This window comes from Pseudomonas guariconensis (assembly GCF_024127895.1).
Classification (GTDB): domain Bacteria; phylum Pseudomonadota; class Gammaproteobacteria; order Pseudomonadales; family Pseudomonadaceae; genus Aquipseudomonas; species Aquipseudomonas guariconensis_B.
On record NZ_JAMYBK010000011.1, the window covers coordinates 1 to 55,281 of the forward strand.

Below are 55,281 nucleotides of genomic sequence, written 5' to 3' on the forward strand. Positions count from 1 at the left end.
CATCGCCGATGGTAGTGTGGGGTTTCCCCATGTGAGAGTAGGTCATCGTCAAGATTCATTTCGCAAAACCCCTATCTGCGCGAGCAGGTAGGGGTTTTGTCTTTCTGGCGCTGGGCTGGGGATTGGCGGTGGCCCCATCGCTGGCAAGCCAGCTCCCACAGGTACAGCGCAGACCTGCAAGCCAGCGCCATCCCTGTGGGAGCCGGCTTGCCGGCGATGGGGCGCGAAGCGGCCCCAAAGGCCAGCTCAGCCGCCACCCCTCCAACTTTGCCTATGCAAGCCTTTCGTTCAACCCGCCAGGTGTCCCTTTCTTCGAGCCAGAACACTAGAATAGGGCCCACGTATCCATTCAGACCTTCGATATGCCCAATCCTGTCGATCCCGAAGCGCTGCCCCAATTACCGCTGGACGAACTCGTGGCCTGTCACGAATGCGACCTGCTGATGCGCAAGCCAGTGCTGCAGAATGACGAAAAGGCCCATTGCCCCCGCTGCGGCTACGAGCTCTACGCCCACCGCCATAACGTGGTCAATCGCAGCCTGGCGCTGGTGTTGACGGCCCTGCTGCTCTATGTGCCTGCCAACTTCCTGCCCATCATGCAGTTGCACCTGCTCGGCCAGACCTCCGACGACACCGTCTGGAGTGGCGTCGTCGGCCTGTACAACTCGCAGATGCGCGGCGTCGCCGTGGTGGTGTTCCTGTGCAGCATGGCCATCCCCTTGCTCAAGCTGCTGTGCCAACTGGTCGTGTTGCTGAGCATTCGCCTGAACATCGGACGCAGCCATGGCCTGCTGTTCTACCGCATCTATCACCACCTGCGTGACTGGGGCATGCTCGAGGTGTACTTCATGGGCGTCCTGGTGGCCATCGTCAAGTTGGTCGACCTGGCGGAGCTGACCATAGGCCTTGGCCTTTTCTGTTTCATCAGCCTGCTGCTGGTCCAGGTATGGCTGGAAGTGGTGATGTCGCCACACCAGATCTGGATCGCCCTGTCAGGGGAGGATATCCATGCGGGCGATTGATGCAGGCATCCTGGTCTGCAATGAATGCCATGAGCTGAACCGGCAGGTGCCTGGCGGCGACTCTCAGACCTGCACCCGCTGCGGCGCCGTGGTCCATGCGCGCCGCCCCAACAGCATCGTGCGCACCTGGGCCCTGCTCATCACGGCCTCGATCCTCTACATCCCCGCCAACGTGCTGCCGATCATGACGGTGAGCGCCTTGGGCCAGGGCAGCCCGGACACCATCATGTCCGGCGTCATCACCTTGCTCAAGCACGGCATGTTGCCGATCGCCGCGGTGGTGTTCATCGCCAGCATCCTGGTGCCGACCTTCAAGCTGGTCGGCATCGGCCTGCTGCTCTACTCGGTGCAGCGTCACCAGCCCTTGTCGGCGCGGCAGAGGATCCTGATGTACCGCTTCATCGAATTCATCGGACGCTGGTCCATGCTGGATATTTTCGTCATCGCCATCCTCGTGGCGGTGGTGAATTTTGGCCGCATCGCCAGTGTCGAAGCCAACCTGGGCGCCGTCGCCTTCGCCTCCGTGGTGATCTTGACGATGCTCGCAGCCTTAACTTTCGATCCCCGACTGATCTGGGACAATACGGAGTCGGATGACGACCATGAGTGACATGCCTACGGCTAAAACCCGCCCAGCTTCGAATTGGTCGGCCATCTGGATCCTGCCGCTGATCGCTTTGGTGATCGGTGGCTGGCTGGCCTGGCAGGCCTACCGTGACGCCGGTGTGGAGATCCAGGTCCGCTTCCTCACCGGCGAGGGCATCGTCGCCAACAAGACCGAAGTCATCTACAAGGGCATGTCGGTCGGCAAGGTGAAGAGCCTGGTGCTCGATGTCGAAGGCGACGGCACCGGGGTTATCGCCACCGTCGAGATGAACAAGGCTGCGGAGCCGCACCTGACCACCGGGACGCGCTTCTGGCTGGTCAAGCCGAGCGTCAGCCTGGCTGGCATCTCCGGCCTGGAAACCCTGGTATCGGGTAACTACATCGCCGTGAGCCCAGGCGAAGGCGAGAAGACCAAGCAGTTCACCGCCTTGTCGGAGGCGCCGCCGTTGTCCGACAGCGAGCCGGGCCTGCACCTGACCCTCAAGGCTGATCGCCTCGGTTCGCTCAACCGCGACAGCCCTGTGTTCTACAAGCAAATCCAAGTCGGTCGGGTGAAGAGCTACCGCCTCTCCGAGGACCAGGACACAGTAGAGGTCAAGGTCTTCATCGAGCCGGCCTACGCCAACCTGGTGCGCAAGCACACGCGGTTCTGGAACGCCAGCGGCATCAGTATCGACGCCGACCTGTCTGGTGTGAAGCTGCGCAGCGAATCCCTTGCCAGCATCGTCGCCGGCGGCATCGCCTTCGCCACGCCCGAGCACCGCAAGGACAGCCCGCCCACCGACCCGAGCCTACCGTTCCGCCTGTACGAGGATTTCGACGCCGCCCAGGCGGGGATCCGCGTCAAGGTCAAGCTGAGCGACTACGAGGGCCTGCAGGCCGGTCGTACGCCGGTCATGTACAAGGGGATCCAGGTCGGTTCGCTGAAGACCCTGAAGATCGAGGAAGACCTGTCCAGCGCCTCGGCCGAGCTGACCTTGGATCCGCTGGCCGAAGACTACCTGGTCGATGGCACCCAGTTCTGGGTGGTCAAGCCCTCCATCTCCCTGGCCGGCATCACCGGCCTGGAAGCCTTGGTGAAGGGCAACTACATCGCCATTCGTCCGGGCGAGAAGGGGGCCAGGCCGCAGCGTGAGTTCGAGGCGCGGGCAAAGGCGCCGCCGCTGGACCTCAAGGCCCCGGGTCTGCACATGGTGCTGTTCGCCGACACCCTCGGCTCCCTCGAAGTCGGCAGCCCGGTGACCTATCGCCAGGTCAAGGTCGGCAGTGTGCAGAGCTACCAGTTCGCCCGCGACAGCAAGCGTATCCTGATCGGGGTGCACATCGAGAAGGAGTATGCGAACCTGGTCAACGGCTCCACACGCTTCTGGAACGCCAGCGGCATCACCCTCTCCGGCGGGTTGTCGGGGATCAAGATCAAGAGCGAGTCGCTGCAGACCCTCATGGCCGGTGGCATCGCCTTCGACACGCCCAGGGCCGACGTGCCCCTGAAGCGGCGCATTCCACGCTTTCGCCTGCACGAGAGCCAGGAGGCCGCCGATCGCGCCGGTACCCTCATCACCATCCGTGTCGATCGCGCCGATGGCCTGAAGCCGGGCACCCCGATTCGCTTCCGCGGCCTGGACGTGGGCAGCATCGAGAGCGTCGACCTGACCGCGGACCTGCAGGCAGTCCTGCTCAGGGCACGCATCACCGCCGCGCAGGAGCGCATCGCCCGGGCCGGTACGCGCTTCTGGGTGGTCAAGCCGGCCTTCGGCCTGGTGCGTACCGAGAACCTCGATACCTTGGTGGGTGGCCAGTACCTGGAAGTCCAGCCGGCAGTGCAGGACAGGGGGCCGCAGCGTGATTTCATCGCTCTGCCCGAGGCCCCGGAAGCGGTCGCGCAGCAAGCCGGCCTGCCGCTGACGCTCAGCGCACCGCGCCGTGGCTCGATCAAGCCGGGCGTACCGGTGACCTATCGCGAGGTCACGGTGGGCAAGGTCACCGGCTTCGAGCTGGGGCAGACCGCCGACCGGGTGCTGATCCACATCCTCATCGAGCCTCGCTATGCGGCGTTGGTCCGGGGTGGCAGCCGGTTCTGGAACAGCAGCGGCTTCGGCTTCGACTGGGGGTTGTTCAAGGGCGCCACGGTGCGCACCGAGTCCCTGGAGACCTTGATCGACGGCGGCATTGCTTTCGCAACGCCCGATGGCGAGAAGATGGGTAACCCGGCACGCCCGCAGCAGACCTTTGCCTTGTTCGACAAGCCGGAGGATGAGTGGCTGCAGTGGGCACCGAAGATCCAGATCGCGAAGTGAGGCTGGCCGGTCAGGTAGGGGTTGTAAGCCTGGGGCTGCTTTGCAGCCCATCGCCGGCTCCCGCAGGGTGCGAGTCGACCGCAAATGACGCGGTTTACAGGGGCCCTGTGTGCGTAGGCTTGCCGGCGAACAGGCCAGCTTAGGCACCCGTTATCGATGGCAATGAACACAAATCACAGGCAACAAAAAACCGACCCTAGGGTCGGTTTTTCGACAAGCGTGTCGCTTAGGCAGCTGCAGCTTCTTTCAGCGCCTTGATGTGGCCATTCAGACGGCCTTTGTGGCGAGCAGCCTTGTTCTTGTGGATGATGCCCTTGTCGGCCATACGGTCGATTACAGGCACAGCCAGAATGTAGGCGGCTTGCGCTTTTTCGGCGTCTTTTGCGTCGATGGCCTTGACTACATTCTTGATGTAGGTACGGACCATGGAACGCAGGCTGGCGTTGTGGCTGCGACGCTTCTCAGCCTGTTTTGCACGTTTCTTGGCGGAAGGTGTGTTGGCCACCGTCGAGCTCCTCGAAAGACTTTAGGTAAATAGCAAACAAAATAGGCCGCGAATCATGCCGATCAGTCGAGCGGATGTCAAGGCCACTTGCAGGGTTCCGCCGAGTGGAGCGCAAGCGCGAAGGAATGATTCCTTTCTGCGCAGCGACCTGTAAACTCGGGAGTTTTGGCTTGCCCTGCATAGACGCGCAAGTATCGCATATTCGCGCGCCTTCTGGCAGCGCTCTCCGTCCCAGGCGTGAAACTTTTCGATGAACCTGCTCAAATCCCTGGCCGCGGTCAGCTCCATCACCATGATTTCCCGGGTGCTGGGGTTCGTCCGCGATACCATCCTGGCGCGGGTGTTCGGTGCCGGCATCGCCACCGACGCCTTCTTCATCGCCTTCAAACTGCCCAACCTGCTGCGCCGGATCTTCGCCGAAGGCGCCTTTTCCCAGGCCTTCGTGCCGATCCTGGCCGAATACAAGACCCAGCAGGGCGAGGAGGCGACCCGAACCTTCATCGCCTATGTCAGCGGCTTGCTGACCCTGTCCCTGGCCTTGGTCACCGCCCTGGGTATCCTCGCCGCGCCCTGGGTGGTCTGGGTCACCGCGCCCGGTTTCGTCGACAGCGCCGAGAAATACGAGCTGACCACCGCGCTGCTGCGGGTGACCTTTCCTTATATATTGCTGATCTCGCTGTCCTCGCTGGTCGGGGCAATCCTCAATACCTGGAACCGCTTCTCGGTTCCGGCGTTCACGCCGACCCTGCTGAACGTGGCGATGATCGCCTTCGCCGTGCTGCTGACCCCGTACTTCGACCCGCCGATCATGGCCCTGGCCTGGGGCGTGCTGGCCGGCGGCCTGGCGCAACTGCTGTACCAACTGCCCGCGCTGAAGAAGATCGGCATGCTCGTGCTGCCGCGCCTGAACCTGCGCGACACCGGCGTCTGGCGGGTACTCAAGCAGATGCTGCCGGCGATCCTCGGGGTATCCGTCAGCCAGATCTCGCTGATCATCAACACCGTCTTCGCCTCGTTCCTGGTAGCCGGGTCGGTCTCCTGGATGTACTACGCCGATCGCCTGATGGAGCTGCCTTCGGGCGTGCTGGGCGTGGCCCTGGGCACGATACTGCTGCCGACCCTGGCCAAGACCTACGCCAACCGTGACCGCCAGGAGTACTCGCGGATCCTCGACTGGGGCCTGCGCCTGTGCTTCCTGCTGGTGCTGCCCTGCACCCTGGCCCTGGCGATCCTCGCCGAGCCGCTGACCGTGGCGCTGTTCCAGTACGGCAAGTTCACCGCCTTCGACGCCGCCATGACCCAGCGGGCGCTGATCGCCTATTCCGTCGGCCTGCTGGCGATCATCCTGGTCAAGGTGCTGGCCCCCGGCTTCTATGCGCAGCAGAATATCCGCACGCCGGTGAAGATCGCGATCTTCACCTTGGTCTGCACCCAGCTGTTCAACCTGGCCTTGATCGGCCCGCTCAAGCATGCCGGCCTTGCCCTGGCGATCAGCCTCGGCGCCTGCCTCAACGCAGGCCTGTTGTACTGGAAACTGCGCAGCCAGCAGTTGTTCCAGCCACAGCCGGGCTGGCCCCTGTTCCTGGCCAAGCTGGTCCTGGCGGTGTTGCTGATGTCGGCGGTGCTGCTGGTGGGGATGCACTACATGCCCGCCTGGGCGCAGGGCAACATGCCCGAGCGCTTCCTGCGCCTGGGCGGGTTGATCCTGGCAGGCGTGCTGACCTATTTCGGCTGCCTGTTCCTGTGCGGTTTCCGCCCGCGGCACTTCGCCCGCAAGGCCTTGCACTGAGGCGAGGAGCGGGCCAGGCGTCGGTTTTTCGCATTCCACGCCCCACTGTGGCGCTGCTGCCTGTCACCGGCGCCCGGGTGTGGTTATAATCGGCCACTTTATGAGCAAGAAGCGCGTTATGCAGCTGGTTCGAGGACTTCACAACCTGCGCCCCGAGCACCGGGGCTGTGTCGCCACCATTGGCAACTTCGACGGGGTTCACCGGGGCCACCAGGCGATCCTGGGGCGCCTGCGCGAACGTGGGCAGGAACTTGGCCTGCCGACCTGCGTGGTGATCTTCGAGCCGCAGCCGCGCGAGTACTTCGCCCCCGATACCGCCCCCGCCCGCCTGGCCCGCCTGCGCGACAAGATCGAGCTGCTCGCCGCCGAGGGCATCGACCGGGTGCTGTGCCTGGCCTTCAACCAGCGCCTGAGCAAGCTCGGCGCCGATGAATTCGTCGAGACCATCCTGGTCGACGGCCTGGGCGTGCGTCACCTGGAGGTCGGCGACGATTTCCGCTTCGGCTGCGACCGCTCTGGCGACTTCGCCTTCCTGGTCGAGGCCGGGCGCCAGCATGGCTTCACCGTCGAGGCCGCCAATACCGTCGAGCGGGACGGCCTGCGGGTCAGCAGCACCGAAGTGCGCAATGCCCTGGCCAACGCCGACTTCGTGCTGGCCGAGCACCTGCTGGGCCGCCCCTATTGCATCAGCGGCCGGGTGCTGCACGGCCAGAAGCTGGCCCGCCAGCTCGGCACGCCGACCGCCAATATCCAGCTCAAGCGCCGCCGCGTGCCGCTGAGCGGGGTCTACCTGACCAGCGCCGAGATCGATGGCCAGGTCTGGCCAGGTGTCGCCAACATCGGGGTACGGCCCACCGTCGCCGGTGACGGGCGCCCCCATCTGGAGATTCACCTCCTGGATTTCGCCGGCGACCTGTATGGCCGGCGCCTGACGGTGGAGTTCCACCACAAGCTGCGCGAGGAGCAGCGATTCGCCTCCCTGGAGGCGCTGAAGTCGGCGATCGACGCGGACATCGCCGCCGCACGTGCCCACTGGCACGCTCAACCGCTAACGAAGAGCCTGAAATGACCGACTACAAAGCCACGCTAAACCTTCCGGACACCGCCTTCCCGATGAAGGCCGGCCTGCCTCAGCGCGAACCGCAGATCCTGCAGCGCTGGGACAGCATTGGCCTGTACCAGAAGCTGCGCGAGATTGGCAAGGACCGTCCGAAGTTCGTCCTGCACGACGGCCCGCCCTATGCCAACGGCAAGATCCACATCGGTCATGCGCTGAACAAGATCCTCAAGGACATGATCGTCCGCTCCAAGACCTTGTCGGGCTTCGACGCGCCCTACGTGCCGGGTTGGGACTGCCACGGCCTGCCGATCGAGCACAAGGTCGAGGTCACCCACGGCAAGCACCTGTCCCCGGACCAGACCCGCGAGCTGTGCCGCGCCTACGCCGCCGAGCAGATCGAAGGGCAGAAGACCGAGTTCATCCGCCTGGGCGTGCTGGGTGACTGGGACAACCCCTACAAGACCATGAACTTCGCCAACGAGGCCGGCGAGATCCGCGCCCTGGCCGAAATGGTCAAGCAAGGCTTCGTGTTCAAGGGCCTCAAGCCCGTGAACTGGTGCTTCGACTGCGGCTCGGCCCTGGCCGAGGCCGAGGTCGAGTACGCCGACAAGAAATCCCAGACCATCGACGTGGCCTTCGAGGTCGTCGATGCCGACAAGCTGGCCGCTGCCTTCGGCCTGGCGAGCCTGGCCAAGCCGGCCGCCATCGTGATCTGGACCACCACCCCTTGGACCATCCCGGCCAACCAGGCGCTGAACATCCATCCGGAGTTCAACTACGCCCTGGTCGATACCGGCGAGCGCCTGCTGGTGCTGGCCGAGGAACTGGTCGAGTCGTGCCTCGGGCGCTATGGCCTGGAAGGTTCGGTGATCGCCACCGCGCCGGGCTCGGCGCTGGAGCTGATCAACTTCCGCCACCCGTTCTACGACCGCCTGTCGCCGATCTACCTGGCCGACTACGTCGAGCTGGGCGCCGGTACCGGCGTGGTGCACTCGTCGCCAGCCTACGGCGAGGATGACTTCGTCACCTGCAAGCGCTACGGCATGCTCAACGACGACATCCTCACCCCGGTGCAGAGCAACGGCGTGTACGTGCCGTCGCTGGAATTCTTCGGCGGCCAGTTCATCTGGAAGGCCAACCCGGCCATCGTCGAGAAGCTGCGCGAAGTCGGCGCGCTGATGCACACCGAGACCATCAGCCACAGCTACATGCATTGCTGGCGCCACAAGACCCCACTGATCTACCGTGCCACCGCCCAGTGGTTCGTCGGCATGGACCGCCAGCCCAACAGCGGCGATACCCTGCGCGAGCGCGCCCTCAAGGCCATCGAAGAAACCAAGTTCGTGCCGTCCTGGGGCCAGGCGCGTCTGCACGCGATGATCGCCAACCGTCCCGACTGGTGCATCTCGCGTCAGCGCAACTGGGGCGTGCCGATCCCGTTCTTCCTCGACAAGCAGACCGGCGAGCTGCACCCACGCACCGTCGAGCTGATGGAGGAAGTGGCCAAGCGCGTCGAGCAGGAAGGCATCGAGGCCTGGTTCAAGCTGGACGCCGCCGAGCTGCTCGGTGATGAAGCCGCCCAGTACGACAAGATCACCGATACCCTGGACGTCTGGTTTGACTCCGGCACCACCCACTGGCATGTGCTGCGCGGCTCCCATGACATCGGCCACGCCACCGGACCGCGCGCCGATCTGTACCTGGAAGGTTCCGACCAGCACCGTGGCTGGTTCCATTCCTCGCTGTTGACCGGCTGCGCCATCGACAACCACGCGCCGTACCGCGAACTGCTGACCCACGGCTTCACCGTGGACGAGAGCGGCCGCAAGATGTCCAAGTCGCTGGGCAACACCATCGAGCCGCAGAAGGTCAACGACACCCTGGGTGCCGACATCCTGCGCCTGTGGGTCGCCGCCACCGACTATTCCGGCGAGATGGCCGTGTCCGAGCAGATCCTGCAGCGCAGTGCCGACGCCTACCGCCGTATCCGCAACACCGCGCGCTTCTTGCTCTCCAACCTGACCGGCTTCGACCCGGCCCGTGACCTGCTGCCGGCCGAAGAGATGCTGGCGCTGGACCGTTGGGCGGTCGACCGTACCCTGCTGCTGCAGCGCGAGCTGCAAGAGCACTACGGCGAGTACCGCTTCTGGAACGTCTATTCCAAGGTGCACAACTTCTGCGTCCAGGAGCTGGGCGGCTTCTACCTCGACATCATCAAGGACCGTCAGTACACCACTGGTGCCAACAGCGTCGCCCGCCGCTCCTGCCAGACCGCGCTGTACCACATCAGCGAGGCCCTGGTGCGCTGGATCGCGCCGATCCTGGCGTTCACCGCCGACGAGATCTGGCAGTACCTGCCAGGCGAGCGCAACGAGTCGGTCATGCTCAACACCTGGTACGAAGGCCTGGCCGAGCTGCCCGAAGGCTTCGAGCTGGATCGCACCTACTGGGATCGCGTCATGGCGGTCAAGGCGGCGGTCAACAAGGAGCTGGAGAACCAGCGCGCGGCCAAGGCCATCGGCGGCAACCTGCAGGCCGAGGTGACCCTGTTCGCCGAGCAAGGGCTCAGCGCTGACCTGGCCAAGCTGGGCGACGAGCTGCGCTTCGTGCTGATCACCTCCGCCGCCAGCGTGGTGCCGTTCGTCCAGGCGCCGGCCGATGCCGTGACAACCGAGGTCGAAGGCCTCAAGCTGAAAGTCGTCAAGTCCGGCCATGCCAAGTGCGGCCGCTGCTGGCACTTCCGCGCCGACGTCGGCAGCCATCCGGAGTACCCGGAGATCTGTGGCCGTTGCGTAGACAACATCAGCGGTTCCGGCGAGGTGCGTCACTATGCCTAACCCTGCTGCGGGGCGCTTCGGGCGCCTTGCCTGGCTCTGGCTGAGCCTGGTGGTCCTGGTCCTCGACCAGGCCACCAAGGTCTATTTCGAGGGGGCCCTGAGCCTGTATCAGCAGATCGTGGTCATCCCCGACTACTTCAGCTGGACCCTGGCCTACAACACCGGCGCCGCCTTCAGCTTCCTCGCCGACAGCTCCGGCTGGCAGCGCTGGCTGTTCGCCCTGATCGCCCTGGTGGTCAGCGCGGTGCTGGTGGTCTGGCTCAAGCGCCTGGGGCGCAACGAGACCTGGCTGGCCATCGCCCTGGCCCTGGTGCTGGGGGGCGCGCTGGGCAACCTGTACGACCGCATCGTGCTGGGGCACGTGGTCGACTTCATCCTGGTGCACTGGCAGAACCGCTGGTATTTCCCGGCCTTCAACCTGGCCGACAGTGCCATTACCGTTGGCGCGGTGATGCTGGCGCTGGATATGTTCAAGAGCAAGAAGTCCGGAGAACCTGTCCATGACTGAGACCCGTATCGGCCAGAACACCGAAGTCACCCTGCACTTCGCGTTGCACCTGGAAAACGGCGACACCGTCGACAGCACCTTCGACAAGGCACCGGCCTGCTTCAAGGTCGGTGATGGTAACCTGCTGCCCGGCTTCGAAGCCGCCCTGTTCGGCTTCAAGGCCGGTGACAAGCGCACCCTGACCATCGCTCCGGAGAACGCCTTCGGCCAGCCGAACCCGCAGAACGTGCAGGTGATGCCGCGCTCGCAGTTCACCGACATGGCGCTTTCCGAAGGCCTGCTGGTGATCTTCAACGATGCCGCCAACGCCGAGTTGCCGGGCGTGGTCAAGGCTTTCGACGACAACCAGGTGACCATCGACTTCAATCACCCACTGGCTGGCAAGACCCTGAACTTCGAGGTGGAGATCCTCGAGGTGAAGGCGCTGTAAGCCTGGAGCCGAGCATGCAAATCAAACTCGCCAACCCTCGCGGCTTCTGCGCGGGGGTCGACCGGGCGATCGAGATCGTCAACCGGGCCCTGGAAGTCTTCGGCCCGCCGATCTACGTGCGCCACGAAGTGGTGCACAACAAGTTCGTGGTCGAAGACCTGCGCAATCGCGGTGCTATTTTCGTCGAAGAACTCGACCAGGTGCCGGACGATGTCATCGTCATCTTCAGCGCCCACGGTGTTTCCCAGGCCGTGCGCCAGGAAGCGGCCGGCCGCGGCCTCAAGGTGTTCGATGCCACCTGCCCGCTGGTCACCAAGGTGCACATCGAGGTGGCCAAGTACAGCCGCGACGGCCGGGAATGTATCCTCATCGGCCATGCCGGGCATCCGGAGGTCGAGGGCACCATGGGCCAGTACGACGCCAGCAATGGCGGCTCGATCTACCTGGTCGAGGACGAGCAGGATGTCGCCAACCTGCAGGTGCGCGACCCGGATCACCTGGCCTTCGTCACCCAGACCACCCTGTCGATGGACGACACCAGCCGGGTCATCGATGCCCTGCGCGCGCGCTTTCCGAACATCGGCGGGCCACGCAAGGACGATATCTGCTATGCCACCCAGAACCGCCAGGATGCGGTCAAGCAACTGGCCGGCGAGTGCGATGTGGTCCTGGTGGTCGGCAGCCCCAACAGCTCCAACTCCAACCGCCTGCGCGAACTGGCCGAGCGCATGGGTACCCCGGCCTACCTGATCGACGGTGCCGAGGACTTGCAGCAAGGCTGGTTCGAGGGCGTCGCGCGTATCGGCATCACCGCTGGCGCCTCGGCCCCCGAGGTGCTGGTGCGTGGCGTGATCGACCAGCTCAGGGCCTGGGGCGCCAGCGGCGCCGAAGAGCTCGATGGCCGCGAGGAGAACATCACCTTCTCCATGCCCAAGGAGCTGCGGGTTCGCTCGCTGATCTGATCAGCGGCCTGCGCACAGTGGCGGATCAGCCGTCCCGGTGCGCAGGCTGATCCTGCCGCTGGGGGCGAGCACCACCTGCAAATGACTCGCTTGCGTGGTGCCCTGGCAGATCTCGAAGGTGCCCCCCAGAAACGCGCCGTTGCCACGCAGCGGAACCCCCAAGCCACTGAATTTCACTTCATTGCCCAGGTTACCGACGACCTTGAGCCTGCGGCCCAGGCGTCGCTCGTGCAGCAATTGCCCATCGTGCGCCAGCAGCGTACGCCAGCCGATCCCCCAGTCGTTTTGCAGTGCCCGAACCAGCACCGTTTGCTGTCGCAGCAAGGCATGGCCGCGTGCATTGCGCAGTGCATGTGCCAGCTCGCGGGCCGCAGCGGCCTGGTGCAGGCCTTCGCTGAGATGGTTGTAGGCCGGTATGCCCACCTGTGTCAGCAGGCTGACCAGCGCCAGCGCGCACAGGGTTTGTATCAGTGTTACTCCCTGTTGCTTCACCGTGCATTCCTCCCTGGAAGTGCTTCGCTGTAGCTTCGAGGCCGATGGGCAGAAGGTCCAGTCGGCCAGGTAGGAGAGGGCGGCAGGGAAAATTCGCAGGAGGCGCAGGATGCGGACAAAGGAATGCGGCATGACGTTGCTGGAGGTGTTGCTGGCGATGGGAGTACTGGCGCTCGGGCTGTTCGCCACCGCCGCCTTGCAAGTGCGTGCCTTGCAGGTGCTCGACAACACGCGGCGCGATAGCCAGGCGATCCACCTGGCGCAGGGGCTGCTCGAGCGGGCGAGGGCGGCGGGCCGGTTGGAGGCGGGCGAGCAGGCCGGCTGGCAGGCACGAATCCGGCAGGTGCTCGGTGGGGCAGCCGAGGGGCGGGTGCGGCGTAGCGGGGCGAACGTCGTGCTGGAAATCCATTGGCTGGAGGCCCGGGAGGGGACGCAACAGTCCGTCAGCCTGCAGGGCAGGGTACTGCCATGAGCAGGGCCCAGGCCGGTTTTGGCCTGCTGGAAGCATTGTTGGCGTTGGCGCTGGGCCTGATGCTGCTGGCGGCAGCGAGCCAGGTGTTCGTCGCCGCCTACCAGGCCTGGCGCCTGCAAGGCGCGGCGGCACGCCTGCAGGACGATGCCCGGCTGGCGCTGCACAGAATGGCCCAGGACATCCGCATGACAGGCATGTCCGGGTGCCTGCGCCAACAGGCGATCACGTTCGATACGGCCGCTGCCGCCCAGGCGTTTGCCCAACCGCTACGGATCACCCTGGCCGGCGATGGGCGCCTGGACAGCCTGAGCCTGGTGCTGGAGCAACTGCCGGGCAGCGCCAGGCAGCCAGCCTGGACCTTGCTGACCGATTGCCGCAGTTGGGCGCAGGTCAAGGAAGGGCGCCACCCCGGCAACGAGCGGACATTGGCATTCCCCATCGCCCGGATCAGCTATCAACTGCGTGCGGGCAACTTGAGGCGGATGAGCGGCAGTCAGGCCGAGGCGTTGATCGACCACGTTCGCGACCTGCGTGCGACCTTGGTGCCGACGGCGGAGGGCGGGCGCGTGGACCTGCAACTGACGCTGTTCGAGCCGCAACAGCGGATCGAGTTGCAGCACGAGCTGAGCGTGGCCCTGCGCAACCGGTTGCCCGAACCATGAGGCGCCAGCGCGGCATGGTCCTGCTGGTGGGGCTTCTGCTCAGCCTGTTGCTGGGGCTGCTCAGTGCTTCGGCCCTGCACGATGCCCTGATCCAGGCGCGCCTGGGCGGCCTGCTGCTGGCGAACGCACGAGCCCTGGAGCAGGCCGAAGCAGCCTTGCTCGAGGGGGCGGCCCGGTTGCTGCTGGCGCCTCCAGCACCTTGCCAGGCCTGCCTGCCGCCTCCTGACGCCCATGATGTGCAGGGCGGGGACCTGTCATGGCAGCGTACGGAAAACGGATTCTTCCTGTTACAGAACCTGGGCGAAAGCGCCCTGGCGGCACAGGTCCCTGAAGGTGTGCAGGTGACCCTCTACAGGGTCACCGCCGTCAGCCGCGAGCGCCAGGCGCGGCATGTGCTGGAGGCTGTGTACGCCCTGCAGGCCGACCAGGCTGTAGCGCCACGGCGGCTTCTGTGGCGCCAGCGATTGAGAGGACAATGACATGCAGCAAGGCCTGAGCCTGATCGAATTGTTGATTGTCGTGGCCGTGACCGGCATTCTGGCAGCCATTGCCTACCCCAGTTACCACGACCCGTTGAGACGTGCCGCGCGAAGCGAAGTGGTCGGCCTGCTGCACGATGCCGCCCTGCGCCTGGAGCGCCACCATGCACGTACCGGCCAGTATGCCGACAGTGACCAGCAGCAGACGCCATTGCCCGCCGGCAGCCGCTACTACAGCCTGCAGGCAGAGCGTGGCGACGACAGTTTCCGCCTGCTCGCCAGGCGCCTGCCCGGCGCTCTGATGGCGGACGATGGTTGTGGTGACTACCAGCTCGACCAGGCCGGTGTGCGGAGCAATCCGGGGGCTGTCGAGCCCGCCGAGGGCTGTTGGGGTAGCTGAAGGTCGCGTTTATTTCAGGTAGTGGATCGACGGATGAGCAAGCAAGTAGTGATTGTCGGTGGCGGGGTCATTGGCCTGCTGACAGCGTTCAACCTGGCGCCCAAGGTCGGCCAGGTGGTGGTGTGCGACCAGGGTGAAGTGGGGCGCGAGTCGTCCTGGGCCGGTGGCGGTATCGTCTCGCCCCTGTACCCCTGGCGCTACAGCCCGGCGGTGACGGCACTGGCGCACTGGTCGCAGGATTTCTATCCACAGCTGGGCGAGCGCCTGTACGCGAGCACGGGGATCGACCCCGAGGTGCACACCACCGGCCTGTACTGGTTGGACCTGGACGACGAGGCCGAGGCCCTGGCCTGGGCCAGGCGCGAGCAGCGGCCACTGAGCGCCGTGGATATCTCGGCGGCCTACGATGCGGTGCCGGTGCTCGGCCCAGGCTTCACGCGCGCCATCTACATGGCGGGTGTAGCCAACGTGCGTAATCCACGCCTGGTGAAATCGTTGAAGGCAGCCCTGCAGGCCCTGCCTAACGTGACCTTGCGCGAGCACTGCCAGGTCACCGGGTTCCGCCAGGAAGGCGGGCGGGTCACCGGTGTGCACACCGCCGAAGGCATGCTGGCGGCCGATGACGTGGTGCTCAGCGCGGGTGCCTGGAGTGGCGAGCTGTTGCTCACCCTCGGCCTGGCGCTGCCGGTGGAGCCGGTGAAGGGCCAGATGATCCTGTTCAAGTGTGCCGAGGACTTCCTGCCGAGCATGGTCCTGGCCAAGGGACGCTATGCCATCCCACGGCGCGACGGGCACATCCTGGTCGGCAGTACCTTGGAACATGCTGGCTACGACAAGACCCCGACCGTGGACGCGCTGGAAAGCCTCAAGGCCTCGGCGGTCGAACTCCTGCCGGCGTTGGCCGATGCCACCCCGGTGGCGCACTGGGCCGGGCTGCGTCCGGGGTCGCCCGAAGGTATTCCCTACATCGGCCCGGTGCCGGGGCATGAGGGGTTATGGCTGAACTGCGGGCATTACCGCAACGGGCTGGTGCTGGCGCCGGCGTCGTGCCAGTTGTTCACCGACCTGTTGACCGGCAGCCAGCCGATCATCGATCCGGTGCCCTATGCCCCGGCAGGGCGCCTGGGCTGAAGACTGGGGCTGCAAAGCAGCCCCCAACGCCACTCGAGAGATCAAGCCCTCCCGCAAATCACACACTCTGTGGCTGACTCGATCCCGGGGCGCCGAACCGCCGCGAACAGGGTTCAACGCACAGCCCCTCAACCAACGACCGGTTCCTGCAAATGCCGGCTCGGATAGTGCTGTTCATAGACCTTGCACACCCTCAGCACCTGCTCATCGGCAAACCGCCCGGCCACTACCTGCAATCCCACCGGCAGCCCTTCCCGAGTAAAACCGCAAGGCACCGAAGCCGCTGGCTGCTGGGTCAGGTTGAAGGGGTAACTGAACGGCGTCCATTCCATCCACTGCGCCATCGCCGACCCAGGCGGTACGTTGTGCCCCGCTTCGAAAGCCACCAGTGGCAGCATCGGTGACACCAGCACGTCGTAACGCTGGTGGAAGGCGTTCATCCGCGCCACCAGTTCCGCCCGTGCCTCAAGGGCCAGGGTGTACTCGTCTAGGCCGATCCGCGCCCCTTGTTCGGCGATCCACCGCAACCCTGGGTCGAGCAGCGCCCGCTGTTCATCCGAGAGCTGGCCAGCCAGCCGGGCAGCACCGGCGAACCACAAGGTATTGAACGCCTGCAGCGGGTCGGCGAACCCTGGGTCAACTTCCTCCACCTGCGCGCCCAGCCGCGCCAGGCGTTGCACCGCCTGGGCCACCAGCGCCTGTATCTGTGGATCGACCTGCACGTAGCCGAAATCGGCACTGTAGGCGATGCGCAGACCGCTCAGGTTTTGTTCGTCGCCCAGCCAGGGCGTTCGCCGTGGCGCGCCGGCCAAGCCGTCGCGTGGATCCGGCTGGGCTACGCAATCGAGCATCAGCACGGCATCGTCGACCGTGCGGGTCATTGGCCCCAAGTGCGACAGCAGGGTCATGGCACTGGCCGGCCACTGCGGCACATAGCCAAAGGTCGGTTTGATGCCGAAGGTGCCGGTGAAGGCACAGGGAATGCGGATCGAGCCGCCTGCGTCGCTGCCCTGGTGCAGCACGCCGAGGTTGAGCGCCGCCGCGGCGGCCGCGCCACCCGAGGAGCCGCCGGCGGTCAGGCGAGTGTCCCAGGGGTTGCGGGTGATGCCGTACAACGGGTTGTCGGTGACGCCCTTCCAGCCGAACTCCGGGGTGGTGGTCTTGCCCACCAGCACTGCGCCGGCCTCGCGCATGAACGCGCTGAATGGCGCATCCACCTCCCACGGCCCGGCCGCCGACGTGGTCCGTGAGCCCTTGCGGGTCGGCATGCCGCGGGTCAGGGTAAGGTCCTTGATCGAGGTCGGCAGGCCATCCAGCCTGCCACAGGGCTCGCCACGCCGCCAGCGCTGCTCGCTGGCGCGGGCAGAGGCGCGGGCGCCTTCGCCATCCACATGGCAGTAGGCATTCACCACCGGGTTGTAGCGGTCGATGCGCGCCAGTACATCGTCGATCACTTCCACGGGAGACAGCTGGCGGCGCTGGTACAGGTCGAGCAACTCGAGGGCGGTCAGTTCGCCGATGCAGGTTTTGCCGGTCATCTCATTGGGCTCCCTTGTTGGCGGCCTGGAACATGGCGCGCAGCAGCACGTCGCAGCCGTCGGCCAGGTCCTGCGGCGCAGCGTTCTCGATCTCGTTGTGGCTGATGCCACCTTCGCAGGGCACGAAGATCATCCCTGCAGGGCCCAACTCGGCGAGGAAGATCGCGTCGTGGCCGGCGCCACTGACGATGTCCATGTGGCTCAGGCCCAGCTCGCGGGCACCCTGGCGCACGGCATCGACGCACGCTTCGGCGAAGTACAACGGTGGGAAGTCCGCGGTGGGCGTGAGCTCGAAGCGCAGGCCGTGCTTGGCCGCGCAGGCCTCGATCGTTTGGCGTACCTCGCCGACCATGGCATCCAGGTGGCCGGGGTCGAGATGGCGCAGGTCGATCGTCATCTGCACCTGGCCCGGGATCACGTTGCGCGAGGCTGGGTGCACGTTCAGGCAGCCGACGGTACCGCAGGCATGGGGCTGATGAGCGTGGGCGATGCGGTTGACCGCGGTGACCACCTCGGCGGCACCGACCAGGGCATCCTTGCGCAGGCGCATCGGGGTAGGGCCGGCATGGGCCTCGACGCCGGTCAGTACCAGGTCGAACCACTTCTGTCCCAGGCAGCCCTGGACCACGCCGATGGTGGTGCGCAGGTCTTCCAGCACCGGGCCCTGCTCTATGTGCGCCTCGAAGTAGGCGCCGACCGCATGGCCGGTGGGCACACGGGGGCCGGCATAGCCGATGCGGGTAAGCTCCGCGCCCACCGACAGGCCCTGGTCGTCGATCTTCTCCAGGGTCTCCTGCAGGTCGAACTTCCCGGCGAACACCCCCGAGCCCATCATGCACGGCGGAAAGCGCGAGCCTTCCTCGTTGGTCCATACCACCACCTCCAGCGGCGCCTCGGTGGCAAGGCCCAGGTCGTTGAGGGTACGCACCACTTCCAACCCGGCCATGACCCCATAGCAACCGTCGAACTTGCCGCCGGTGGGCTGGGTGTCGATGTGGCTGCCGGTCATCACTGGCGCCAGGTCGGGATTGCGTCCGGGGCGGCGGGCGAAGATATTGCCGATGGCATCGATGCTGACAGTGCAGCCCGCCTCGGTGCACCAGTGCACGAACAGGTCGCGGGCCTGGCGGTCGAGGTCGGTCAGGGCCAGGCGGCAGACGCCTCCCTTGGGCGTGGCGCCGAGCCGGGCCAGGTCCATCAGCGATTGCCACAGGCGTTCACGGTTGACCAGCGTGCCCTGGCCGAGCAGGTGCCGCGAGGGATCGATACGGGTATTCATGGGCCGTCTCCTTTCAGGCACTCAGGGCCAGATAGCGATTCTTGATGCTCGGGTCGGCGCGAAACTGTGCAGCGCTGCCCTGGTAGGCCACCCGGCCTTGTTCGAGCACGTAGTGACGGTCGGCGAGGGCGTCGCAGACCATCAGGTTCTGTTCCACCAGCAGGATCGACAGCCCTTCGTCCTTGATCCGCCGCAGGATCCTCACCAGTTCGTCGACGATCACCGGTGCCAGGCCTTCGGTGGGTTCGTCGAGGACCAGCAGCCTGGGGTCGTTGAGCAGGGCGCGGGCGATGGCGAGCATCTGCTGTTCGCCGCCCGACAGGGCAAAACCGCCATTGCGCCGCCGTTCCTTTAGCCGCGGGAACATGGCGTATACGTCCTGCAATTGCCAACGACTGTCCTTGCGCACGGCGATCTTCAGGTTTTCCTCGACACTGAGCTGGCGGAAGATCCCGCGATGCTCCGGCACCAGCGCGATACCTTGCCGGGCGATGTCGAAGATCTCGCGGCCGACCAGGGGCTGGCCATTGAAGGTGATCTGCCCCTGGCGCGGCCGCACGATGCCGAGGATGCTGCGCAGGGTGGTGGTCTTGCCGGCGCCGTTGCGCCCGAGCAGGGTCACCAGTTCGCCGGCCTCGACCTTCAGCGAGACCCCTTCGAGCACATGGCTCTTGTCGTAGTAGGAATGGATCGAATCGACGTTGAGCATCAGGCGGCCTCTCCTAGGTAGGCGGTGCGCACGCGCTCGTCGTTGCGCACCAAGTCCGGGGTGCCTTCGACCAGGATCTGGCCATGGCTCATGACGGTGATGCGCTGGCTGATCGACATGACGATGCTCATGTTGTGCTCGATCAGCAGCACGGTGTGGTCGCGGCCCAGGTCGCTGATCAACTCGGTCATCACCGGGATGTCGTCGATGCCCATCCCGGAGGTGGGCTCATCGAGCATCAGCAGGGTTGGGCGGGCGCAGATCGACATGCCCACCTCCAGCACCCGCTGCTGGCCGTGGGACAACTCGCCGGCCAGGGTGTCGGCGCGGGCGGTGAGCTTGAGGCGTTCGAGCACCTGGTCGGCGGTGTCCCAGTGGCTGCGCTTGTGCTCGACGCTGCGCCAGAAGTTCAGCGCACCGAGGCCATCGCGGCCCTGGGCCGCCAGGCGCAGGTTCTCGCGCACCGACAGGTTCTGGAACAGGCTGGTGAGCTGGAACGAGCGCGCCATGCCCAGCGCTACCCGGCCATGGGACGGCTTGCGCAGGATGTCCTGGCCATTGAACAGGATCTTGCCACCAGTGGCCTGGCGCTCGCCGGTCAGGCAATGGAACAGGCTGGTCTTGCCGGCGCCATTGGGGCCGATGACGGTATGGATGGTGCCGGCACGCACGTTCAGGTCGACGCCGTCGACCGCGCGAAACGGCCCGTAGGCCAGTTCCAGGCCACGGGTTTCCAGGAGGTAGTCGCTCATCACAGGGTCTCCTTGGTCTTGGCGCTGAACGGGCGGCTCGGGCACAGGCGCTTGCCCAGTTCGGCGAGGCCGCCCCACAACCCGCCGCGCATGAACACCACCACCAGGATCAGGATCGCCCCCAGCAGCATCAGCCAGCGCGGCCACAGTTCCGACAACACGTCGCCCAGCACGACGATGGCGCCGGCGCCCAGCAAGGAGCCGAACAGCGAGCCGGTGCCGCCGACGATGGTCATGATCAGGATGTTCTCGCTCATCATCAGGTCGATGTTCGACAGCGGCGCGAAGTGCAGCAGCATCGCGTACAACGCCCCGGCGATACCGGTGATGGCGCCGGACAGCATGAACACCAGGATCTTGAAATGGCGGGTGTCGTAGCCGATGGCCGCGGCGCGGGTCTCGTTCTCGCGGATCGCCAGCAGGGTGCTGCCGAACGGCGAGCGGATCACCCGCAGGGCGCCGGCGAAGATCAGCAGGAACAGCACCGCGACGAAGGCATAGAAGTGCCGTGGGTCGGCCAGGTCCACCAGCACCTGGCCGGCGACCTGGATGTTCGGCCGCGGTACGTCGAGCAGGCCGTTGTCGCCACCGGTCCAGTCACTCAGGGTATAGGCCAGGAAGTAGGCCATCTGGCTGAAGGCCAGGGTCAGCATGACGAAGTAGATGCCCTTGCGGCGGATCGCCAGGGCGCCTACCAGCAGCGCCAGGAAGGCGCCGAACACCGCCGCGCCGAGCAGGGCGCTGAACAGCCCCCACTTGAGGTGGATCATCAGCAGCGAGGCACCATAGGCCCCGACGCCGAAGAAGATGCCCTGGCCGAACGACAGCAGGCCCGTGTAGCCCAGCAGCAGGTTGCAGGCCAGCGCCGCCAGGGCAAAGATCAGGATCTCGGTGGCCAGGGTCGCCGACGGCAGCAGCAGTGGCAGGCCGACCAGGGTGACGATCACCAGGCCCAGCAGGGCCGGCGCGCGGCCCTTGGCCACGGGCAAAGGATTTTTCTCGCTCATCTTCATGCTCTCCCGAACAGGCCGTAGGGACGTACCAGGATCACCGCCGCCATGGCGCCATAGATCATCAGGCTGGCGCCTTGCGGCCAGAGGCTGGTCATCATGCTCTGCACCACGCCCACCAGCAGGCCTCCCACCAGGGCGCCGCCGAACGAGCCCATGCCGCCGATCACCACCACCACGAAGGCGATGCCGAGGATCTCCGGGCCGACGAACGGCTGGGCGCCGCGCAAGGGAGCGAACAGCACCCCGGCGACCCCGGCCAGGCCCACGCCGAGGGCGAAGGTCAGGGAGAACAGGCGGAAGATGTTGGTGCCCAGCAGCGAGACCGTTTCGGTGCTTTCACTGCCGGCGCGCACCAGCGCCCCGAAGCGCGTGCGCTCCAACAGCAGCCACAGGCCCAGGCCGATCAGCGCGGCGAAGCCGATGAGGAACAGGCGGTAGTAGGGGTAGATGAAATCGCCGACGATCAGCACCCCGCGCAGCTCCGGCGGCACCGCGATATGTTTGCCGACCGGGCCCCAGATCAGCACCGAGGCTTCCTGGATGATCAGGGCTATCCCCAGGGTGACGAGGATCTGGAAGGTATGCGGCAGGTGGTAGATGCGCTTGATCAGCATGCGCTCCACGGCCCACGCCAGCGCAGCGACGGCCAGTGGCGCCAGCAGCAGGGCCAGCCAGAAATTGCCGGTCAGGGCCACGGCGGTGTAGCACAGGTAGGCGCCGAGCAGGAAGAACGCGCCATGGGCGAAATTGACGAAGTTGAGCAGGCCGAAAATGATCGTCAGGCCCACGGCGATGAGGAAGTAGATCATCCCCAGGCCCAGGCCGTTGAGCAGCTGGAACAGGTACAAGTCGAGCATGGACGTGCCCTCTGCAGCGCGCCGGGCGGCTGCATGTCTGGATGGTTGGGACGAACGCCGCGGCTCAGGCCAGGGCGCAACCGGTGTGGTCGACCTCGATGAACGAGCGGCCGGCACTGAGTACCTCGGCCAGGTCGTCCTCGTCGCGCATCTGGCCCTGGGGTTTGCCGCGCAGCAGGTAATAGTCCTTGAGCACCTGGTGGTCGCCCGGGCGGATCAGCTCGTCGCCGGTCGGGCCCTGGAAACGCATGCCTTGGAGGGTGCGGGCCACGCTCGGGCCATCGAAGGTGCCGGCCTTGGCGATGGCCTCGAGCATGACCTTGGTGCCGATGTAGTCGGCCGCCAGCGGGTAGTTGGGGTTGACGCCATAGGCCTTGCGCGTGGCTTCGACCAGGTGCCTGTTCAGCGGCGTGTCGACCTGGTGCCAGTACTGTGCGCCCAGGTACACGCCCTCCAGCACGTCGCTGCCCAGTTCCTGGAACTGGTCGAGGCCGGCCGACCACACCAGCAGTACTTTCATGCGCTCCTTGATGCCGAAGTTGACCGCCTGGCGCAGGGCGTTGGACGACTGGCTGCCGAAGTTGAGCAGTACCAGCACATCGGGCTTGGCAGCGATGGCGTTGGTCAGGTAGCCGGAGAATTCCTGTTCCTGCAGGGAGTGGTAACTGTTGCCGATGTGCTCGACGCCGAACTCGGCGAACACCTTGCGTGCGTTGTCCAGCAGGGCATCGCCGAACACGTACTGCGGGGTGATGGTGTACCAGCGCCTGGCCTGCGGCAGTTGGCGGATCATCGGCACCAGGGTCTCGCGGATGGCCCCGTAGGTCGGCACCGACCAGCGGAAGGTCGAGGCGTTGCAGTCCTTGCCGGTGATCTCGTCGGCGCCGACTGGGGTCATGAACACGCCACCGGCCTTATGGATCTCCTTCGACACCGCCAGGGCCGAGGACGACAGGGTGCAGCCCTGGAAGAAGCGGGCGCCATCCTGGCCGATGGCTTCCTGTACCTTGCGCACTGCCTTGCCGGCGTTGCCCTCGGTGTCGATCACCTTGTACTTCAGGGGCCGCCCGAGCAGTTGGGGATGCTCGGCGATGGCCAGGCGCGAGCCCATGTCGGCGTACTTGCCATAGCTGGCGAAGGCACCGGACATGGACTTGAGCCCGTAGAAGGTCAGCGGTTCGTCGGCGAATGCCCGGTGCGCCCCGAGGGGGAGGCTACCGAGGGCACCCAGGGCAAGGCCTGCCTTGAGCAGGGTACGTCTTTGCATGGGTAACTCCTTGGTTGTGGTTATTAGGCAGGAGTGGCAATGGCAAAGCGGGTACGGCGGGCCTGTGTGCAGGCCTCTTTCCAGGCTGATCAGTGGTGGTGTTCGAACTCCAGCAGGAAGTTGCGTGCGACCTCGCCCTCCAGCGCGGTCATGTGGTGCTCGGCGTCGCACATGTGTGCATGCATCAGCCGGCGCACGGCCTGTTCGTCGCTGGCGCGCAGGGCCAGCAGGAGCTGCTTGTGGTAGTCGATGTTGGCGGCGGCGAACTGCTGGCGCTTGGGCAGGTAGGCCTTCTTCAGCACCACCAGGTCGCGCAGCAGGTCGTTGAGGAACACCGCCATGAAGCGCAGCAGCGGGTTGGGGCAGCGGTGCGCCAGCAGGGTGTGGAACTCCAGCTCCGCCAGGCGCTGCTCGCGCTGGCCCTGTTCGCTGTCTTCCGGGGCGCTGCAGAAGTCGATGTTGGCCTGTAGCGCGGCGTAGTCGGCTTCGCTCAACTGGCCCATCACCGATACCGCCAGTTCCACTTCGATGACCTTGCGCAGTTGGTACACCTGCTCGCCGTCCAGGTGCTGGAAGTGCAGGTAGTTGCGCAGGGCGCGGCTGGCCGGCTCGGTGCCCACCTCGTTGAGGTAGGCGCCGCCGGCCGGGCCGGTGCGGGTGCTGACCAGGCCCTCGACCTCCAGGGCCTTGAGTGCCTCGCGGGCGGTGCCCTTGGAACATTCGAAGTGCTCCATCAGCTCGCGCTCGGTGGGCAGGCGATCGCCGGGGTGCAGGGCCTCGGTGACGATCGAGCGCTTGACCGATTCGACGATCACGTCGGAGAGCTTCTGGCGCTTACGCTTGGGTTTGAGCATTTGTACTGTTTTTCATATTTATGCGGATAAATAGGATTTAGCGAACTTTGCCGGGTTCGGTCAATGGTGGCGTCAGGGAAGGGGTCGTAAATGGTGCGAAAGGGTCGGGGAGGGATAAGTGGGAGGGCTTGGCCTAATGCCGGTTTTGGGGCTGCACGGCAGCCCCAGGATCACAAGGCGCTATTCGACGGGTCGGTAGGGCAATCGATCAGTCTTTCTGGCCAGGCCCCTGCTCCAGGTGCGCCTGGCTGCAATACCAGTCGTTACCCAGTTTCAGGGCCCGGTCGTTGGGCAGGTGCACGCCGCAGTGGGCGCAGCGCACCATCTTCAGCGGGTCGTCGAGCGTAGGCTCGTGACGGCCTTGCTGACTGGTCTTGAACTTGCGCCACAGCCAGAACGCGGCGGCGATCAGGGCGATCCAGAAGAGTAGGCGAACCATGGTGTCCAGCTTGTCGGTAAATAGAGCAGACAGTCTAGGGCGCAGGCATGAAAAAAGGGAGGTCTGGACCTCCCTTTCTCATGCGTTGCAGATCAGTCGAACAGACCGAAGGTCATGTAGCTGAACCAGGAACGCTCCTTCTCGGCTTCCTTCGGACCTTCCGGCAGGATCGGGTCGCCGTTCTCGTCCTTGGGCAGCAGCTCTTCCGGCATCTCGGCGCGGGCATCCTGGAACTGCTTGACCACGTCCTGGTTGGCGCGGGTCTCGCCCGGCGGCAGCGGGGTTTCGGTCTCGATCAGGCCCAGGGTGGCCTTGGACAGCCAGGAGCGGTTGTCGGCCTCGTCCCGCTTGGGGCGGAACTCGCCATCGACCAGGCTCGGGTGGTCGGGGTAGTTGAGCTTGAGGGTTTCCAGGCTGGTGGCGGCCAGATCGTCCAGGTGCAGGCGCTGGTAGGCCTCGACCATCACGGCCAGGCCGTCGCCGACCGACGGCGTCTCCTGGAAGTTCTCCACCACGTAGCGGCCACGGTTGGCGGCGGCCACATAGGCCTGGCGGCCCAGGTAGTAGTCGGCCACGTGGATCTCGTAGGAGGCCAGCAGGTTGCGCAGGTAGATCATGCGCTGCTTGGCGTCCGGGGCGTAGCGGCTGTTGGGGAAGCGGCTGGTGAGCTGGGCGAACTCGTTGTAGGAGTCGCGGGCGGCACCCGGGTCACGCTTGGTCATGTCCAGCGGCAGGAAGCGCGCCAGCAGGCCGCGGTCCTGGTCGAACGAGGTCAGGCCCTTGAGGTAGTAGGCGTAGTCGACGTTGGGGTGCTGCGGGTGCAGGCGGATGAAACGCTCGGCGGCGGATTTGGCAGCCTCCGGCTCGGCATTCTTGTAGTTGGCGTAGATCAGCTCCAACTGGGCCTGGTCGGCGTAGCGGCCGAACGGATAGCGCGACTCCAGGGCCTTGAGCTTGCTCACGGCGCTGGTGTAGCTGTGGTTGTCCAGGTCGGCCTGCGCCTGCTGGTACAGCTCGGCTTCGCTGAGATTCTCGTCGATGACTTCCTTGTTCGAGGAACAGGCAGCGGTAAGCCCGAGGATGGCGATCAGCAGCAGGTGTTTCACTTGCATGGCGGCTTGCGTCCCTTTGACGGCCGCTGTCTTGGGCGGTGCCGTCCTGTTATGATGAGCGCCCCCGGCCAATCCCGGGGCAAAAGAAGCCGTATTTAACCACAAGCGCGCAGCCGAAACCAAAGGCTGTACGCCCGCCGAATCGAGCATGTCCGAGATCATTCAACTTAGCGCAGAGGTACCGTCCGAACTGGGCGGTCAACGCCTCGACCAGGTCGCTGCCCAACTGTTCGCCGAGTATTCACGCTCGCGTCTTGCCGCGTGGATCAAGGAAGGCCGCCTGACGGTCGACGGCGCGGTGCTGCGCCCGCGCGACATCGTCCATGGCGGCTCCCTGCTGGCCCTGGAGGCCGAGCACGAAGCCCAGGGCGAATGGGAGGCCCAGGCCATCGAACTGGACATCGTCTACGAAGACGACCAGATCCTGGTGATCAACAAGCCCGCCGGGCTGGTGGTCCACCCCGCTGCCGGGCATGCCGATGGCACCCTGCTCAATGCCCTGCTGCACCATGTGCCGGACATCGTCAACGTACCGCGCGCTGGCATCGTCCACCGCCTGGACAAGGACACCACCGGCCTGATGGTGGTGGCCAAGACCCTGCAGGCGCAGACCAACCTGGTCGAGCAACTGCAGCGCCGCAGCGTCAGCCGCATCTATGAATGCATCGTCGTCGGCGTGGTCACCGCTGGCGGCAAGGTCGATGCACCGATCGGCCGGCATGGCACCCAGCGCCAGCGCATGGCGGTCACCGAAGGCGGCAAGCCGGCGGTCAGCCACTACCGCGTGCTGGAGCGCTTCCGCTCGCACACCCATGTGCGGGTCAAGCTGGAAACCGGGCGGACCCACCAGATCCGCGTACACATGGCCCACGTCAACTTCCCGTTGGTCGGCGACCCGGTGTACGGCGGGCGCTTCCGCATCCCGCCGGCGGCCAACCCGACCATGGTCGAGGCGCTCAAGACCTTCCCGCGCCAGGCCCTGCACGCGCGTTTCCTGGAGCTGGACCACCCGACCACCGGCAAGCGCATCGGCTGGGAGTCGCCGCTGCCGGACGATTTCGTCTGGCTGCTGTCGCTGCTCAAGCAGGACCGCGAGAGCTTCATCGGATGAACGACCTGACGCAGGCGCTGCTGTTCCCCGACTGGCCGGCCCCGGCGTCGGTACACGCCTGTGTCACCACGCGCGGGGGCGGCAGCAGCCTGCCGCCCTACGACACCTTCAACCTCGGCGACCACGTTGGCGACGACCCGGCAGCGGTCGCCGAGAACCGCCGGCGCCTGAGCGATGCGCTGCACATCCAGCCGGCCTGGCTCAAGCAGGTACATGGCCTGGCCGTGGTCGAGGCCGACCCGACCGTGGTGGCCGAAGCCGACGCCAGTTGGACCGCCCGTCCCGGCATCGCCTGCGCGGTGATGACCGCCGACTGCCTGCCGGTGCTGTTCTGCGACCGCGCCGGTACGCGCGTGGCGGCCGCCCATGCCGGCTGGCGCGGGTTGGCCGGCGGGGTGCTGGAAGCCACCCTCGACACGCTGGCCGTGCCTGCCGAGGACGTGTTGGTCTGGCTCAGCCCGGCCATCGGCCCGCAGGCCTTCGAGGTCGGGCTGGAAGTGCGCGATGCCTTCACCGCCGTGCACCCCGAGGCTGCCGAGGCCTTTGTCCCAGGCGAGCGGCCCGGCAAGCTGATGGCCGACATCTACACGCTCGCGCGTATCCGCCTGGCTGCCCGTGGCGTGACGGCCATTCATGGCGGTGGCTTCTGCACGGTCAGCGACCCGCGCTTCTTTTCCTATCGGCAAACCCCGCAAGGCGGGCGCTTTGCATCGCTGGTCTGGCTCCAGCCGAGCTGACCCAGGTCAAGCCCGCTAAGCTTGAAACTTCCAGAATCAACCTTATCTACAGGTTATCTCTGGCAGGTTTCTTCATCAGGTGTGTCCATCGCTCCGACCTGCCCTTATAGGAAGGTATCCCCATGCGAATAGACCGTTTGACCAGCAAGTTGCAACTGGCGTTATCCGATTCCCAATCCCTGGCGGTGGGCATGGACCACCCGGCCATCGAGCCCCTGCACCTGATGCAGGCGCTGATCGACCAGCAGGGCGGCTCCATCAAGCCGCTGCTGATGCAGGTCGGCTTCGACATCAACAGCCTGCGCCAGGCCCTGGTGAAAGAGCTGGACCAATTGCCGAAGATCCAGAACCCCACCGGCGACGTGAACATGTCCCAGGACCTGGCGCGCATGCTCAACCAGGCCGACCGCCTGGCCCAGCAGAAGGGCGACCAGTTCATCTCCAGCGAACTGGTGCTGCTCGCCGCCATGGACGAGAACAGCAAGCTCGGCAAGCTGCTGCTCAGCCAGGGCGTGAGCAAGAAGGCCCTGGAGAACGCCATCAACAACCTGCGTGGCGGCGCGGCGGTCAATGACGCCAATGCCGAGGAATCGCGCCAGGCCCTGGACAAGTACACCGTCGACCTGACCAAGCGTGCCGAGGAAGGCAAGCTCGACCCGGTGATCGGCCGTGACGACGAGATCCGCCGCACCGTGCAGGTGCTGCAGCGGCGCACCAAGAACAACCCGGTGCTGATTGGCGAGCCGGGCGTGGGCAAGACCGCCATCGCCGAGGGCCTGGCCCAGCGCATCATCAACGGCGAAGTGCCCGATGGCCTCAAAGGCAAGCGCCTGCTCGCCCTGGACATGGGCGCGCTGATCGCCGGCGCCAAGTACCGCGGCGAGTTCGAGGAGCGCCTCAAGGCCCTGCTCAACGAGCTGTCCAAGCAGGAAGGCCAGATCATCCTGTTCATCGACGAGTTGCATACCATGGTCGGTGCCGGCAAGGGCGAGGGCGCCATGGATGCCGGCAACATGCTCAAGCCGGCCCTGGCCCGTGGCGAGCTGCACTGCGTCGGTGCCACCACGCTCAACGAGTACCGCCAGTTCATCGAGAAGGACGCGGCGCTGGAGCGGCGCTTCCAGAAGGTGCTGGTGGAAGAGCCGAGCGAGGAAGACACCATCGCCATCCTGCGTGGCCTGAAGGAGCGCTACGAGGTGCACCACAAGGTGGCCATCACCGACGGCGCGATCATCGCCGCGGCCAAGCTCAGCCACCGCTACATCACCGACCGCCAGTTGCCAGACAAGGCCATCGACCTGATCGACGAAGCGGCCAGCCGCATCCGCATGGAGATCGACTCCAAGCCGGAAGTGCTCGACCGCCTCGACCGTCGCCTGATCCAGCTGAAGGTCGAATCCCAGGCACTGAAGAAGGAAGAAGACGAGGCCGCCAAGAAGCGCCTGGAGAAACTGACCGAGGAAATCGAGCGTCTGGAGCGTGAGTACTCTGACCTCGAAGAGATCTGGGCGTCCGAAAAAGCGGAAGTGCAGGGTTCGGCGCAGATCCAGCAGAAGATCGAGCAAGCCCGCCAGGAGCTGGAAGCTGCCCGCCGCAAGGGCGACCTCAGCCGCATGGCCGAGCTGCAGTACGGGGTGATCCCGGACCTTGAGCGCAGCCTGCAGATGGTCGACCAGCACGGCAAGACCGAGAACCAGCTGCTGCGCAACAAGGTCACCGAGGAAGAGATCGCCGAAGTGGTGTCCAAGTGGACCGGCATCCCGGTGGCCAAGATGCTCGAAGGCGAGCGCGAGAAGCTGCTGAAGATGGAAGCGCTGCTGCACCAGCGTGTCATCGGCCAGGACGAGGCGGTGACCGCCGTGGCCAACGCCGTGCGCCGTTCCCGCGCCGGCCTTGCCGACCCCAACCGGCCGAGCGGCTCGTTCCTGTTCCTTGGCCCGACCGGCGTGGGCAAGACCGAGCTGTGCAAGGCGCTGGCCGAGTTCCTGTTCGACACTGAAGAGGCGATGGTGCGTATCGACATGTCCGAGTTCATGGAGAAACACTCCGTCGCTCGCCTGATCGGCGCCCCACCCGGATACGTGGGCTACGAGGAGGGTGGCTACCTGACCGAGGCCGTGCGGCGTAAGCCTTACTCGGTGGTGCTGCTCGACGAAGTGGAGAAGGCCCACCCGGACGTGTTCAACGTGCTGTTGCAGGTGCTCGAGGATGGCCGCCTGACCGACAGCCATGGGCGCACCGTGGATTTTCGCAACACCGTGATCGTGATGACCTCCAACCTGGGCTCGGCGCAGATCCAGGAACTGGCGGGTGACCGCGAAGCGCAGCGTGCAGCGGTGATGGATGCGGTGAGTTCGCACTTCCGTCCGGAGTTCATCAACCGGATCGACGAAGTGGTGGTGTTCGAGCCGCTGGGCCGCGAGCAGATCGCCGGTATCACCGAGATCCAGCTTGGCCGCCTGCGCAGCCGCCTGGCCGAGCGCGAGCTGTCGCTGACCCTGAGCCCGGAGGCGCTGGACAAGCTGATCGCTGTCGGCTACGACCCGGTGTATGGCGCACGGCCGCTCAAGCGTGCGATACAGCGCTGGATCGAGAACCCGCTGGCGCAGTTGATCCTCGGCGGGCAGTTCCTGCCTGGCGCGGCGATCACGGCCAAAGTCGAGGGCGACGAGATCGTCTTTGCCTGAGCCTTGCTCCCGACGAGCCCCGCATTCGCGGGGCTTTTTTTGTTTCACGATGACTCCAGTACCGTAATTCGCTGGACTACGCCAAGGCTCGATACAGCAGGTTTATCAATCACTTAGGTGAGTTCAACATATGCCGGTGCTTTCCGAAACTTGACCCGGCTTCCCCTCGCGTGGCTCCCATGCGGCTCTTGGAAACCGGGCTTTCCGAGGAGTCATCATGGCGAAGATCAAGCTCACCAAGTCCGCAGTCGATGCGGCGCAGCCTCAAGACAAGGCCATCGAACTGCGGGATACCGTGGTGCCCGGCTTCCTGTGCAAGATCACCCCGGCGGGCCGCAAGGTGTTCATGCTCCAGTACCGCACGAACGCCGGCGAGCGCCGCAAGCCTGCCCTGGGTCAGTACGGGGAACTGACGGTCGATCAGGCGCGCACGATGGCACAGGAGTGGCTGGCCGAGGTGCGCAAGGGCGGCGACCCCAGCGCGGCCAAGAACGCCGCCCGCAAGGCACCGACCATGAAGGAGTTCTGCCACACCTTCATGGAGGACTACTCCAAGCAGCGCAACAAGCCCAGCACGCAGCGCGGCTATCAGGGCGTGATTGACCGCTGCATCATCCCGATCATGGGCCGGATGAAGGTGCAGGACGTGAAGCGCCCGGACGTGGCTGCGCTGATGAAGACGCTGGCCTACAAGCAGGCCGAGGCCAACCGCACCTTCGGCGTGTTGCGCAAGATGTTCAACCTGGCCGAAGTGTGGGGGCTACGCCCAGACGGCACGAATCCGTGCCGCCACGTCCCTATGTACCCGCCCGGCAAAGAAACCCGGCTCATCGTCGATGACGAGCTGGTGCGGATCTTCCGCCACCTGGAGCATCTGGAGACGGAAGGGCTGGAGAACTACGTCATCCCGCTGGCGATCCGCCTGCAATTCGAGTTCGCTGCCCGCCGCTCAGAAATCTGCCCGCTCGAATGGGCATGGGTTGATCTGGAAAACCGCCGCGTCGTCTGGCCCGACAGCAAGACCGGCGGTATCTCCAAGCCCATGAGCGAGGAAGCCTATCGGCTGCTGTCCACAGCGCCGCGCCGGGACGGCTGCCCCTATGTCCTGCCGTCGCCCAACGATCCGACTCGGCACATGACTCACGGTGAACACTACGGCGGCTGGACGCGCGCGCTCAAGGCCGCTGGTGTGCCGCACGTCGGCACGCATGGCATCCGCCACCGGGCGACCACCGATATTGCCAACTCGGGCGTGCCAACCAAGGTGGGCATGAAGCTCACAGGTCACAAGACCGTGGCGATGTTTATGCACTATGTTCATACCGAGGACAAGCCGGTGCGGGATGCGGCCGAACTGGTGGCGAGCCGGCGGCTGGCGATTACTGGGGCATCCCGTTCCATGGAGGTGACAGCATGACAAGGAAGGTGCCTGTGACAGCGCGGAAACCTGCCGCCTTACCGGCTGGCTATGCAGGCATCCACGGCGGCATCGTGGAACTGCTGGATGCGGCGCGCCAGGCAGCGGCGCGCAGTGTCAATGCGTTGATGACCGCCAGCTATTGGGAAATCGGCCGCCGGATCGTCGAAGCCGAGCAGAAAGGCAGGCGGCGGGCTGGTTACGGCGAGCAGTTGATGGAGCGTTTGTCCACCGACCTGACGGCCCGATTCGGGCGCGGGTTCGGCGTCAACAACCTGGAGAGCATGCGGCGTTTCTACCTCGCGTACCCCCAACCCGAGATTTCCCAGACACTGTCTGGGAAATTGGGAAACGAGTCGCCCCCTGAGAAATCCCAGACAGTGTCTGGGAAATTGAGCCTGTCCGAGCTGGCTCAGGTCTTCACTCTGCCGTGGTCAGCCTATGTCCGGCTGCTGTCGGTCAAGGATGACTATGCCCGTCGGTTTTACGAGGCCGAGGCGCTGCGCGGTGGCTGGAGCGTGCGCCAGCTCGATCGACAGATAGGCAGCCAGTTCTATGAACGCACAGCCTTGTCCAGGGACAAGGCGGCGATGCTGGTCAAGGGCGCGGTGGCCAAGCCCGAGGATGCCGTCACGCCCAATGATGCGATCAAAGACCCGTATGTGCTGGAGTTCCTCGACCTCAAGGATGAGTATTCGGAATCTGACCTGGAAGCCACCTTGATCCAGCGTCTGGAAGACTTCCTGCTGGAGTTGGGTGAAGGCTTCACCTTCGTCGGGCGGCAACGCCGGTTGCGTATCGACCAGACGTGGTATCGGGTGGATCTGCTGTTCTTCCATCGCAAGCTGCGCTGCCTGGTCATCATCGACCTGAAGCTGGGCAGCCTGACCCATGCTGATGTGGGGCAGATGCACATGTACTGCAACTATGCCAAGGAGCATTGGGCCTACCCGGACGAGAATCCGCCGGTGGGCCTGATCCTGTGCGCCGACAAGGGCCATGCCTTGGCGAGGTATGCACTGGATGGCTTGCCGACCAAGGTGATGGCGGCCAACTATCGCACCGTGCTGCCGGATGCCGAATTGCTGCAAAAAGAGCTGGAGAACACACGGCGTCTGCTTGAATCTCGCGGAACGCTGTCCCTCAAGGACGGAAAACGGTAAGCGCAGACTCAGAGCCTCAAATCATATACACAAAACACTTGCAACAATCAGCGCAAGAGTGGCGCCAGCGATAATCAATGTGGCATTCTGCCAAAGTGCTACAAGTCCCTTCTTGTGTATGGCACTTGACCTGCGATCAGCACGGCAGTGCATCGATCGGCAAAGGCGACGGGTACTGCAAGCGCTCCCAGGTGCTTGGGATTCTCCGATCAAGTCACCACAGGTCAGACGGCCTGTGGTGACTTGATCGGAGAATCCTTAGTGCGTTCTTGTTGGATTATAGGAACCAATTTATCGTAACGAACAATAAATAACTATGGCGTGTGATGATGAAAATAGGTGTCAGCGGTGCCAGTGGTCAGCTTGGCAGTGCAGTTGTCCAAGCACTTGTAGAAACGGTCGCAGCCGAAGATGTGGTGGCGATTTCGCGCACGCCCAAGACCGATCGAGCCTACGAAGGCCGCTTGGGCGACTACGACCAACCCGAGACACTGGCGGCGGCCTATCAGGGCCTGGATCGCCTGCTCTTGATTCCTGGGCCTGACCTGCAGCCGGGGATTCGCTCACGTCAGATGCTGGCGGCCCTGGATGCGGCGGCACGCGCCCAGGTCGGTCACGTCTTCCTGTTGTCGGCAACCGGGACGCAACGTGAGGAGGAGCCAGCCGTTGGCGCGGCGTACTGGCACAGTGAGCAGGCGTTGATCAAGAGCACGATCCCCGCTTGGACGATGCTGCGCATGAGCTATTTTTCCGAGACGCTGGCCGAAGAGGTGCGGATGTCGTTGACGGCAGGCGGGCTTTCCGCGCTCGCGGACAGTCGCGTCAGTTTCGTTTCGCGCAGTGATGTGGCCAAAGCGGCAGCCGCTGCACTAACCAGTGAGGGCCACGAGGGCGCCATTTATCAGCTGACGGGATCTGACGTCCTGCGCGGTGAAACGGTCTGCAGGCTGATTGAGCAGCTTGTGCAGCGTCCTTTCGTCTTGAACGTGATGCCCGCCGAAGGACTGCGAGCCGGGCTGATCAAGGCGGGGCTACCTGAGGTCATTATCGACGCAGTGATATCCATGAAGGCGCGGCAGGCGCGCGGCGCTTATGACCTCGTCAGCGGTGACATCGAGCGTTTGACCGGATGCGCGCCGTGTTCTCTGGCCGAGATTCTTGCGAGAACAGCCGACGGACTGAGGCAGTCGTAGTCATTCGCGTGCTGGGAGCCTTCATCGTACAGGGTCGAAAACTTGTAAGAGCGCAGAATCAGGGTGGAGCCGCAGGTCTTCAATGGCCACTTGCATCACCACTGGCTCGATGCCCGCGCCACCACTTCGCTGCCCCAGTCGACGAAAGCCCGCACGACCGGGGAAAGGTGCCGGCTGTGTGGGTAAAGAACGGAAATTGGCTCCGGTTCGGCATGCGCCGCCTCCAGCACACGGACCAGTCGGCCTGCAGCCAAGTGATCTCGCACCATGTAGCTGGCCACGCGGATCAAGCCCAGGCCGGCGATACCGGCTTCCACGTAGGCGTCGGTGTCATCGACGCGTATGCATTCCCGCATGGTAATGGCAGTGGTCTGCGCGCCGTCCTGGAAATTCCAATGTGCCAGGCGGCCAGCGTGGCCGCCGAGGTAGCCTACCGCGACATGCTGTTGCAAGGCCTGCAGGCTGTCAGGCGTTCCGTGCTGCGAAAGGTAATCCGGGGCGCCGCAGACGATCCAGTGAAAGCGGCCGATGCGCCGGGCCACCAACTGTGAGCTGCGTAGGGTGCCGGTGCGGATGACACAGTCCAGTCCCTGTCGAACGACATCTGCCGTGGTGTCAGACAGATGCAGTTCCAGTTCGACTCGGGGGTGGCGGCGCATGAACGCCGGCAAGGCTGCAATCAGGCAATGCCTCGCCAGCGACGAGGTGGTGCCGATCTTGATCGTGCCGTGCAGCGCTTCGGCTTGTTGAGAGGCTTGGGCCTCTGCCTCCTGCAGTTCACGCAGGATCGCCTTGCAACTGTCGTAGAAGCGCAGACCCGCATCGGTGGCGCTGACAGCGCGCGTCGTGCGATTGAGCAGCCGCGTGCCCAGGTGCGATTCCAGTTCCTTGATGTTGCGCGTGACGGTTGAGGGAAGCACGTTCAACGTATTGGCGGCCTGTTTGAAACTGCCGGCCTCGATCACGCGCACGAAAGTCTCCATGGCTTGCAGTCTATCCATGGTGAACATCTCCTTGTGAGGATGGGCGCGCTAAGGCGCCAGCGTTGGGGCCCTCATCGCATGAGGGCTGAAACGACTAATTATTGCATTTATTCAAATAGTGAAAATTGCTCTGTCCGCTTTTTCATCTACTTCCATGAAACTAAACTTCCATGCATGTGACAAGGATGTAAGCACAATTTTGCGTGATTCTCGTCACGGAGTCGCTCGTTGGCCGTTCTCGCGGGCTGGTGCGAAATATTTCATTTATTTGAGTATGAGAAATTATGTCTATGTCAGCAAACGAATCCTATCGCCGTGACCTGTTGGTCCTTGGCGCCGGTCAACTGGGCATGGCGGTGCTGCGTGCGCTCGCTCCGCGCGCGGCCGAGCGCCGCCAATCGGTCACGGTTGTTGTCTCACCGCAGACTGTCTCCAGCACCCGCCCCGGGGATATCGAAAGTCTCGGTATCTTGCAGGCGTCGGGCGTGGAGGTCATCGGCTTCGATCTGGCTGGCGATGCCGCCGCCCTGCAAGCCTTGTTTGAGCGCTATCGCACGGTGGTCAATTGCACCGGCTTCGTCGCTGGCCCCGGCACGCAGTTGAAAATCACCCGCGCCGCGCTAGACGCCAAGGTCGAGCGCTATTTCCCGTGGCAGTTCGGCGTTGACTACGATGTGGTCGGACAGGGCAGTGGCCAACCGGTGTTCGACGAGCAATATGAAGTACGCCAACTGCTGCGCGCCCAGCAGCAGACCGAGTGGGTGATCATCTCCACCGGCATGTTCACCAGCTTCCTGTTCGAGCCGGCGTTCGACGTGGTGAACCTTGCCGCCAGGACTGTCCATGGCCTGGGCACCTGGGACACCAGGGTCACGGTCACGACGCCGGAAGACATTGGCAGGCTCACCACGGAGATACTGTTGGCCGAGCCGCGCATCGCCAACGAGGTGGTGTATGTGGCCGGCGATACGATTTCCTATGGCGAGTTGGCCGAGGTTGTCGAGCGCGTCACCGGATATGCGTTCGAGAAGACGCTGTGGTCGCTGGACAAGTTGCGCGCCGATCTGGCGCAGATGCCTGATGATGTCATGACGCGCTACCGGGCTGCCTTCGCGCTTGGTGATGGGATGTGGTGGGACAAGGCCAACACCTTCAATGCGAAACACGGCATTGAAACAGTCGATGTCGCGCATTACCTGCAGCACCTGTTGGAAGCCTGACCCGGTCGCTTGCATGAGACTGTGCGCGTCCTCCATCAGGGAACAAGCCGAGCGTGGCGCTTTCCAACGCCAAGCGTGGATCCGAAAAATCGACTGGCCGGCTGATGCGCATTGCGTTCATCAGCTGGCATGAGTCGCCCGATCCCTTTGCAGCAAAACCACACACCCGAAATCGAGCTGCTGCTGGTCGCTGACTAAACGGATGATTCCTCGGGCGCGTAGCCCGAAGCTGCGCATTCATTGTTCTGAAAAGTGACGACGTATTGGGCTACGATGAACCGATAAGCGTCACTATGTAGGCAATCGAGCCCTACGAAGCACGATGCCCCTTACTCTCCCGACGCTCCTATGTGGCACCTAGCTCACAATACTGAGACCTCCTATAGCCGCCTGCGCAATAGATAACCTATTGTCCCACTTACCGTTTCATGCCGTCCGTCATTGGTACGAAGGACTTGACACCGGCCCTTTTTTGAACGCCTACAAGCCATTTGGGGCTGCCTTGCAGCCCCAAATGGCCGCTGAAAGCCTTGACCGACCGGCATTGCTCCACAGGCTTCCAGCGGCCGTAACGTTGGATTCTGAATAACTCTTTGAGAATGTTGAAAATTTTCTTTGCATTTTGCTTCGGGTGCGCTTAATATGCGCCCCGCTGTCAGGCACTACACAGATCACCGGCGGTAGAGGCGATCTGAAAACAATTTGCAAATCAGTAAGTTGAAAGCAAATTGGGGGTTGACAAGCGATTCGGAGGATGTAGAATAGCGCGCCTCGGAGACATGAACGCAAACGCGAATGTCGAAGAGTTCGAAGCTGAACAGCCTTCGAAGTAGTACGAAGTTGTAGTTCCGCGATAGCTCAGTCGGTAGAGCAAATGACTGTTAATCATTGGGTCCCTGGTTCGAGTCCAGGTCGCGGAGCCAAATTCGGGGTGTAGCGCAGTCCGGTAGCGCGCCTGCTTTGGGAGCAGGATGTCAGGAGTTCGAATCCCCTCACCCCGACCATTTTCCGGGTCGTTAGCTCAGTTGGTAGAGCAGTTGGCTTTTAACCAATTGGTCGAAGGTTCGAGTCCTTCACGACCCACCATGTAAAAAGGGCATCTCGCATGAGATGCCCTTTTTCTTTTGTCTGTCGAATTTTTCTCGTGCAGCTTGTTGCACAGAGAGCATTCGGCACTTGGCAAATTGCTTCGTGCCGCTTCCCCACAGGCTACCGAGGGCAACGGTACCGGCGATGGGCTGCGCAGCAGCCCCAGAACCTGTCCAGTCGCATCCCAGCGACAAAAAGGGCCGCATCGCGGCCCTTCAGTTTCAATTCCATATGGATCAGTGCAGCTTCAAGCGCGGTTCGGTCCCACGCCCGATCTTGCTGCCCAGCATCAGCATCAACGTGCGGAAGGTCCCATACAGCGCCATCTGGTGCATCCGGTACAGCGACACATAGAACATCCGCGCCAGCCACCCCTCCAGCATCACGCTGCCGGTGAGGTTGCCCATCAGGTTGCCCACCGCCGAGAAGCGCGACAGCGACACCAGCGAGCCGTAGTCACGGTATTCATAGCTCGGCAGCGGCTTGCCTTCCAGGCGCGCCTTGAGGCTCTTGGCCAGCATCGAGGCCTGCTGGTGCGCGGCCTGGGCCCGTGGCGGCACGTTGCGGTCGCTGCCCGGTTGCGGGCAGGCGGCGCAATCGCCGAAGGCGAAGATGTCGTCGTCGCGGGTGGTCTGCAGGGTCGGGCGCACCACCAACTGGTTGATACGGTTGGTCTCCAGCCCATCGATATCCTTGAGGAAGCCCGGTGCGCGGATACCCGCCGCCCAGACCTTGAGGCTGGCCTGGATGACCTCGCCGCTGGCGGTCTTCAGGCCATCCTCGGTCACTTCGCTGACGGCTGCATTGGTCATCACCGTCACTCCCAGCTTCTCCAGGGTCTTGTGCACCGGCACGCTGATGCGCTCGGGCAGGGCCGGCAATACCCGTGGCCCGGCCTCGATCACGGTGATGTGCATGTCCTTGGGCCGGATGCGGTCCAGGCCATAGGCGGCCAGCTCATGGGCGGCATGGTGCAGCTCGGCGGCCAGCTCCACGCCGGTGGCGCCGGCGCCGACGATCGCCACGCTGATCTTCTCGCTGGCCGTATCGCCCGCATGGGCGCGCAGGTAGTGGTTGAGCAACTGCTGGTGGAAGCGCTCGGCCTGCTTGCGGGTGTCGAGGAACAGGCAGTGCTGGGCTGCGCCAAGGGTGCCGAAGTCGTTGGTGTTGCTGCCCACGGAAATGACCAGGGTGTCGTAGCCCAGGGTCCGCGCAGGCAGCAGTTCGCGGCCCTCTTCGTCGAGGGTCGCGGCCAGCTGGATCTGCTTGTTCTCCCGGTCCAGCCCGCTCATGCGCCCCAACTGGAAGTTGAAGTGGTTCCACTTGGCTTGGGCCACGTAGTTCAGTTCGTCTTCCGAGGAGTTGAGCGAACCTGCGGCCACCTCGTGCAGCAGCGGCTTCCAGATGTGCGTCAGGTTGGCGTCGACCAGGGTGATCTCGGCCTTCTTGCGCTTGCCCAGGCTTTTACCCAGGCGGGTCGCCAGTTCCAGGCCGCCGGCGCCGCCGCCGACAATCACGATGCGATGAGTCATGGGGATATCTCACAAGTTTTACGGAATCCTTGGCCCCGGGGGCCGGCCGCACACTGCAGGAGGGGAGGGCGAGCGCGAGGCAGCTCATAGCACCAGTCCACTCAACAGGCGGCTAAGCAGGCCCAGACCGATGGTCACGATCACCACCAGCGCAAGGAGCAGCAAGGGCCGGAAAGGCTTGCGCTCGACCTGGTGCTGGGGGGCTCGCAGGTATTCATCGACACGACGCTGATCTTCTGGATTCAGGCGGCTGGTCATGGTGGGCCTCGTCAGATAGACGTTTGTGATTGCATGAACGCTACAACGATCACGCAAGCGCTTGAAACAAATGATAATGCTTTCTATCTCCGGCGCCGAGTGTACGCCATCGCAAAGACTCTCGGCACTGGATCAAAGACTGATACCTACATCGAAGACGATGCTGCGCCCCAGGTTGCCGCGTAAAAAATCCGGCGCGTCAGGGTGGGCGAACAGCACCCGGGCGAAGGTCGGCCCGACCAGCGACAGCGAGCGCCAGCCCTGGCGCAGGTATTCGGTGGGGGGCGGGAAGTGGCTGTTGAGGTCCAGCACTTCGCGCTTGAGGCTGGCGAAGGCGATGATGTCCAACTCGCCCAGGTCGAGCCCACGCTCCCGGTAGTTGTGCGCCTTCTTGCGCAGCGTTGGCGCCAGGCGCGCGAGCAGCTCCTGGGCACTGATCCGTCGTGGCCGTGCTTCGCGGCGCACCAGCTGGCTCAGGGAGAACGCACTGCGCCTGCGCTGCAGCTCCTCACGCCACTCGTCGTTGAGCCGACGCCCCTCGTCGAGGACGAAGAACACCTCGAAGGCAGCATCGCGAAACAGCACGTCCGGCGGTTCCTGGCCGGCCGGCATGAAGTCTTCGCTGCGATAAGGGATGTTCAGCCCTTGCAGCAGGCGCTGGCACACCCAACGCTCACGCTCCCACTTGCGTGCATTGGAGAGAAAGGCATTGGCTTGTTCGGCCTGGATGGTGAGCAGGCGCAGGTAGTCTGAGTCATCCATGGGAACAAGCTTAGCCGCTAATCCATGACGGTAAGATGCTGTTTGTGCGCAGGATTCGGTCGGGGGCCGGGTTGAATGGGTGTAGACTCGTGATTGTTCGACACGGGAGCGAGTTCGAGGTGATCAGCGCACAGGTCCTGTCCACCACCAGCCTGACCCTGGGCTGGCTGGCCTATGTACCGCTATTGATCTGGGCGGCGAGCCGTACCCGCTGGGTCGAGCTGTTCAGCGACAGCCGCCGCCAGCACCTGTTGTTCGGCACGGTGTTCGGCCTGTTCGCCCTGTGGTTGGTGCGGCGCGATTTCGATACCGGCGTGTCGTACCACTTCATCGGCATGACCGCCGTGACCCTGCTGCTGGACTGGCCGCTGGCGATCCTCGGCGGTTTCCTCGCCCAACTCGGCCTGCTCCTGCTCGGGCGCCAGGACCTGGCGGCCCTGGGCATCAACGGCCTGTTGCTGATCGGGTTGCCGGTGCTGGTCACCGAGGTGTGTGCGATCCTGGTCGAGCGGGCGCAGCCGCGCAACCTGTTCGTCTATATCTTCTGTTCAGGGTTTTTCGCCGCAGCGCTGGCTGCCTTGCTCTGCCTGTTGGCCGGGCTTGGCCTGTTGTGGCTGGATGGGCGCTTCGCCATGCCGGAATGGTTGGAGGATTTCGTCGGCTACCTGTGGTTGATCATCTTCCCCGAGGCCTTCATCAACGGCACGGTGATCAGCGCCCTGGTGGTGTTCTGCCCCGAATGGCTGGAGACCTTCAACCGTACCCGCTACTTACAGGCGCCCTGGAAGGATGATGAACGCTGAGGCACTTCTGCTTCTAAGTAGGGGCGTCTTGGGGCTGCAGCGCAGCCCAGCAATCTCCCAGGCCCCACAAGCAGACTCAGTGCCGTGGCTCCAGATCCCCGGAGTACAGCTCATCCTCGGCCTCGCTCGAGCCAGGAATCTTGTGCTCCTCCGCCGCCCAGGCGCCCAGGTCGATCAGCTTGCAACGATCGGAGCAGAACGGCCGGAACGGGCTTTTCTCGCTCCATTCCACAGGTGCACCACAGGTCGGGCAGTCAACGGTCAATGGCTGGCTCATGGCTGGCCTCCTCGTAAAGTCAGGTAAAAATGATGCAGGCGATCGACCTGCTCGTGCAGCCAGCCCAGGTCGCGGTCATTGACCACCACGTCATCGGCATGACGCAACCGCGCTTCGCGCTCCAGCTGGGCCTGGAGGATGGCCTGCACCTGCTCGGGGCTGGTGTTGTCGCGCAGCAGGGTGCGCTGTACCTGCAGCGCAGGCGGGGCATCGATCACCAGCACCCGCTGGGTCTTCTGGTGCTGCCCAGACTCGATCAGCAACGGCGAGACGTACACCGCATAGGGCGATTCGGCCTTGGCCAGGTAGCTGAAGATCTCCTGGCCGATCAGCGGATGCAGCAGCTCCTCCAGCCAGCGGCGCTGGGTCGGGTCGGCGAAGATCAGCTGGCGCAAGGCCGCACGGTCGAGCTGGCCGTCATCCAGCAGCACGCCAGCACCGAAGCGCTCGACGATGCTGGCCAGGGCAGGGCGGCCAGGCTCGACGACCCAGCGCGCCGCCTGGTCGGCATCGACCAGGTGCACGCCCAACTCGACGAAGCGCTGCGCCGCAGCGCTCTTGCCACTGCCGATGCCGCCGGTCAGGCCAAGAATCCAAGGGGTAAAAGCCGCGGTGGTCATCAGATTCCAAGCAGTTGCATGTAGGAGGTGTATATTTCATCACCCCAGAGCACGGCGATCCAGCCCGCAATGGCCAGATAGGGGCCAAAGGGCATGGCCGAGCCCATCGACGCCTTGCGCAGGCGCAGCAGGCACAGCCCGATCAGCGCGCCTAGCACCGAAGACAACAGCAGCGTCAACGGCAGCACCTGCCAGCCCCCCCAGGCGCCGATCATCGCCAGCAGCTTGAAGTCGCCATAGCCCAGCCCCTCCTTGCCGGTCACCAGCTTGAACAGCCAATACACCAGCCACAGGCTCAGGTAGCCGAAGATCGCTCCCCAGAGCGCGTCGTGCAGCGGTACGAACAACCCCAGTGCATTGCCGACCAGGCCCAGCCAGAGTAGCGGCAGCACCAGCACGTCCGGAAGTAGCTGATGTTCGCTGTCGATCAGGCTCAGGGCCAGCAGCCCCCAGGTCAGCAGCAGGGCGAAAAGCAGTTCGAGGGTCGGCCCCGAATGCCAGGCGACAGCCACGGAAAACGCCGCGCAGCCCAACTCCACCAGCGGGTAGCGCGGGCTGATGGAGGCCTTGCACGCAGAGCAGCGCCCCCGTAGCGCCAGGTAGCTCAGCAGCGGAACGTTCTCCCACGCGCGCAGGCGATGGCCGCAATGGGGGCAATGCGAGGCAGGCAGGCACAGGTCGAAGCGCTCGTGCGCCACCGTCGGCAGGCCAAGCGCCTCCTGCGCCTCCCGTTGCCACTGGCGCTCGAGCATGACCGGCAGGCGGTGCGCCACGACATTGAGAAAACTGCCGGCCAACAGACCCAGCAGCCCCGCCAACGTCACGAAAAGAGCCGGCTCGCCGGCCAGAACAGTCCACAGGTTCATGTCAGATCAAGCTACCCAACTGGAAGATCGGCAAGTACATGGCCACCACCAAACCACCCACCACCACGCCGAGAATCAGCACGATGGCAGGCTCCAGCAGGCCTGTCAGCTGGTCGAGCGCCTGGCTGACCTGTTCCTCGTAGTGGCTGGCGGCCTTGCCCAGCATCTGGTCGAGGGTGCCACTGGATTCACCGATGGCCGTGAGCTGTACCAGCAATGGCGGAAACAGCGGTTCCAGTGCCATCGCCTGGTGCAGCCCCTGGCCGTTGGCCATGCCCTGGCGCAAGCGCAGGATCGCCTGTTCATGCACTCCCGAGCCACTCACCGCCGCCACCGTGCCCAGCGCATCGAGCAGCGGAACCCCGGCGGCATAGGCCGTGGACAGGCTACGTGCAAAACGCGCCAGCGCCGCCCGGCCCAGCAGCCCGCCGAGCACCGGCAGGTGCAGTACCTGCCGGGATATCCACAGGCGTGCGTATTCATGACGTCGATACAGCTGCACCAGGCCCGCGCCCAGCATGATGCTGGTGACCAGCAGCCACGGCGCATGGCGCCCCAGCCCTGTGGACAAGTCGATGACCCACTGGGTGAGCGGCGGCAGCGCCCTGTCGAAGCTGGCGAACAGCGCCTGAAAGCGCGGCACCACCTCCAGCAGCAGAAGCGCCGACACGCCCAGCCCGGTCAGCAACAGCAGAAGCGGGTAGAGCATCGCCTTGCGCACCCGCCGCCGCAGGGCCTGGCGCTGTTCCAGCAGGGTGGCCAGCTGTTCGAGCTGGCCATCGAGCGTGCCGGACTGCTCGCCCACCCGCACCAGGTTGCAGTACAGCCGATCGAACCAACGCGGATGGCGCTGCAGCGCATCGGCCAGGCCCAGGCCTCCGGCGACATCCTGCTGCAACCGCGCCAGCAGCCTGGCCAGGCTCTCGTCCCCACCGCTGCGCCCCATCACCTCGAATGCCTGCAACAGCGGTACCCCGGCCTTGAGCAGCGTCGCCAACTGCCGGCTGAAACCCGCCGGGTCGGCCTTGTCCCGGCCACGGGGCCAGCGCCACCCCAGGCGGCTGGCCGGCCGCAGGCTGGCGACCTGGATGCCCTGGCGCTGCAACCCGGCGCGCACGTACGCCGGGCTACGCCCCTGGGTTTGCCCACTGATGCGCTGGCCGCTGGGGTCGGTGCCTTCCCAGGCATAGAGGCGTGTCGAATGGCTCATGCGAAAGTCCTTGCTGCTGTCGCGACAAGCCCCGTAACAGCTTGCCGTGCCCATGACCAGGCGGGTTGCTCTGATGGTCACTAGAGTAGTTCAGCGAACAGGACGTCCAGGCGGGCAGGGGTGACAAAAGGTGTCCGTTCGGCTCTACTGCGCGCCTGTCGGCCTGGTGTCCGAGACAGGAACCAAGGCATAGCCGTATCAACAAGGAAACACGCTCATGAAAGGGCAACGAGGCATTACCCTGATCGAACTGATGATCGTCGTGGCGATCATCGGCATCCTGGCGACCATCGCCGTCCCCATGTACACCAACCACCAGGCGCGGACCAAGGCGGCAGCTGGGTTGCTGGAAATCTCCGCGCTCAAGACCGCCATGGACCTGCGCTTGAACGAGGGCAAGGATGTGGCGGATGTCGCTGCGCTGGGGGGCCAGGCGAGCACAGCGCATTGCGCCATCACTGCCAGCGGGACGGCTTCCGATGGTAGTGCCAGCATCGTCTGCACCCTCGCCGATGCACCTGCCACGGTGCTCGGTAAGACGCTCACGCTGACCCGCTCCGCGACGGGGTGGAGCTGTACCACGACGGTGGAGGCAGACCTCGCGCCGAATGGTTGCAAGGCGTCTTGAGGTTGGGGCTGGGGGTGGGGAATAACCGAGGCGAAACAGGGGTTTGCGTATCTGTCACGGCAGTGGTAGCGTTGCGCTCACGCCGGTGTAGCTCAGTCGGTAGAGCAGCGCACTCGTAACGCGAAGGTCGCAGGTTCGATTCCTGTCTCCGGCACCAGTAAATACACGGGTTGCAGATGTTTTTTCTGTAATCATGATGGCCCTCGTGACAGCAGGGGCCAGCAAAAAAAATCCCTGCATACCTCATTGGATGCGGGGCTTTTTCGTTTAACGTGATAGACCTCAAATGGCCACGCACCGGAAGAGGCGGGCGTACGTCGACTTCACCGCTTTTAAAGTTAGGCATGGTAACACTGGAAGCGCTAGCGCCAAGTTGCAGGCATTCCTGAGTTATCTCGTCTTGAATGGTTTTGGGTAGAGCTTCGTTGGCTTATGGACATCCTGGCGATAAAGGCGATCGCGTCCGCTTGAAAATATGCGGAAACCATCGCCTCAGAATCCCAGTGTTGAGGGCGATGGTCTCCACCTAGACCTGGTAATCAGCTTTGACAGAACCGAATACGATTACCAAAAGGATCGTACACCTCCAAAAGCTGCCCCCAGTCCTGTTGAACGATATCCGGCCGCCCATAGCCATAGCGCTTAGCCAGTAACTCGTCACGAAGCTTCTCTATGTTTTGCATCGGAACGAATATCGTCGCTCCAGGGCTCGCATCGCCATGATGTTCAGACAGGTGTATCTGTAGACCGCCTCGGTTGAGCCCAAGATAGAGGGGCAAGTCAGCCTCGAATCGATGCTCGAATTCGATACTGAAACCCAGAAAATCAACGTAGAACTCCCTCGCCTTGGTTTCGTCGAACATCCGCAGTATCGGTATGGCCTTGTCGAAGGTAATGGCGGGGCGGGGAGCCTCGTGGGGAAGTAGCGCCGAGGCGGTGTTCCAATCCTTGTATCCCAATTGCTGCGCTACCATTTCAAGCGCAACTGCATGGGAAACTTCGTGACTGCGGGCGTCTGGAGAGGCGCGCAGGCTCTTGGCCATCCGTTTGGCTTTCTCGATTGACAGCATCATTCCTCCTGGAGTCGAGGCATTCTGGTGCTCGCGTTGCCAAACCTCGACTATCAAGAGAGATGCGATAGGGGCTGGAGCAGAGATGCTTTCACCTTTCCTTCCGGAGCGAGCGGCGGGCAGCATCGGCCTTCGTCGATAGTACACAGTCCTGATTGAGGTCGGAAGCGGCGCCTTCGGCTGATTCAGTTACACCACTTCCCGGGACACGATCGACAGTTCTTACAGAAACGAGCGAGACTTCGTATTCGAGTGATGCTTGCGTTGGCCGGCTCACGGGGATAGATTGCCCTGGTCGCGGCCAATTCCGCGACCGGGTTTGGCGACCCGAACGAAAAGGCGCAAAGGCGCCCAGATCACGATTGCAGGCGCTTTTTTTGTGTCCGCAGTTTCGTGTAATGGCGGCTGTGCGTGGGAGACCCTTCGGGTCTGCCGAGTTCCTTTTCCTCGGTTCGCCAACCTGCGTACAGCTGCCACCCTAATCGTTTGGCGACGATTGGTGTGGTGCTTCAACTGAAAAGGACCTCATGCATGACCATCGTAAGTCCATTCAGGATCCTCGCATCCGTTCCCCACCGTCCAATCCCGCCGGTGACTCGACCCCACCGTTTCTACCCCATCCACAGCCAGGGCAACCTGAGGCAGGTGCGCCATGACTGACCACGAGCGCATAACCTCCATCCAGAGCTACATCTGGACCCTCGAATTACTCGGCGAGGCGCTGGTGCAGCATGACGAGCATCTGGAATGTGAACACCCACCACAACTGAGCTTCCGCACCACGGCGGGTATTCACCAGGCGATCAAGATCATCAGCCGTTTGGCCAGCGAGCAATGCGGCAAGTTGCTGAGTAATGAGCCGACATGATTGAAGCCGCGTCCCATTGCGTTTTAGTGGGACGCGGCTCGTGGTTCGCCCTGTGGATAAGCCCTGATGCGGATCAGTTATCCAGTTCGGTAATGACACCTGGTTGGGATATTCGTAGCGCCGCTTTTTGTTCGGCCCGTTGTCCCAATCGCGACGCCACCCCGCCCCCACAGGGTGATGCAGAAGCACACCCCCGCGCCTCGAACCACCCCGGCCAGGAACTCCGGTGCCGGCTGTTTTCCTCGACGCAAGGAATCAGCCGCTCGACCAGCACTTCGGTCTGCCCCACAGCCTTGGCCATCCGGTACTTGACGCTATGTATGCATTCCCTGTCCCCAAACTCGCAGCGGTTGAGCGAGGTCCCGCCGCAGGGCCCATTCGCCAAGCCCTTCGGGCAGGTCTCGGGGCAGACGTAGAGGGTATCTTCCAGGCGGCAGCGCCCACAGGTGTCGCACCCCACCAGCGGCCTTTTCACGCTGCGCTCCAGGCGATGGAGCACGCGGGCGCCGGTAGGCGTGGCCCAGACCGGTCGTTGCACGGCCCAGCCGAACGCCTGGCTCAGCCACGAACTGCGGCTGAACAGCAGCGAATGAAAGCCAGACAGCAGGTGATAACGCGCTGTTTCCTTGCGCGAGGCGGTAACGCGGGATTCGCCCAGCCGCCAGTTCGCCTCAGGCGGATGGAAGGTCACCGCAGGCAGCCCGGGCATCTGCCAGCAGGCCGCCCATGCCGGTGCCCATTGCTCCAGCGAATGAATGCGCGATTGCCAGCGGTTGATCGTCTGCTCCAGCGTCAGCAATTGCTCGACGTCATGGATGCCGGACAGGTGAATCCCGGCGTACCCCATCAGGCGCAGGCCGATGATCTGCAAGGCCAGGCGTTCGAGGCTGCGTGCCTGGGCATGGGCCTTGGAGAGGGCCGCCTCGGCTTCGAGCAGGTCGCGCATGGAGGGGGTGACCACGATGCCGGCCACCTGCTCGAAGATCCGCGCGCGCCCCAGGGTCAGGCCCATGACGCAGGCCAGTAGCGGCTTGGGTGAGGGTTGGCGGCTCATCCACTGGATGGCTTCACGGTGCTTGCTGGCATCGTAGCCTAGTTGCAGGGTGAGGAAGTCCGCGCCGGCGGCGAGCTTCTTCTCGGCCTTGAAGTACTGCGCGCCGCCTTCTTCCTCGCGGTATTTGAACGGGTGCATGCCGGCGCCCAGCAGCCAGCCCGGTCGGGCCTGGCGGACGATCTGCAAGGCCGCCACCGACTCCAGGTAGCGCACCGGGCGCTGGCCGGGTTCATGGCCGGGCAGGCGGTCGCCGGTGAGCAGCAGGAGTTGGTCGAGGCCTGCGGCGTCCATACGTTGCAGTTGCTCCAGCAGATGCTGGCGTTCGCGGTCCTTGCCGGAGAAATGCAGCAGGGCGGGGTGGGGCTGCTCGAGGCTGGCGAAGGCCTCCAGGGGAGACATTTCGAAAGGGCTGCCGACGCGGTCGGCGATAGCCACGGTCATGGGCCAGCCGCACAGGTGCGAGCGGGCCATCAGGGCCTCGATGCTGGCGAAGTGCGGGCTGGAGGACTTGGGGACGAACTCCATGACGCAGACGAAGGATTTTTCGTGCAGCGCCTTTTTCAACTGGCTCATGGGCGGTTGGCTATTGGGTTGGGGCACGGTGGCATTGTGAAGGAGGGTGGGGGAGGGGTCATGTCCGGGGGCGTAGGGAATTGCTTTGAAAGAGACATCCTGGGTGCCTGGGCTGGCCATTCGCGGCGGTTCGGCGCCGCTCTCAAGCAGCGCCGCACTATCCCTGCGAACCAGGCATGCTTCAATAGGATCATGAGTAAATCTTGTGATCATCTTAAATTAAATGAGTTTGTCTCACGATGGCTGCGCGCCGACAATCCTCTCATTCATTTCTGCATGCTGAGGGACAAGAACATGGCACTGGCGCACAACCTGGGTTTTCCGCGCATCGGGCGCGACCGTGAATTGAAGAAAGCCCAGGAAGCCTTCTGGAAGGGCGAACTGGACGAAGCCGGCCTGCGCACCGTGGGCCGTGAGCTGCGCGCAGCCCATTGGCAGGTGCAGAAAGACGCCGGCATCGAGCTGTTGCCGGTCGGCGACTTCGCCTGGTACGACCAGGTCCTGACCCACTCGCTGACCTTCGGCGTGATCCCGGAGCGCTTCCGGGGCCATGAGGGTGCCACGCCGACCCTGCAGACCCTGTTCGCCATGGCGCGAGGCGCCGTGGCGACGGACCGCAGCGACAGCTGCTGCGGCGGTGCCCACGCCCAGGAAATGACCAAGTGGTTCGACACCAACTACCACTACCTGGTCCCCGAGTTCACCGCCGACCAGCAGTTCGCCCTGAGCTGGGAGCAGTTGTTCGAGGAAGTGGACGAGGCCAAGGCCCTGGGCCATGCAGTCAAACCGGTGGTGATCGGCCCGCTGACCTACCTGTGGCTGGGCAAGACCAAGGGCGCCGACTTCGACAAGCTGGAGTTGGTCGACCGCCTGCTACCGTTGTACGATCAGATCTTCAACCGCCTGGCCGCCCAGGGTGTGGAGTGGGTGCAGATCGACGAGCCGATCCTGGTCCTCGATCTGCCGCAGGACTGGAAGAACGCCTACGAGCGTGTCTACAACATCCTGCAGCGCGCACCGCTGAAGAAGCTGATCGCCACCTATTTCGGCGGCCTGGAAGACAACCTGGGCCTGGCCGCCAACCTGCCGGTCGATGGCCTGCACATCGACCTGGTGCGCGCCCCTGAGCAGTACCCGACCATCCTCGACCGCCTGCCGGCCTACAAGGTGCTGTCGCTGGGCCTGGTCAACGGCCGCAACGTCTGGGCCTGCGATCTGGAAAAAGCACTGGATGTGCTGCGCCACGCCGCCGAACGCCTGGGCGATCGCCTGTGGGTGGCGCCCTCCTGCTCGTTGCTGCACAGCCCGGTCGACCTGGCCCGTGAAGACAAGCTGGATGCTGAACTGAAAAGCTGGCTGGCCTTCGCCGTGCAGAAGTGCCAGGAGGTCGCGGTGCTGACCAAGGCCGTCAACGAACCCGGCGTGGCCGACGTCGCCGCTGCCCTGGCGCGCAGCCGGGCCATCCAGGCCAGCCGCGCTGCGTCGCCACGCATTCACAAGCCTGCCGTGCAGGCCCGTCTGGCGGCGATCAAGCCGGCCGACAGCCAGCGCCAGTCGGCGTTCGAGCAGCGCATCGCCAAGCAGCGCGCCGGGCTCGACCTGCCGGCTTTCCCGACCACCACCATCGGCTCCTTCCCACAGACGTCGGCGATCCGCCTGGCGCGGCAGTCGTTCAAGCAAGGCAAGCTGACCGAGGCCGAGTACGTCGAGGCCATGCAGAGCGAGATCCGCCATGCGGTGCAGATCCAGGAAAACCTGGGCCTGGACGTGCTGGTGCACGGCGAGGCCGAGCGTAACGACATGGTCGAGTACTTCGCCGAGCAGCTCGACGGCTACGTGTTCACCCGCTTCGGCTGGGTGCAGAGCTACGGCTCGCGCTGCGTCAAGCCGGCGGTGATCTTCGGTGACTTGAGCCGTCCGAAAGCCATGACCGTGGCGTGGATCGAGTACGCCCAAGGCCTGACCGGCAAGGTGATGAAGGGCATGCTGACCGGCCCTGTGACCATGCTGATGTGGTCGTTCCCACGCGAGGACGTGAGCCGCGAGGTCCAGGCCCGTCAGCTGGCGCTGGCGATTCGCGACGAGGTGCTCGACCTGGAGGCGGCCGGCATCAAGATCGTGCAGATCGACGAAGCGGCCTTCCGCGAGGGCCTGCCGCTGCGCAGGGGCGCCTGGGCTCATTACCTGGAATGGGCCACCGAAGCCTTCCGCCTGTGCGCCTCGGGCGTGCGGGATGAAACCCAGATCCACACCCACATGTGCTACAGCGAGTTCAACGACGTGATCGAGTCGATCGCCGCCATGGACGCCGACGTGATCACCATCGAGACCTCGCGTTCGGACATGGAACTGCTGGAGGCCTTCGAGCGGTTCGACTACCCGAACGAGATCGGCCCAGGCGTGTACGACATCCACTCGCCGCGAGTGCCGAGCAAGGACGAGATGGTCAAGTTGCTGCGCAAGGCCGCCCGGCGCATTCCCGCCGAGCGCCTGTGGGTCAACCCGGACTGCGGCCTGAAGACCCGCGCCTGGCCGGAGACCGAGGCGGCATTGGTCAACATGGTTGCCGCTGCCCGCGAGCTGCGTAGCCAGGGGGCCTGATTACCCTGGATCGACGAACGGGACGCCTTGGCGTCCCGTTTTGCGTATTGGGTTATCGATATTTATTTTTATATATAGCGATGCGTTGTTCAGGCCGTTCTGGCTGCAAGCCCCGCAGCAGCATCCTGGTGAGTGCCGAGGCCGAGGGTTGCAGGTCGTGGCCGTCGTGCGTGCGCGATTGCGCCAGCCGGCTCCCCTGTGGGGCGAAGCGGATATGCGCCATGGGCATCGACCAGAGGAACAGCAGCAGGTGTTCCGGCGCGGTGCGGGCGATCAGGCCCCGGTCCATCCAGGTGTTGAGGCAGCCCAGGTTCTGCCGGGCGATCTCGCGCATGGCCTCGGCGCGGCTGCCGGAGAGGTGATGGGCACCGTGCAGCATCTCCCGCACCAGGACCTTGCAGGCATGTGGATATTGCCGGATCACCCCTATCTTGGCCTGGATATAGCGTTCCAGCGCGTCTTTCGGCAGCGCTTCGGGATCGAGGCTGCGCGCTGCGCGCAGGAGCGGCTCCATGACCCGGTCGAGCACACAGGCATAGAGGTTGCGTTTGGTTTCGAAGTAATAGTGGACGTTGGCTTTCGGCAGGCCGGCACGGGCCGCGATGTCTTCGACCGTGGACGCTTCGAAGCCCTTGTCGGCGAACTCCGCGCTGGCGGCCTCGACGATCAGGCGGCGGTTGCGCTCGCGGATACTAGGCATGGCGGTGCTGCTGTGGGGCAGGGCGGGGATGGCGGATCGGCATGGCTACGGCAAAAGGGAAAGCGGATGCTCGCTACAGTGCCATAACGCTATTGCAAAAGTATATAGCGAGGTGGCTTTAGCCGTAGATGAAGGCGTAGCCCTGGCCATGCTCAGGGGGGCAGGGCTGGCCTGTCGCGGCGGTTCGGCGCCCGACAAGCCCGCTCTCACAGGGTGCTGAGTCGACTACACATGATGCAGTTTGCAGGGGCCTGTGGGGGCTTGCCGGCGATGGGCTGCAAAGCAGCCCCGGAACACACTCGCAGCGAACGGCTCAGCGCTCGATCGCCAACGCCACGCCCTGCCCACCCCCGATGCACAGGGTGGCCAGGCCTTTCTTGGCATCGCGCTTGATCATCTCGTGCAGCAGGGTCACCAGCACGCGGCAGCCGGAGGCGCCAATGGGGTGGCCGAGGGCGATCGCGCCGCCGTTGACGTTGACTCGCGAGGCATCCCATTCCAGGCGCTTGCCAACGGCCAGGGCCTGGGCGGCGAAGGCTTCGTTGGCTTCGATCAGGTCCAGGTCGCCCAGCTGCCAGCCGGCCTTGTCCAGGCAGCGCTGGGTGGCGGACACCGGGCCGATGCCCATGACTGCCGGGTCCACGCCAGCACTGGCGTAGGCGGTGACCTTGGCCAGCACCGGCAAGCCCAGGGCCTGGGCCTTGCTGGCGCTCATCAGCAGCACCGCGGCGGCGCCGTCGTTGAGGCTGGAGGCGTTGCCGGCGGTCACGCTGCCGTCCTTCTTGAAGGCCGGGCGCAGCTTGGCCAGGGACTCGGCGGTGGTGCCGGGGCGCGGTTGCTCGTCGGTGTCGAAGACCTTGGGGTCGCCCTTCTTCTGCGGCAGGACGATGGGGGTGATCTCGTCCTTGAAGCGGCCAGCCTCGATGGCGGCCACGGCCTTGCGCTGGGACTCGGCGGCGAAGGCATCCTGCTGCTCGCGGCTGATGCCGTATTGCTCGACCAGGTTCTCGGCGGTAATGCCCATGTGGTAGTCGTTGAAGGCGTCCCACAGGCCGTCGGTGATCATGCTGTCGACCAGCTGGCCGTGGCCCATGCGCTGGCCGGTACGGGCGGACGGCAGCACGTAGGGCGCCAGGCTCATGCTCTCCTGGCCGCCAGCGATCACCACCTCGGCGTCACCGCAGCGGATCGCCTGGGCCGCCAGGTGCAGGGCCTTGAGGCCCGAGCCGCAGACCTTGTTCAGGGTCAGCGCGGGCACGCCATAGGGCAGGCCGGCCTTGATCGCCGCCTGGCGCGCCGGGTTCTGGCCGGCAGCGGCGGTGAGCACCTGGCCGAGGATCACCTCGTCGACCTGGGCCGGGTCCAGTTGGGTCTGCTCCAGCAGGCGCTTGATCACCGCGGCGCCCAGGTCCACGGCCGGTACGTTGGCCAGGGCACCCTGGAAACTGCCGATGGCGGTGCGGGTCGCGGCGACGATGACGACGTCGTTCATGTTGTTGTTCTCCGTGAAGGGTGGACGCCAGCTCGGCGCATTCCTGTCAGCATCGGTGGGAATCGCTCATTTGTTAAATTTGTTTTTCTTTCTCATTGATGTGAAAAACAAATGAGTGGCAGGCGTGAGCCTATACGATTCCGCTGCAATGCCGCTCATATCCGGCAGGCACTCATCAACGATCTGGCCGGCATGGGCGAGCGCAATGTTCTCTTGAAACACCACGATCAGTCCTTAAGATGTGTCGGATCGCTTCCGGGTGTAGTCTCACCCTCCAATAAACGGGTCGTCGCCATGGTTGGCGGCTGTCCCATGCCTAAACACCTGATGAGGTACAGACATTGGCCATCATTCATCCTAAGGTCCGCGGTTTCATCTGCACCACGACCCACCCGAAGGGCTGCGAGCTCAACGTCCGTGACCAGATCGAAGCCACCCGCAAGCTGGGCGTGCGCGAGGATGGGCCGAAGAAGGTCCTGGTGATCGGTGCATCCAGCGGCTATGGCCTGGCGGCGCGCATCACCGCGGCTTTCGGCTTCAAGGCCGACACCCTGGGCGTGTTCTTCGAAAAGCCCGGCACCGAGACCAAGGCCGGTACCGCCGGCTGGTACAACGCCGCGGCCTTCGACAAGTTCGCCAAGGCCGAGGGCCTGTACAGCAAGTCGATCAATGGCGATGCCTTCTCCGATGAAGCCCGTGCCAAGGTCATCGAGCTGATCAAGCACGAGATGGGTGGCAAGGTCGACCTGGTGGTCTATTCCCTGGCCTCTCCTGTACGCAAGCTGCCGCAGACCGGTGAACTGGTGCGCTCGGCGCTCAAGCCGATCGGCCAGCCGTACAAGTCGACCGCCATCGACACCAACAAGGACACCATCATCGAGGCCAGCATCGAGCCGGCCACCGAGCAGGAAATCCAGGACACCGTCACCGTCATGGGCGGCCAGGACTGGCAGCTGTGGATCGACGCCCTGGCCGGCGCCGGCGTGCTGGCCGAAGGTGCGCGCACCGTCGCCTTCAGCTACATCGGCACCGAGATCACCTGGCCGATCTACTGGCACGGCGCCCTGGGCAAGGCCAAGCAGGACCTGGACGAAACTGCCCTGCGCCTGGACCGTAAACTGGCAACCGAGATCAAGGGCGGCGCCAACGTGGCCGTACTGAAGTCGGTCGTCACCCAGGCCAGCTCGGCCATCCCGGTGATGCCGCTGTACCTGTCGATGGTCTTCAAGATCATGCAGGAGAAGGGTGTTCACGAAGGTACCCAGGACCAGCTGGACCGTATGTTCCGCGACCGCCTGTACCGTGCCGACGGCCAGGCCGCTGAAGTCGACGAGAAGGGCCGCCTGCGCCTGGACGACTGGGAACTGCGTGACGACGTCCAGGACGCCTGCAAGGCCCTGTGGCCGCAGGTGACCACCGAGAACCTGTTCCAGCTGACCGACTATGCCGGTTACAAGAAAGAGTTCCTCAAGCTGTTCGGTTTCGAGCGCGCCGACGTCAACTACGACGAAGACGTAGCCACCGACGTACGGTTCGACTGCGTCGAGCTGTAAGCAAGCCCTTGACCGTGCAGCCGTTCATGGACGGCTGCACGGTTCCCTCCGGGGCCTGCACATAATCTGAAACAATTCCTTCGCTGGCCCTTTGCTATGAGGGCGCTCCGGCTGATCTATACCGCTGCTAATGACCAGGTAATTCCGCCTGGGCTGGGGAGGCAGCAGTATGAGCACATTGCAAAAAATACAAGAACGAATCCGCCAAAAAGGTCTTAAACGCACCCTCAAGACCTTGTTCGAGCGCTATGTGTTTTTCCATTGGGAGTTGTTGTGGATGGAGCGTGACCTGGTCAGCCCCGTACCGCCGTACAACCTCAAGGAACACCCACCGGTAACCCTGGTACAGATCACCCCCGAGAACGCCGACGCTTTCGCCCGCTACTTCGGCGACCGCGTCGAGACCATGCGCGAGCTGGCCGCCGAAGGCCACACCGGGCACATGTACCTGGACGAGCAGGGCGATGCGGTGGCGTTCATCTGGGGCAGCGTGGTGGACTACCACGACAAGCACTACTACGGCTGCACCTTCCCGGTGAAGCCGGGCGAGTTCTTCGAGTTCGGCGGCGAGATGACGCGCCGCTATTTCGGCAGCGAGCTGTCGGTCACCGCCCAGGTGGAGCTGTGGAACGCCATGCGCGAGAAGGGCTGCAACAAGGTGGTGGACGTGGTCGAGACCCACAACGTCCCAGCCATGAAGCTGCATTTGCGCATGGGGTATCACGAGCAAGGGCGGGTGATGCATGTCTATGGCCTGTTCGGGCGCTTCAAGCTGTTCCGCGAAACCCGCTACCAGGGCTCGCGGCTGGAGGTGCTGCGCAAGCCGGGCGTGGCCCGGGCCTTGCCGACTGCCTGAGAGGTTGGCCGGGAGCGGGCTATGCCGTTGGGGTGGGCAAATGCTGGGGCCAAATAGTTGAAATGACGCGCGCTCAATACTAGCGTTGGCGGACGAACAATCGCCCGTGCCCGCGCCCTGTCGGTGCGAGACGCCGCAGGGAGTGCGCCATGAGCAGCCTCATCCAGCCCGCCAGCGCTTTTCGCCAGGACGCCGCCGATGGCTATAGCCTCGGCGGCTTTCGTTGGCGTCATGCCCAAGCCGACCCCCAGCGCCCGCTGGTGATCATCAATGCCGCCACCTCGGTGCGCTGCCGCTATTACGCGCGCTTCGCCGACTACTTGTTCGCCCAGGGCTTCGACGTGCTGACCTACGACTACCGTGGCATCGGCGAATCGCGTCCGGCGTCGCTGCGTGGCTTCCAGGCGTCCTGGAGCGACTGGGGACGGCTCGATTTCGAGGCCATGCTGCAACTGGCGGCCAATGAGTTTCCCGGCCAGCCGGTGG

At 64.3% G+C, this 55,281-nt stretch carries 53 protein-coding genes and 4 tRNA genes (1 of these 57 only partly in view); 32 read left to right on the plus strand and 25 right to left on the minus strand.

Going from position 1 to position 55,281, the window contains the following annotated elements; translation table 11 throughout:
- Positions 1-362 precede the first annotated feature (362 nt).
- From NJF35_RS13420 to NJF35_RS13430, 3 genes are read left to right on the plus strand one after another with little or no spacing between them, the layout of a single operon-like run.
- A complete protein-coding gene (locus NJF35_RS13420) occupies positions 363-1,022 on the plus strand; it encodes a paraquat-inducible protein A (protein WP_225789508.1) in 660 nt (219 codons plus the stop codon).
- The gene (locus NJF35_RS13425; protein ID WP_225789509.1) at positions 1,009-1,632 is read left to right on the plus strand and encodes a paraquat-inducible protein A; all 624 of its coding nucleotides are present in this window, start codon (positions 1,009-1,011) and stop codon (positions 1,630-1,632) included. Before NJF35_RS13420 ends, NJF35_RS13425 begins: the two co-directional genes overlap by 14 nt.
- Positions 1,625-3,925: a PqiB family protein gene (locus NJF35_RS13430; RefSeq protein WP_225789510.1), complete on the plus strand. Its 2,301-nt coding sequence runs from the start codon at positions 1,625-1,627 to the stop codon at positions 3,923-3,925. The genes NJF35_RS13425 and NJF35_RS13430 overlap by 8 nt, the downstream gene beginning before the upstream one ends.
- Positions 3,926-4,151: 226 nt before the next feature.
- On the opposite strand, the gene rpsT is transcribed toward NJF35_RS13430, so the two are convergent.
- Positions 4,152-4,430, minus strand: a complete 279-nt coding sequence (rpsT, locus tag NJF35_RS13435) for a 30S ribosomal protein S20 (RefSeq protein WP_023382471.1) — start codon at positions 4,428-4,430, stop codon at positions 4,152-4,154.
- Between the two features lie 250 nt (positions 4,431-4,680).
- On the opposite strand from rpsT, the gene murJ reads away from it, so the two are divergent.
- The 6 genes from murJ (at position 4,681) to ispH (ending at position 12,016) form a co-directional block, all read left to right on the plus strand.
- The gene (murJ, locus tag NJF35_RS13440) at positions 4,681-6,219 is read left to right on the plus strand and encodes a murein biosynthesis integral membrane protein MurJ (RefSeq protein WP_225789511.1); all 1,539 of its coding nucleotides are present in this window, start codon (positions 4,681-4,683) and stop codon (positions 6,217-6,219) included.
- Positions 6,220-6,337: 118 nt separating this feature from the next.
- Positions 6,338-7,288 (plus strand): bifunctional riboflavin kinase/FAD synthetase, encoded by a 951-nt coding sequence (gene ribF, locus NJF35_RS13445; protein WP_225789512.1) that lies wholly within the window; start codon positions 6,338-6,340, stop codon positions 7,286-7,288.
- The gene (ileS, locus tag NJF35_RS13450; protein WP_225789513.1) at positions 7,285-10,116 is read left to right on the plus strand and encodes an isoleucine--tRNA ligase; all 2,832 of its coding nucleotides are present in this window, start codon (positions 7,285-7,287) and stop codon (positions 10,114-10,116) included. The genes ribF and ileS overlap by 4 nt, the downstream gene beginning before the upstream one ends.
- Positions 10,109-10,624: a signal peptidase II gene (lspA, locus tag NJF35_RS13455; protein WP_225789514.1), complete on the plus strand. Its 516-nt coding sequence runs from the start codon at positions 10,109-10,111 to the stop codon at positions 10,622-10,624. The genes ileS and lspA overlap by 8 nt, the downstream gene beginning before the upstream one ends.
- Complete coding sequence (gene fkpB, locus NJF35_RS13460) at positions 10,617-11,054, plus strand: FKBP-type peptidyl-prolyl cis-trans isomerase (protein ID WP_225789515.1); 438 nt, start codon at positions 10,617-10,619, stop codon at positions 11,052-11,054. The genes lspA and fkpB overlap by 8 nt, the downstream gene beginning before the upstream one ends.
- 14 nt (positions 11,055-11,068) lie before the next feature.
- Positions 11,069-12,016, plus strand: coding sequence for a 4-hydroxy-3-methylbut-2-enyl diphosphate reductase (gene ispH / locus NJF35_RS13465; RefSeq protein WP_225789516.1), 948 nt, complete (start codon positions 11,069-11,071; stop codon positions 12,014-12,016).
- Here the strand turns inward: ispH and NJF35_RS13470 are convergent, their stop codons facing one another.
- Positions 12,017-12,508: a GspH/FimT family pseudopilin gene (locus NJF35_RS13470; protein ID WP_225789517.1), complete on the minus strand. Its 492-nt coding sequence runs from the start codon at positions 12,506-12,508 to the stop codon at positions 12,017-12,019.
- A 109-nt stretch (positions 12,509-12,617) separates the two neighbouring features.
- Here NJF35_RS13470 and NJF35_RS13475 point away from each other — a divergent pair, with 109 nt between their 5' ends.
- Genes NJF35_RS13475 through thiO form a run of 5 tightly spaced genes read left to right on the plus strand, consistent with a single transcriptional unit; the run spans position 12,618 to position 15,652 of the window.
- Positions 12,618-12,980, plus strand: coding sequence for a prepilin-type N-terminal cleavage/methylation domain-containing protein (locus NJF35_RS13475; RefSeq protein WP_225789518.1), 363 nt, complete (start codon positions 12,618-12,620; stop codon positions 12,978-12,980).
- Entirely contained in the window at positions 12,977-13,642 is a 666-nt protein-coding gene (locus NJF35_RS13480) for a PilW family protein (RefSeq protein ID WP_225789519.1), read from the plus strand. The genes NJF35_RS13475 and NJF35_RS13480 overlap by 4 nt, the downstream gene beginning before the upstream one ends.
- Positions 13,639-14,121 (plus strand): hypothetical protein, encoded by a 483-nt coding sequence (locus tag NJF35_RS13485; RefSeq protein WP_225789520.1) that lies wholly within the window; start codon positions 13,639-13,641, stop codon positions 14,119-14,121. The genes NJF35_RS13480 and NJF35_RS13485 overlap by 4 nt, the downstream gene beginning before the upstream one ends.
- A 1-nt stretch (position 14,122) precedes the next feature.
- A complete protein-coding gene (locus tag NJF35_RS13490) occupies positions 14,123-14,521 on the plus strand; it encodes a type IV pilin protein (RefSeq protein WP_225789521.1) in 399 nt (132 codons plus the stop codon).
- Between the two features lie 33 nt (positions 14,522-14,554).
- Entirely contained in the window at positions 14,555-15,652 is a 1,098-nt protein-coding gene (gene thiO / locus NJF35_RS13495) for a glycine oxidase ThiO (RefSeq protein ID WP_225789522.1), read from the plus strand.
- Between the two features lie 128 nt (positions 15,653-15,780).
- Here thiO and NJF35_RS13500 read toward each other — a convergent pair whose 3' ends face one another.
- From NJF35_RS13500 to NJF35_RS13545, 10 genes are all read right to left on the minus strand, one after another.
- Positions 15,781-17,190, minus strand: a complete 1,410-nt coding sequence (locus NJF35_RS13500) for an amidase (protein ID WP_225789523.1) — start codon at positions 17,188-17,190, stop codon at positions 15,781-15,783.
- Between the two features lies 1 nt (position 17,191).
- Positions 17,192-18,469: a Zn-dependent hydrolase gene (locus NJF35_RS13505; protein WP_262924600.1), complete on the minus strand. Its 1,278-nt coding sequence runs from the start codon at positions 18,467-18,469 to the stop codon at positions 17,192-17,194.
- 13 nt (positions 18,470-18,482) lie between these two features.
- Positions 18,483-19,178 carry an ABC transporter ATP-binding protein gene (locus NJF35_RS13510; RefSeq protein ID WP_225789524.1) on the minus strand — a complete coding sequence of 232 codons (696 nt, stop codon included), beginning with the start codon at positions 19,176-19,178 and terminating at the stop codon, positions 18,483-18,485.
- On the minus strand, positions 19,178-19,930 hold the full coding sequence (locus NJF35_RS13515; RefSeq protein ID WP_225789525.1) for an ABC transporter ATP-binding protein: 753 nt from the start codon (positions 19,928-19,930) through the stop codon (positions 19,178-19,180). The genes NJF35_RS13510 and NJF35_RS13515 overlap by 1 nt, the downstream gene beginning before the upstream one ends.
- Positions 19,930-20,937 carry a branched-chain amino acid ABC transporter permease gene (locus tag NJF35_RS13520; protein WP_225789526.1) on the minus strand — a complete coding sequence of 336 codons (1,008 nt, stop codon included), beginning with the start codon at positions 20,935-20,937 and terminating at the stop codon, positions 19,930-19,932. Before NJF35_RS13520 ends, NJF35_RS13515 begins: the two co-directional genes overlap by 1 nt.
- Positions 20,938-20,939: 2 nt before the next feature.
- On the minus strand, positions 20,940-21,800 hold the full coding sequence (locus NJF35_RS13525) for a branched-chain amino acid ABC transporter permease (protein ID WP_225789527.1): 861 nt from the start codon (positions 21,798-21,800) through the stop codon (positions 20,940-20,942).
- Between the two features lie 64 nt (positions 21,801-21,864).
- Positions 21,865-23,067 (minus strand): ABC transporter substrate-binding protein, encoded by a 1,203-nt coding sequence (locus NJF35_RS13530; RefSeq protein WP_225789528.1) that lies wholly within the window; start codon positions 23,065-23,067, stop codon positions 21,865-21,867.
- An 89-nt stretch (positions 23,068-23,156) separates the two neighbouring features.
- Positions 23,157-23,921: a FadR/GntR family transcriptional regulator gene (locus tag NJF35_RS13535; protein ID WP_225789529.1), complete on the minus strand. Its 765-nt coding sequence runs from the start codon at positions 23,919-23,921 to the stop codon at positions 23,157-23,159.
- 208 nt (positions 23,922-24,129) lie between these two features.
- Positions 24,130-24,360 (minus strand): PP0621 family protein, encoded by a 231-nt coding sequence (locus tag NJF35_RS13540; RefSeq protein WP_225789530.1) that lies wholly within the window; start codon positions 24,358-24,360, stop codon positions 24,130-24,132.
- A gap of 92 nt (positions 24,361-24,452) precedes the next feature.
- Entirely contained in the window at positions 24,453-25,472 is a 1,020-nt protein-coding gene (locus NJF35_RS13545) for an outer membrane protein assembly factor BamD (protein WP_225789531.1), read from the minus strand.
- Positions 25,473-25,620: 148 nt separating this feature from the next.
- On the opposite strand from NJF35_RS13545, the gene rluD reads away from it, so the two are divergent.
- The 6 genes from rluD (at position 25,621) to NJF35_RS13575 (ending at position 33,780) form a co-directional block, all read left to right on the plus strand.
- A complete protein-coding gene (gene rluD, locus NJF35_RS13550) occupies positions 25,621-26,583 on the plus strand; it encodes a 23S rRNA pseudouridine(1911/1915/1917) synthase RluD (RefSeq protein ID WP_225789532.1) in 963 nt (320 codons plus the stop codon).
- Positions 26,580-27,320 (plus strand): peptidoglycan editing factor PgeF, encoded by a 741-nt coding sequence (pgeF, locus tag NJF35_RS13555; RefSeq protein WP_253091174.1) that lies wholly within the window; start codon positions 26,580-26,582, stop codon positions 27,318-27,320. Before rluD ends, pgeF begins: the two co-directional genes overlap by 4 nt.
- 122 nt (positions 27,321-27,442) lie before the next feature.
- Positions 27,443-30,007 (plus strand): ATP-dependent chaperone ClpB, encoded by a 2,565-nt coding sequence (clpB, locus tag NJF35_RS13560; RefSeq protein ID WP_253080042.1) that lies wholly within the window; start codon positions 27,443-27,445, stop codon positions 30,005-30,007.
- A gap of 217 nt (positions 30,008-30,224) precedes the next feature.
- A complete protein-coding gene (locus NJF35_RS13565; RefSeq protein ID WP_253091175.1) occupies positions 30,225-31,424 on the plus strand; it encodes a tyrosine-type recombinase/integrase in 1,200 nt (399 codons plus the stop codon).
- Positions 31,421-32,587: a YhcG family protein gene (locus NJF35_RS13570; protein ID WP_253080040.1), complete on the plus strand. Its 1,167-nt coding sequence runs from the start codon at positions 31,421-31,423 to the stop codon at positions 32,585-32,587. Before NJF35_RS13565 ends, NJF35_RS13570 begins: the two co-directional genes overlap by 4 nt.
- Positions 32,588-32,916: 329 nt before the next feature.
- Entirely contained in the window at positions 32,917-33,780 is an 864-nt protein-coding gene (locus tag NJF35_RS13575) for an NAD(P)H-binding protein (RefSeq protein WP_253080039.1), read from the plus strand.
- A 95-nt stretch (positions 33,781-33,875) separates the two neighbouring features.
- Here NJF35_RS13575 and NJF35_RS13580 read toward each other — a convergent pair whose 3' ends face one another.
- Positions 33,876-34,781, minus strand: coding sequence for a LysR substrate-binding domain-containing protein (locus tag NJF35_RS13580; protein WP_253080038.1), 906 nt, complete (start codon positions 34,779-34,781; stop codon positions 33,876-33,878).
- 266 nt (positions 34,782-35,047) lie between these two features.
- Between NJF35_RS13580 and NJF35_RS13585 the strand changes: the two genes are divergently transcribed.
- From NJF35_RS13585 to NJF35_RS13600, 4 genes are all read left to right on the plus strand, one after another.
- A complete protein-coding gene (locus tag NJF35_RS13585) occupies positions 35,048-35,983 on the plus strand; it encodes an aromatic alcohol reductase (protein ID WP_410896957.1) in 936 nt (311 codons plus the stop codon).
- An 847-nt stretch (positions 35,984-36,830) separates the two neighbouring features.
- Positions 36,831-36,906, plus strand: a tRNA-Asn gene (locus tag NJF35_RS13590).
- A gap of 4 nt (positions 36,907-36,910) precedes the next feature.
- Positions 36,911-36,987: transfer RNA gene (locus tag NJF35_RS13595), tRNA-Pro, on the plus strand.
- Positions 36,988-36,993: 6 nt separating this feature from the next.
- Positions 36,994-37,069: transfer RNA gene (locus NJF35_RS13600), tRNA-Lys, on the plus strand.
- A 239-nt stretch (positions 37,070-37,308) separates the two neighbouring features.
- Here NJF35_RS13600 and NJF35_RS13605 read toward each other — a convergent pair.
- From NJF35_RS13605 to NJF35_RS13615, 3 genes are all read right to left on the minus strand, one after another.
- Positions 37,309-38,604, minus strand: coding sequence for an NAD(P)/FAD-dependent oxidoreductase (locus NJF35_RS13605; RefSeq protein ID WP_253091176.1), 1,296 nt, complete (start codon positions 38,602-38,604; stop codon positions 37,309-37,311).
- 84 nt (positions 38,605-38,688) lie between these two features.
- Positions 38,689-38,862 carry a DUF3094 family protein gene (locus NJF35_RS13610; protein WP_225790870.1) on the minus strand — a complete coding sequence of 58 codons (174 nt, stop codon included), beginning with the start codon at positions 38,860-38,862 and terminating at the stop codon, positions 38,689-38,691.
- A 132-nt stretch (positions 38,863-38,994) separates the two neighbouring features.
- Complete coding sequence (locus NJF35_RS13615) at positions 38,995-39,624, minus strand: DUF1780 domain-containing protein (protein WP_225790871.1); 630 nt, start codon at positions 39,622-39,624, stop codon at positions 38,995-38,997.
- A 119-nt stretch (positions 39,625-39,743) separates the two neighbouring features.
- On the opposite strand from NJF35_RS13615, the gene NJF35_RS13620 reads away from it, so the two are divergent.
- Complete coding sequence (locus NJF35_RS13620) at positions 39,744-40,427, plus strand: energy-coupling factor ABC transporter permease (protein ID WP_225790882.1); 684 nt, start codon at positions 39,744-39,746, stop codon at positions 40,425-40,427.
- A 76-nt stretch (positions 40,428-40,503) separates the two neighbouring features.
- On the opposite strand, the gene yacG is transcribed toward NJF35_RS13620, so the two are convergent.
- Genes yacG through NJF35_RS13640 form a run of 4 tightly spaced genes read right to left on the minus strand, consistent with a single transcriptional unit; the run spans position 40,504 to position 43,400 of the window.
- A complete protein-coding gene (gene yacG, locus NJF35_RS13625) occupies positions 40,504-40,704 on the minus strand; it encodes a DNA gyrase inhibitor YacG (protein WP_225790872.1) in 201 nt (66 codons plus the stop codon).
- Entirely contained in the window at positions 40,701-41,324 is a 624-nt protein-coding gene (gene coaE, locus NJF35_RS13630; protein WP_253080036.1) for a dephospho-CoA kinase, read from the minus strand. The genes yacG and coaE overlap by 4 nt, the downstream gene beginning before the upstream one ends.
- Positions 41,324-42,190 (minus strand): prepilin peptidase, encoded by an 867-nt coding sequence (locus NJF35_RS13635; protein WP_253080035.1) that lies wholly within the window; start codon positions 42,188-42,190, stop codon positions 41,324-41,326. The genes coaE and NJF35_RS13635 overlap by 1 nt, the downstream gene beginning before the upstream one ends.
- A 1-nt stretch (position 42,191) precedes the next feature.
- Entirely contained in the window at positions 42,192-43,400 is a 1,209-nt protein-coding gene (locus NJF35_RS13640; protein WP_253080034.1) for a type II secretion system F family protein, read from the minus strand.
- Between the two features lie 217 nt (positions 43,401-43,617).
- Here NJF35_RS13640 and NJF35_RS13645 point away from each other — a divergent pair, with 217 nt between their 5' ends.
- On the plus strand, positions 43,618-44,028 hold the full coding sequence (locus NJF35_RS13645; RefSeq protein WP_253080033.1) for a pilin: 411 nt from the start codon (positions 43,618-43,620) through the stop codon (positions 44,026-44,028).
- Positions 44,029-44,109: 81 nt separating this feature from the next.
- Positions 44,110-44,185, plus strand: a tRNA-Thr gene (locus NJF35_RS13650).
- Between the two features lie 382 nt (positions 44,186-44,567).
- Here NJF35_RS13650 and NJF35_RS13655 read toward each other — a convergent pair.
- Positions 44,568-45,098, minus strand: coding sequence for a glyoxalase superfamily protein (locus tag NJF35_RS13655; protein WP_253091177.1), 531 nt, complete (start codon positions 45,096-45,098; stop codon positions 44,568-44,570).
- Between the two features lie 652 nt (positions 45,099-45,750).
- Between NJF35_RS13655 and NJF35_RS13660 the strand changes: the two genes are divergently transcribed.
- Entirely contained in the window at positions 45,751-45,966 is a 216-nt protein-coding gene (locus NJF35_RS13660; RefSeq protein WP_225790878.1) for a hypothetical protein, read from the plus strand.
- Between the two features lie 73 nt (positions 45,967-46,039).
- Here the strand turns inward: NJF35_RS13660 and NJF35_RS13665 are convergent, their stop codons facing one another.
- Positions 46,040-47,593 carry a methylenetetrahydrofolate reductase C-terminal domain-containing protein gene (locus NJF35_RS13665; protein ID WP_253091178.1) on the minus strand — a complete coding sequence of 518 codons (1,554 nt, stop codon included), beginning with the start codon at positions 47,591-47,593 and terminating at the stop codon, positions 46,040-46,042.
- Between the two features lie 294 nt (positions 47,594-47,887).
- Between NJF35_RS13665 and metE the strand changes: the two genes are divergently transcribed.
- The gene (gene metE, locus NJF35_RS13670; RefSeq protein ID WP_253091179.1) at positions 47,888-50,194 is read left to right on the plus strand and encodes a 5-methyltetrahydropteroyltriglutamate--homocysteine S-methyltransferase; all 2,307 of its coding nucleotides are present in this window, start codon (positions 47,888-47,890) and stop codon (positions 50,192-50,194) included.
- A gap of 52 nt (positions 50,195-50,246) precedes the next feature.
- Here metE and NJF35_RS13675 read toward each other — a convergent pair whose 3' ends face one another.
- From NJF35_RS13675 to NJF35_RS13685, 3 genes are all read right to left on the minus strand, one after another.
- Entirely contained in the window at positions 50,247-50,894 is a 648-nt protein-coding gene (locus NJF35_RS13675) for a TetR/AcrR family transcriptional regulator (RefSeq protein WP_253091180.1), read from the minus strand.
- 313 nt (positions 50,895-51,207) lie between these two features.
- Positions 51,208-52,386: an acetyl-CoA C-acetyltransferase gene (locus NJF35_RS13680; protein WP_225789498.1), complete on the minus strand. Its 1,179-nt coding sequence runs from the start codon at positions 52,384-52,386 to the stop codon at positions 51,208-51,210.
- Positions 52,387-52,452: 66 nt separating this feature from the next.
- On the minus strand, positions 52,453-52,611 hold the full coding sequence (locus tag NJF35_RS13685; protein WP_253091181.1) for a hypothetical protein: 159 nt from the start codon (positions 52,609-52,611) through the stop codon (positions 52,453-52,455).
- 116 nt (positions 52,612-52,727) lie between these two features.
- Here NJF35_RS13685 and fabV point away from each other — a divergent pair, with 116 nt between their 5' ends.
- The 3 genes from fabV to NJF35_RS13700 form a co-directional block, all read left to right on the plus strand.
- Entirely contained in the window at positions 52,728-53,939 is a 1,212-nt protein-coding gene (fabV, locus tag NJF35_RS13690) for an enoyl-ACP reductase FabV (protein ID WP_225789496.1), read from the plus strand.
- A gap of 169 nt (positions 53,940-54,108) precedes the next feature.
- On the plus strand, positions 54,109-54,795 hold the full coding sequence (locus NJF35_RS13695) for a GNAT family N-acetyltransferase (protein ID WP_225789495.1): 687 nt from the start codon (positions 54,109-54,111) through the stop codon (positions 54,793-54,795).
- Positions 54,796-54,944: 149 nt separating this feature from the next.
- A protein-coding gene (locus tag NJF35_RS13700) for an alpha/beta fold hydrolase (protein WP_253079973.1) crosses the window boundary here: on the plus strand, positions 54,945-55,281 show its start. It continues 569 nt past the right edge of the window; only the first 337 of its 906 coding nucleotides appear in the window; its start codon is at positions 54,945-54,947; its stop codon lies beyond the right edge, outside the window.

What these genes read in the sequence shown, in the direction of transcription:
- metE (WP_253091179.1), top strand. Translation starts at nt 47,888, where the DNA reads ATGGCACTGGCGCACAACCTGGGTTTTCCGCGCATCGGGCGCGACCGT.
- murJ (WP_225789511.1), top strand. Translation starts at nt 4,681, where the DNA reads ATGAACCTGCTCAAATCCCTGGCCGCGGTCAGCTCCATCACCATGATT.
- coaE (WP_253080036.1), bottom strand. Translation starts at nt 41,324, where the DNA reads ATGACCACCGCGGCTTTTACCCCTTGGATTCTTGGCCTGACCGGCGGC.
- NJF35_RS13570 (WP_253080040.1), top strand. Translation starts at nt 31,421, where the DNA reads ATGACAAGGAAGGTGCCTGTGACAGCGCGGAAACCTGCCGCCTTACCG.
- NJF35_RS13585 (WP_410896957.1), top strand. Translation starts at nt 35,048, where the DNA reads ATGTCTATGTCAGCAAACGAATCCTATCGCCGTGACCTGTTGGTCCTT.
- NJF35_RS13500 (WP_225789523.1), bottom strand. Translation starts at nt 17,190, where the DNA reads ATGACCGGCAAAACCTGCATCGGCGAACTGACCGCCCTCGAGTTGCTC.
- NJF35_RS13420 (WP_225789508.1), top strand. Translation starts at nt 363, where the DNA reads ATGCCCAATCCTGTCGATCCCGAAGCGCTGCCCCAATTACCGCTGGAC.
- NJF35_RS13565 (WP_253091175.1), top strand. Translation starts at nt 30,225, where the DNA reads ATGGCGAAGATCAAGCTCACCAAGTCCGCAGTCGATGCGGCGCAGCCT.
- NJF35_RS13695 (WP_225789495.1), top strand. Translation starts at nt 54,109, where the DNA reads ATGAGCACATTGCAAAAAATACAAGAACGAATCCGCCAAAAAGGTCTT.
- NJF35_RS13610 (WP_225790870.1), bottom strand. Translation starts at nt 38,862, where the DNA reads ATGACCAGCCGCCTGAATCCAGAAGATCAGCGTCGTGTCGATGAATAC.
- NJF35_RS13660 (WP_225790878.1), top strand. Translation starts at nt 45,751, where the DNA reads ATGACTGACCACGAGCGCATAACCTCCATCCAGAGCTACATCTGGACC.
- clpB (WP_253080042.1), top strand. Translation starts at nt 27,443, where the DNA reads ATGCGAATAGACCGTTTGACCAGCAAGTTGCAACTGGCGTTATCCGAT.
- NJF35_RS13475 (WP_225789518.1), top strand. Translation starts at nt 12,618, where the DNA reads ATGCGGACAAAGGAATGCGGCATGACGTTGCTGGAGGTGTTGCTGGCG.
- pgeF (WP_253091174.1), top strand. Translation starts at nt 26,580, where the DNA reads ATGAACGACCTGACGCAGGCGCTGCTGTTCCCCGACTGGCCGGCCCCG.
- NJF35_RS13655 (WP_253091177.1), bottom strand. Translation starts at nt 45,098, where the DNA reads ATGCTGTCAATCGAGAAAGCCAAACGGATGGCCAAGAGCCTGCGCGCC.
- ribF (WP_225789512.1), top strand. Translation starts at nt 6,338, where the DNA reads ATGCAGCTGGTTCGAGGACTTCACAACCTGCGCCCCGAGCACCGGGGC.
- NJF35_RS13515 (WP_225789525.1), bottom strand. Translation starts at nt 19,930, where the DNA reads ATGAGCGACTACCTCCTGGAAACCCGTGGCCTGGAACTGGCCTACGGG.
- NJF35_RS13675 (WP_253091180.1), bottom strand. Translation starts at nt 50,894, where the DNA reads ATGCCTAGTATCCGCGAGCGCAACCGCCGCCTGATCGTCGAGGCCGCC.
- thiO (WP_225789522.1), top strand. Translation starts at nt 14,555, where the DNA reads ATGAGCAAGCAAGTAGTGATTGTCGGTGGCGGGGTCATTGGCCTGCTG.
- NJF35_RS13545 (WP_225789531.1), bottom strand. Translation starts at nt 25,472, where the DNA reads ATGCAAGTGAAACACCTGCTGCTGATCGCCATCCTCGGGCTTACCGCT.
- NJF35_RS13540 (WP_225789530.1), bottom strand. Translation starts at nt 24,360, where the DNA reads ATGGTTCGCCTACTCTTCTGGATCGCCCTGATCGCCGCCGCGTTCTGG.
- fkpB (WP_225789515.1), top strand. Translation starts at nt 10,617, where the DNA reads ATGACTGAGACCCGTATCGGCCAGAACACCGAAGTCACCCTGCACTTC.
- NJF35_RS13505 (WP_262924600.1), bottom strand. Translation starts at nt 18,469, where the DNA reads ATGAATACCCGTATCGATCCCTCGCGGCACCTGCTCGGCCAGGGCACG.
- NJF35_RS13485 (WP_225789520.1), top strand. Translation starts at nt 13,639, where the DNA reads ATGAGGCGCCAGCGCGGCATGGTCCTGCTGGTGGGGCTTCTGCTCAGC.
- NJF35_RS13480 (WP_225789519.1), top strand. Translation starts at nt 12,977, where the DNA reads ATGAGCAGGGCCCAGGCCGGTTTTGGCCTGCTGGAAGCATTGTTGGCG.
- NJF35_RS13615 (WP_225790871.1), bottom strand. Translation starts at nt 39,624, where the DNA reads ATGGATGACTCAGACTACCTGCGCCTGCTCACCATCCAGGCCGAACAA.
- NJF35_RS13510 (WP_225789524.1), bottom strand. Translation starts at nt 19,178, where the DNA reads ATGCTCAACGTCGATTCGATCCATTCCTACTACGACAAGAGCCATGTG.
- NJF35_RS13535 (WP_225789529.1), bottom strand. Translation starts at nt 23,921, where the DNA reads ATGCTCAAACCCAAGCGTAAGCGCCAGAAGCTCTCCGACGTGATCGTC.
- NJF35_RS13525 (WP_225789527.1), bottom strand. Translation starts at nt 21,800, where the DNA reads ATGCTCGACTTGTACCTGTTCCAGCTGCTCAACGGCCTGGGCCTGGGG.
- NJF35_RS13665 (WP_253091178.1), bottom strand. Translation starts at nt 47,593, where the DNA reads ATGAGCCAGTTGAAAAAGGCGCTGCACGAAAAATCCTTCGTCTGCGTC.
- NJF35_RS13490 (WP_225789521.1), top strand. Translation starts at nt 14,123, where the DNA reads ATGCAGCAAGGCCTGAGCCTGATCGAATTGTTGATTGTCGTGGCCGTG.
- NJF35_RS13680 (WP_225789498.1), bottom strand. Translation starts at nt 52,386, where the DNA reads ATGAACGACGTCGTCATCGTCGCCGCGACCCGCACCGCCATCGGCAGT.
- ispH (WP_225789516.1), top strand. Translation starts at nt 11,069, where the DNA reads ATGCAAATCAAACTCGCCAACCCTCGCGGCTTCTGCGCGGGGGTCGAC.
- NJF35_RS13520 (WP_225789526.1), bottom strand. Translation starts at nt 20,937, where the DNA reads ATGAGCGAGAAAAATCCTTTGCCCGTGGCCAAGGGCCGCGCGCCGGCC.
- NJF35_RS13605 (WP_253091176.1), bottom strand. Translation starts at nt 38,604, where the DNA reads ATGACTCATCGCATCGTGATTGTCGGCGGCGGCGCCGGCGGCCTGGAA.
- NJF35_RS13430 (WP_225789510.1), top strand. Translation starts at nt 1,625, where the DNA reads ATGAGTGACATGCCTACGGCTAAAACCCGCCCAGCTTCGAATTGGTCG.
- NJF35_RS13580 (WP_253080038.1), bottom strand. Translation starts at nt 34,781, where the DNA reads ATGGATAGACTGCAAGCCATGGAGACTTTCGTGCGCGTGATCGAGGCC.
- NJF35_RS13575 (WP_253080039.1), top strand. Translation starts at nt 32,917, where the DNA reads ATGAAAATAGGTGTCAGCGGTGCCAGTGGTCAGCTTGGCAGTGCAGTT.
- lspA (WP_225789514.1), top strand. Translation starts at nt 10,109, where the DNA reads ATGCCTAACCCTGCTGCGGGGCGCTTCGGGCGCCTTGCCTGGCTCTGG.
- NJF35_RS13635 (WP_253080035.1), bottom strand. Translation starts at nt 42,190, where the DNA reads ATGAACCTGTGGACTGTTCTGGCCGGCGAGCCGGCTCTTTTCGTGACG.
- yacG (WP_225790872.1), bottom strand. Translation starts at nt 40,704, where the DNA reads ATGAGCCAGCCATTGACCGTTGACTGCCCGACCTGTGGTGCACCTGTG.
- NJF35_RS13645 (WP_253080033.1), top strand. Translation starts at nt 43,618, where the DNA reads ATGAAAGGGCAACGAGGCATTACCCTGATCGAACTGATGATCGTCGTG.
- rluD (WP_225789532.1), top strand. Translation starts at nt 25,621, where the DNA reads ATGTCCGAGATCATTCAACTTAGCGCAGAGGTACCGTCCGAACTGGGC.
- NJF35_RS13425 (WP_225789509.1), top strand. Translation starts at nt 1,009, where the DNA reads ATGCGGGCGATTGATGCAGGCATCCTGGTCTGCAATGAATGCCATGAG.
- NJF35_RS13530 (WP_225789528.1), bottom strand. Translation starts at nt 23,067, where the DNA reads ATGCAAAGACGTACCCTGCTCAAGGCAGGCCTTGCCCTGGGTGCCCTC.
- NJF35_RS13640 (WP_253080034.1), bottom strand. Translation starts at nt 43,400, where the DNA reads ATGAGCCATTCGACACGCCTCTATGCCTGGGAAGGCACCGACCCCAGC.
- ileS (WP_225789513.1), top strand. Translation starts at nt 7,285, where the DNA reads ATGACCGACTACAAAGCCACGCTAAACCTTCCGGACACCGCCTTCCCG.